A 47,705-nucleotide genomic window follows, 5' to 3' on the forward strand; every position below is an offset into this window, starting at 1 on the left:
GATCCATCCCGAACTCGGTTGTGAAACGCTGTTACGGCGACGATAGTTGGGGGGTAGCCCCCTGCGAAAATAGCTCGATGCCAGGTTAATAATTGAAGAGAGGGGAGGGGGGTTCTAGAGCATTATCTAGAACCCCTCTCCTTTTTTAGCGATGTTTAGAACCACCAAGGCTTGTGGGACTAGGCTGGTTGAATCAGTAGTGACTGGTTCCTTAGCTCATCCCCAGAGCTTTATAGCAATTATTTGGATTGAACTAGTTAAACTGTTGGGCCGCTAGACCTATAAAGCTGAGACCAGCGGGTGAAACAGAAAAGCGACAGGGTAATACGATCAGTCCTTGTTCGATCGCCTGGCGCAGTAGCTGTCCGTAAGTGGGGTCTCGATCGTCCCCGGGGGCGAAAAAATCGCAGTCCGATCGATTGATAAAGTACAGCATGACGGCTTGGGCTTGGGGCATCACGGCCATCATCTCGCGCAGGTGCTTTTGCCCACGATCGGTCACTGTGTCGGGAAACTTGGCTAAGGATCCATCGCTCCAGGTTGTATTCTTCACCTCAATGTAGATAGGTTTGCCGGATGAAGTGCCCTCTAGGAGGAAGTCAACACGGCTATTAGTACCGTATTTCACCTCCGATCGAACTGTTTCGTAAGGTTCTAAATCGGTCAGCAGTCGTTGGGTCAACAGCTCTTTAACTACTCGATTGGGCAGGTTGGTGTTGACCCCTACCCAAATTGGTTTTTGCTGATGCCCAAGAACTTCGATCGCTTCCCAGGTGTAAGCTAACTTGCGCTTAGGGCTGGGATTGTGGGAAAGAAGAACTCGCGATCCAACTTCACAGACACCACTCATGGGGCCCGTGTTGGGGCAGTGGGCGGTAATGATTTCGCCTGAATCTAGTTCAATATCAGCGAAAAATCGCTTGTAGCGCTTTACAAGTTTTCCCTGGGTGGAATTGGGGTAGCAATATAGTTGTATTTCTTGCGTAAAAGATGGTTGAGCGCTAAGCATTAATTCTTCCAACTAAACTTTGATTGGGTTTATCTTAAATGCTCTTAGTAATGAATTGATAGTGAAATTGTAGAGATGAATCATCAGGGATAAATTAGAGATCCATACTACGCAATTACTGAAAATTAACTTGAAATTAAGTTGAGGTATTTAAATGGAGGTGACAAGTGGTCACCCCCTAATTATTCAGAAAGTTCAGTTTGTGGGACGATGCTAGCTGTTGCTGCCTGAATCGCTCATGGCAACTTTGGGTGCTAGACCAAAGATCTGAGAATAGGCATAGGCGATCGCGCACATGGAAACGGGTGCAGTGACCAGGATGCCAACAAAGCAAAGAATCACGCCTGCCAGATTCAGCAGACCGAGGAGAAAGGAGAAGCCGAAAATTCCCCACCAATGTTTGTTAACGACCTTCCGGCTCATTTCCATGGCGGGCCAGAACTGCACTCGCCGATCGATAATGAGAGGCATTCCCATGGAGTAGCAGATGCCCAAGTAGATCGCGGGAATGATGCCGACGAGCAGGAGAATCCCCCCAACGATGAGCAGAGGAGAGGGGGATTCGCTACCTTCGCTCATGGCAGTACCGATGCCCAACAGAATTGCACCGGGCAGCATGGGCAGTGAGGAAATAAGACCGGAAACGAGGGCAAAAAGGAAGAGGTCTCCGAATTGGCTAAAGCCTTCAAAAAAGTCTCCGAAGCTACGAGTTTGCTCTCGTAAAATCTTGAAGCTGTAGATTAAAAAGCCTGCATTTAAGATTGGGCCAATGACGGAGCTGGCGATCGAGCCGATACCTGGAATAACACCTAAAACGATGTTAATTAGAAGGACGACTACAAAGAAGCCCACTAAGGGGCCAGCGTCTTTCTGAAACATAGACCAGCCTTTGCCGATCCAGTCTCCTGAGTTGACGCTGTAGTCGCGATCGCCCAGTGAAGACCACTCGGGATTTTGCATGGTGATAGACTCCACGACGTTGAAACCAAGCACCCTGAGTCGTCGTCAGATCTTGTAAATCTTGATGACACAAGGGTTTGGCCACAAGCTAGCACCGGACTCCTCAGGGGCCGTCCGATTGAATGAATTTTTAATGAATGCTGGGGAGCCTGAAGACTAGGGCTGGAGGCTAGATTGGCCGAGGGCCGTGGTTAACGACTGGAGAGCAGAATCAGGCTGGCGAGCGTGCCGCTGTTCCATAAACCATGCAGCAGGATTGAGGACAGAAGATTGCGCGATCGGGCATAGACCACGCCAAGAACAATGCCCAAGGTTGTAAGCGGCAGGACTTCCGAAAGACTGAGGTGGGCGAGGGCAAAGATCAAGCTGCTGAGGCCAATGGCTCCCCATGGGGGTAGGTAGCGAGTGAGGGAAGGAAGCAGAAAGCCGCGAAAGAGGGTTTCTTCAAACAGGGGAGCCGCGATCGAGGCGGTGAGAAAAAAGCAGGTGATGGCGACGGGGTCGCGGTTTTCGAGAACGATCGAGAGGATGGGATTGCTGCCCCCTTGCCCTTGCCAGATTTGTTGATTTGCCAGGGAAACAAGAATGACGATCGGGAGCGCAACACAGTAACCACCGATGCCCCAGGCCAGCCAGCGGCCATTTTGCCATTTGAACTGAAACCAGCCTTCCGGGAGAGGCAGATAGGATTTGACGGCGTAGCGCAGGGTTAGGACGCTCCCGGCGGCCATGAGTCCGTAACTGAAAAGGATGATGCCGGCTTGGGTTCCGCCCGTGAGGGTGCTGGGCTGAATGCCAAGCAGTTGCAGCCCGATCGAGCGGATGAGGGGAACAACAATCTGTCCGATCGCAAAAAAGCCAAGGATGAACACTTCCCAGATGGTTTCACCCGTCCAAGGAACCGTCCATTGCACGGAGGCGAGGGACAGCAGTGAGTTAGATCCCTTCAGGAAGCGTTGCACCAGCAAGACGATCAGACTAATGATGCCGCAGAGAAGGGCCAGGCCGGGGATGAGGTTAACGGCGGCCAGTTTCAACAGCAGGGACTCGGCTTGCAGGTTGGTTTCGGCGGCCAGGAGGCTGAGTTCAGCCGGTCGCTGTTGCAGACGGTACAGTCTGGCCAAGCTGGCATTGCGGAACCACCCCCCCAAAAATTGTCGGATGTTGTCTTCAATGCCTTGGGCGATGGCGGGCGGTAGCGCTGGGGTGATTTGGTTAGTGACTTGGTTGGTGATTTGGTTGCGATTTCCCCACAACAGAGCCAAATTTTCTCGAATTTCGTCAAAGTCGCTGAGGAAACTTTGGGGATCGATCGAGTCGGGCACGGAAGCTGAAAGGCGGGCAAGCTGCTGCCAAGTGGTCAATGCGGCGGTGGAATCTCCCAACCGGGCCTGAAGCAGGCCCAATCGTAGGTCTACGGCGGCCAGCTCGCGCAATTGTTGGGCTAGCCGATCGAAGTCAGAGTCTGGCCCCGCTGTAGCTAAGTCGCTAGCCTCAGAATTTGCCGATCGATTATTCGCCGGGGTGGTTAATTCGCGGATAAATTTTTCCGCACTCAAGGCAGCTTTCTCGCGAAAGGCCTGATATTGCTGACGAGCATCGGCAAAGGTGCGATCGCCCAACAGTTGCTGACGCAGGACGGCGATCGGGTCGTCGGTTTCGGCCGGGCGATCGGGCGGTAAGTCCAGTTCTCCCGTGGCCCGCAACATCAGATTGGTTTGATATAGCTCCAGACGACTTTGGATCTGGGTTTGGGTAAAGCTGCCCACCAAGGACAACCCAGAAACCGACAAGGCCAACACGGTCAGCACCACTAAAACCAATCGCTTGAAATTTCCGCTTCCAGTTATTCCCGTCACAATGTTGCTGTCCACCGTTCAAATGCTGTTTTAAAGGCTAGCCAACTCGATCAATTCGACAAATTCGATGGCTTTGATCGCTCGATCGCCCGATCAAGACGATCCATGCAGAACTGCATCGCAAAATGTCATGGAATTTGGGAAATCATCAAAATTGTCCAGCCAAAGGTCATGAAACCCTTAACAGCTTACCTGGCCCTTACAAACTTATAAACCACGTTGCGGAAGCTAGTAATCCGATAAATTCTGATAGATTCCGAAATCTTACTGAATTTATTTGTATCAGTTTTGTAATTTGTTAGGGTTTTTCGGAATTTCTTTAGCAATGCTCGATCGGGTGACTTGACAACTCTTTGGCCGGGGCGAGATTACCTGAATTTGCCTAACTCAGCCCTTTCATCCCTTCACCGCTCAGCTATTTCCTACAGCGGTCGTTAGGATCAAACCAGCTTAGGTCAAAGGCTGGCACGGCGCGACCAGGGTGAGCGATCGAAACCCAAAACCAGCACTCAAAAACAGCACTGGTTCCTAAACAAGGTTATTCGGTCACAATCTTCAACCACAGCTTCCCAGTTCTCCCGTGCCATAGCGCCTTTGCCTGCAACCTTCCTGGAGCAGCACCATGATTCGTTTGCTAGTTGGCATTCTTGTTTGGGTGATCAATGTTTTGTATAAAGATCGTCCCTATCCTCGGTTTTACGTGTTGGAAACCGTGGCCCGCGTTCCCTACTTTGCTTACATGTCCGTGTTGCACCTTTACGAAACCCTCGGTTGGTGGCGCAAGGCGGACTGGCTGAAGGTGCATTTTGCGGAATCTTGGAATGAATTGCACCACTTGCTGATCATGGAAGCCTTGGGAGGAAATCGGGTTTGGAGCGATCGCCTGATCGCCAAGTCTGCCGCCCTGGTTTACTACTGGATCATTGTGGGGGTGTATTTGGTGTCTCCCCAATCTGCCTACCATTTCATGGAACTGGTGGAAAAACACGCCTATGCGTCCTACAACAAGTTTTTGCATCAAGCGGAAGCCATGTTGAAAGCGGAACCTGCGCCGGAAATTGCTCAGCGCTACTACCGCGACGGAGATTTGTATCTGTTTGATGAGTTCCAAACGGCCCAAGTGCCCGAAAGCCGCCGCCCAATCATTGACAACCTCTACGATGTGTTTGTGGCCATCCGCGACGACGAAATGGAGCATGTGAAAACGATGGTAGCCTGTCAGCAGCCCCAGGATCAGGCTTGTCTGAGTCCCCATGAGGCGGGGAGTTTAGCTGGCAAGACCCCCGAGTCGCTGGAGGTGATCGCGCCGTCTTTGGAGATGACTCCCGATCGCCCGCAAATGGGTTAATCAACGGTTACTGCCCCTATTGCCCCGCGAATTTTTGTGGGACTGGTGGGCCCGGAAACCATGGCAATGACTGACCGTCACGGGTCGCCCTCGATCGCTCCTTAATGACTATCAACTTTTTCAGGCGGATCGGGTTTGCCCGGTTCGCCTGTATTCTGGACAGTCTCCCTGTTCTCTATCTGTGCTCCCGTTTTTGGGTGTTTGTCATGGCTATGCAAGGTGCAACGCTTCCTAAAAATCGCGCCCTGGTGGCTCGCCATGCGGCCTTCACGGCCTTGGGGATGATTGAAGCAGGGGCCTATGCGGATGCGGCACTCGATCGGGTCATGCGTCAGTATGGGGATTTGGACGGGCGCGATCGCCGGTTGGTGACGGAGTTGGTCTATGGCTGCACCCGACAGTTGCGGGCCTTGGACGGTTGGATCGATCGCCTGGCGACCCGTTCCGCCCAAGAACAGCCGCCGACCCTCCGCAATTTGTTGCGGTTGGGGTTATATCAGCTTATTTATCTTGATCGAATTCCAGATTCGGCCGCCGTGGACACCACCGTGGAATTGGCCAAATTCTGCGGTTTAAAGGGGCTAAGTGGGTTCGTCAATGGCTTGCTGCGGGGATATTTACGCCAAAAAGCCAAAAACCCAAACCCGCTGACCTCGGTGGCGGGTCTTGAGCCGGTGGAACGGTTGGCCCAAACCTACAGTTACCCAAACTGGATTGTGCAAACCTGGCTCGATCGCCTGGGGGAAGCGGAAACGGAACAGTTGTGCCAATGGTTTGACCAGCCCCCGACGATCGACTTGCGGGTGAATACCTTGGTGACCGATCGGGAAACGGTGATGGCGGCCCTAACGGCGGCCGGTGTGGCCGTCACCCCGATCGACCACCTGCCCAGTGCTCTGCGGTTAGCGGCCCAACGGGGCCATGGGGATGACCCTTTGGCAGAAACCATCGCCACCGAGCCAGATTCCCGATCGGCCGATGCGCCGGACAATGGCCGGGCCTGGATCGCCACCCTTCCGGGCTATGGAGCCGGTTGGTGGACAGTGCAGGATGCCAGCGCCCAGTTAGTGGCTCTGTTGTTGGATCCACAACCGGGCGAAACGGTGATTGATGCCTGTGCTGCGCCGGGTGGAAAAACAGCCCATATTGCGGCGCTAATGCAAGATCAGGGCCAGATTTGGGCGATCGATCGTGCTGGATCTCGCCTGCGGAAGGTGCAAGACACGGTGCGGCGGTTGGGACTGCGATCGATTCGGATGGTGGAAGCGGACAGCACCGGAGGCAAAGCACCCCTGGTCACCGCTGCCCGCAAGCGTGATCGGTCTCGATCGAAATCGGGCCCGATCAGCGGTTTAGAGGAAGTGCCCACCCAGTGCGATCGCCTCTTGCTTGATGTGCCCTGTTCTGGGTTGGGAACGTTGCATCGTCGGGCCGATGCCCGTTGGCGACAGACTCCAGAAACCGTGGCCCAGTTGGTGCAAATTCAGCGAGATTTACTCGATCGCGCCGATGCTTGGGTGCGGCCCGGCGGTGTAGCCGTTTATGCCACCTGCACCGTGCATGAGCCGGAAAATGGGGCAATCATTCGCGACTTTTTGCAACGCCATCCCCACTGGGCGATCGAACCGCCCACCCCTGACTCTCCCTTGGCTCCCTTTGTGACCGCCGCCGGTTGGCTGGAACTGTGGCCCCACCATTGGCAAATGGACGGCTTTTTCATGGTCAAACTTCGACGACAGCCATCAGATCCGTGAGCGTTGCGAGCGGCGACCACTATGTTTCAATGAATAGACGAGCAAAATTATGGTCGCCGAAATTACTCATTATTAATTTTTGATTATTAACGGCAATTGTTGCGTTTTAGGCGGGAATTTTAAGAATTGACTACTGACAAATTGACCGCAATTCCAGAGCCAGTCAGGGTCTGAGCCAAAATTGGGGTGTCAGGGAGATCAGGGCAGGATCGAGCCAAGTGTAACGCTGTGAATCGATTTGTTGCATGACCTCGCGCAACAGCTATCGTCTTGTATCATTCCCTGCTGTTGGTGGCTATGGCGGTTATCTTATCAACATAAAGAAAACCTTAAGGAGGGTCTCTCATGAAACCTCTACTGATGCGGCAACTGTGGTCGGTGGTTGAATCGATCCAAACCAGCACCCTCCTGGCCTTGGATGATGACGGTTTGGTGAACTTTTTGGCCGATCGCCTCATGACCGGTTGCCCCGGAATTGATCGCAGCGATCGGGCCGAGCTGGATGGCTACCTGCAAGCCAAAGTTTCCCTAATTCGCGATTTGGCCAACGGGCGCTCAGTGGCTTAGGTGGCTGGCTCGATCGTGGCCCCTGAATCCATCACCAGGCACAGGCTCAAATCTAGCCACATGCTCAGCAATCGAACAGCCGAACAGTCGGCACAGCGATCGCTCAATGATCGCTTAATCAATCATTTCTAACCTCCCAGAGGATTGCTCAGAGCAGCGCTCAGAGTAGTCTGTGAATCTGGCGAAAACTGAGTTTGGCAGCAACTGGCAAAAACTTAATCTGGCTCAGCATTCACTTGGCTTAGCCGAATGGGATATGACGCAATCAAAATTCCCGACCAGCCGCCCATCAGCGAAATGCCCCAAAGATGGACGGCTCAACCATGTGACTGCAAGCAAACACCGGCACAAAGTTTGAGCGTGAGACTCTGAAGCCAAAATCCAAAGCCAGAACCCAATTAGCAAAATCCAATTAGGGATATGACTGACTGGCGCTAGCCGTCTCGACGATCACGAGTTGGTGCTAGCAAGCTGGTGCTCGCGGGTGAATGAGGAAGAGTGGTCTGAGTGACCGTTTCAAAAAATGGGCGGTATAGGATTTGAACCTATGACAGCCTGCTTGTAAGGCAGGAGCTCTACCGCTGAGCTAACCGCCCCTAAGGGGTTTGAGTCGTTGTCAGGCGCTTTGACCGCTGACCGGATAACAATATACCAGAGATTTGGAATTTTGCTACGGTTTAGATCGCTGAGATTGCAAAATTGTCCTTTCTGATTGATTCTGCTTGGCTCCGATGGATGGTTTGCCATTGCCCGCTTTGCCCGCTGCGCCGTTGATTAACCCCGCGATCGAGATTGAATCGGAACCTGGGCCAACGGTGGATGATTCCGGGAACTCACCAACCCCGCCCCTGACTGCAAGGCCGGTGCTCTGTTTGGAGCACGATCGGTGGCAATTGTTGGCGGAGGCGATCGACCAAAATTTGGAACGTCAAACCACCTGGGTGCGACCGATCGTGCTGGCGGAATACGCCGATCAACTAGCCCGGGAAGCTAGCGATCGTCCCCAAACGATCTATTCGGAAGAATATGCTGTGGACTTGGTGTTGCCGAGTGCCCTGTTCCGGGCGGCATTCGATTTGGAACTGCTGAACTTGCTGGCCCTGAAGCCCCATTGCTTGCCCAACATTGAACCGGCGGCGGGCCGCATGGTTTTCCAAAAATTTGTGCGACTACTGTTTGCCCGCAAGCTCCCACCGATGCGGATCAGTGGGCCCCCGGAAGTCCGTTGATTAACCCTCGCTGAGGTGTTGGACAAGGGGCGATCGGGCTCAAGGGTGCTGAGTCGTGCCGCAGCGATTTTCGATCAAGATCTCTGATCAAGGACTTTTTGGCTCAAAGACTTTGACCGAAGCTTGCGATCGGGAGCTGTGGACTAAGACCCCTGACTCAACTGAATTGACTGAATTGAAAGTCTATTTAATCGGAATCCGTGGGGCTGGATTGACTGGATCTCGATCGATTGGATCAGGCCAATCCGGCTGATCGGTTTGATCAGGGATTCGATCAAAAAGTTTTGATCAGGTAGTTGCCATGAAGCTTAAGGGGAGCTTAAGATTTAGGCATCAAGCTTTTGACTAAACGCTCGGAACCAGTTGGATGCGACCTTCATCCATCTCGCTCATGAGAAGTTCCAGCGCTTCATAATCCGCATCTGAAACATAACCCTGGCGGGTTAACTCATAATTGATCTCGTTCTCGATATCGGGAGTCAGTTGGCGGAGATAGAGGGCCTTTTCCACCAACCGCCGGATTGCATGGGTTGCTTTCACGGTCAGCTCCTGTTAATTACGAACAGTTGGCTATTGGTATTGTCGGTTGTTGGTGCGGGAGCTGATGCGATCGCGCCGCTTTTGTCTGCGTGATCTTTATCACCATCGCACGGATGCCCACTGACGATTGAAATTAGCCTATTCAACAAGCGACTTCCTTGGAATTGATCGCTGTGCCACTGTTTTGTCCGGATTGAGTTTGGCTGGATTTTGCCGAATTCGGAAGTTTGCTCGGTACGATCGAACTGAGTCCACTGGAGAATGCCTGTGACCGTTGCTGTAGACCAACTGATCACGACTGAGATTAATCGTCCTGCCCGCTACCTGGGGAACGAACTGGGATCTGTCCACAAGCCCTGGGAGTCGGCCACGGTGCGTTGGGTGCTGACCTACCCGGAAATTTATGAGGTGGGCGCGTCGAACCTGGGCCATGTGATCCTCTACAACATCATCAACGCCCAGCCGCGCCAACTGTGCGATCGCGCCTATTTACCCGCCCAGGACTTGGCCGACAAGCTGCGAGCCAGCCAAACGCCCCTGTTTGCCGTTGAAAGTCGCCGCCCCCTGAGTGATTACGACATCTTGGGCTTCAGCCTCAGCTACGAGCTGGGGGCCACCAACATTTTGGAAATGTTGGCTTTGGCTGGGTTGCCCCTGACCTGGGCTGATCGCGCCGATCGCCCGATCGCCGACTGTCCCTTGATCTTCGCGGGCGGGCAAACGGCCACCTCCAACCCGGAACCCTACGCGGACTTTTTTGATTTTGTGGCCCTGGGTGATGGTGAAGAGCTGTTGCCGGAAATTGGCCTAGTGATTCAAGAGGGCAAAGACGCGGGCCTCAGTCGCCAGGAAGTTTTGCTGGACTTAGCCCAAGTGCCGGGGGTCTATGTGCCCCAGTTTTACGAGATGGCGGCCGATGGGTCGGTGCATCCTGTCCGGCCCGATGTGCCGGCCCGGGTGCTGCGGCGGGTGGCCACCCCCATGCCCCACTACTCGATCGGGCTGGTTCCCTATGTGGAAACGGTGCACGATCGCCTAACCGTAGAGATTCGCCGGGGCTGCACAAGGGGTTGTCGGTTTTGCCAACCGGGCATGTTGACCCGCCCGGCCCGCGACGTAGACCCCGAAGAAGTGATTGACGCGGTGGCCGACGGGATGCGAGCCACGGGCTTTAACGAGTTTTCGTTGCTGTCCCTCAGTTGCTCCGATTATTTGGCCCTGCCGGCCGTGGGACTGGAGATTAAAAACCGGCTCCAGGGCGAAAATATTACCCTGTCATTGCCCAGCCAACGGGTCGATCGCTTCGACCAAAACATCGCCAACATTCTTGGCGGCACGCGCCAAAGCAGCTTGACCTTTGCCCCGGAAGCGGGAACCCAGCGCCTGCGGGACATCATTAATAAGGGCTTGACCAATGAGGAACTGCTGCGGGGCGTGAAAACCGCCTGGGAACAGGGTTGGGACAAAATCAAGCTCTATTTCATGATTGGGCTGCCCGGGGAAACCGATGCGGATGTGTTGGGGATTGCGGAAACTGTCCGTTGGCTCCAGCGGGAATGTGGCGCACGCGGTCGCAAGCGGATTCAGTTCACCCTGACGATCTCCAACTTCACGCCCAAGCCCCACACGCCGTTCCAGTGGCATACGGTGTCTACGGCGGAGTTTTTGCGCAAACAGGATCTCTTACGCCAGGAATTTCGGACGATTCGCGGCCTAAAGGCGAATTTCACCGATGTGCGGATCTCGGCCATGGAGGATTTTGTGGGCCGGGGCGATCGCCGGTTGGGGCCGGTGGTGCGGCGGGCTTGGGAGTTGGGTGCGGGGATGGATTCCTGGTGGGAAAGCCTCGATCGGGCCTTTGGGGCTTGGCAACAGGCGATCGAAGAAGCCGACCTGCATTGGAAATATCGCCAAGTGGAAGCGGGTGAGTGGAACGCCTTTGAAGAAGGAGAATCGGCCGCACCGGAGGCGATCGACCCGACCGCCCTGCTCGATCGCCCCTTGCCCTGGGATCACTTGGACAGCGGCGTGGACAAAAAATGGCTGAAAGAGGATCTGCAACGGGCCTTGGAAGCGGCCACGGTTCCCGACTGCTCCTTTGAGGGCTGTTCCCATTGCGGGGTTTGTGGCTATGACTTTGGCAATAACGTGGTGGTGCCGCCGCCTGTGATTCCGCAGTTCCAGGGCCACTTCAAGCCCAATCAAACCCGGGCCCAGCGGGTGCGGCTGCGGTTTGCCAAGCGGGGCGAAATGGCCCTGCTCAGTCATTTAGATTTGATGCGCCTGCTCGATCGCGCCGTGCGCCGGGCAGCAATTCCGGTGTCCTACACGGGCGGTTTCCATCCCTCGCCCCGGATTGTGCCGGCCCATGCCCTCTCCTTGGGCGTGACCAGTGAGGGAGAAATTCTCGATCTAGAACTCACGGATCTCTGGCCCCTGGCGCAGATCCAGGCTGCTTTGGCGGCCCAATTGCCGGTGGATTTGCCCCTGCTGGAGATCGAGGAAGTGCCCCTGAAAGATCCGGCGGCGAACCAACTGCTCGATCGCGCGGAATACGAAATCACCGTCACTGCCACCGATGGCGGGGCGATCGATTGGGCCGCTGCCTTGGCTGTTGTGCTCGATCGCCCCGAATGGCTCTGGGAAAAAACCACCAAATCCGGCAAAACCACCCAAGTGAACCTGCGCGATTGGCTGGATCAGGTGCAACTGATTGACCCCACCGAGCCACCCACGGGCGAATCCGCCACCCTGCGATTCCGGGGCCTCTGCCGCAACGATGGGCAACAACTGCGGCCCGAGCATTTGGTGTGGTTGCTGGAGCAGGCCACGGGCCAAGACATCAGTTTGGTGCGATCGCACCGGTTGCAACTGCTGCTGGCGGCCGCAGTGCGATCGGTTGCATCTCCCGAGTTGGCAATTGATTTGGCAATTAGCAACTAATTGATCGGGCAATTACATTGATCGGGTAACTGAGGCGTGGTTAGGTAGGCGTGGTTAGGTAGCGGCGATCGTCCATTGGCGGCTGCATTCCTGGGTTGCTGCTGCACGCTGTTACCGTGAACCGTGAACAAGCCTCGCAAATCATTGCAATTCGTAACAATTTGCGAGAAGAGTCGCATGATTCTAGTGAACCCCCCAGTTCTGTGCTAGCCACCTGCTACACTGGAGATGACTGCTAGGCAATTGTCCCGGTGCGCGACACCACCAAAGACAAAGCCTCAGCAGCCGATCGCCTTCAAAATCAATCGAGCCAGGCATTTACCCAGAACGCGCTTAGTGCCCGTCCTCGATCGAGCGCCTGTGCAGCAGCGAAAATATCCCGAGCCACCGCCAATCCTCAGGAATTGCCTCGGCGATTGAATGCCGCCCACGAATCTAACTCTTTGCGGGCAACCACACCTCAGAGCCAAACTTGCTCTCGATGATGTAGGAAACCCGCAAGATGCAGGGTTAAGCTCGTAACATCTGCTTTGGCCAATCCCTGTTAACAAGTCACCGGTTCCAGACTGAGTGAGAGTTGCTCAAGCTGTGCTGGATAGGGGGTTTTTAACAGGCCAACAAATCCAACGTGCTTTGATCGAATTGTGTCTGGATCAAGTTGTCGATCGCCATTCAGTCGCAACCCTTTTGGGTCAAGTCTCGATCAAAGCCCCATACCGGGGTCTTCTTGATTGATCGCGAGTTTGTTCGTTGGTTTGGCCCTGCGCAGTTTGCCTCAGTCTTGACTTCTGCTTCTGGGCAATTCCCCGGTCGAGGTGAATGTCTCCGGTATTTCTAGCTGCTCGATTGAACCGAGAAATCAATCGATGCTGTGCTGCTCCTTGATGGATGCAGCCGCACACCCTGTTTGCTTTTCTCGATCGAACCTGCATGAAGCGGTTGGTCAGCGAGCCTTCGATTAATTACTGTCTTATCCCCGGCGACGGTCGCCCCCTGCATCCTCTCGGCGGTGCAGTAGACCGCATGTGGCGATCGCCCGTGAATTCCCAGAGGAATCTGCATGCCCAAACAAATTATCATCGCCGAACAGCACCGCATTGCTGCCGTTTTTAGCGAAGATCGCGTTCAAGAACTGATCGTGGCCACCGGCAGTCACCAGGTGGGCGACATTTACCTCGGGGTGGTGGAGAACGTGCTGCCCGGCATTGACGCGGCCTTCGTCAACATTGGGGATTCCGAACGCAACGGGTTCATTCACGTTTCCGACTTGGGCCCGCTGCGGTTGCGCAAAACCGCTGGTTCGATTACTGAACTCCTCGCGCCGCAGCAAAAAGTCTTGGTGCAGGTGATGAAAGAACCGACGGGCAACAAGGGCCCTCGGTTAACCGGCAAAGTCAGTTTGCCCGGTCGCTATTTGGTGCTGATGCCCTTTGGGTCGGGGGTGAACCTGTCCCGGCGGATTGAGCGCGAGAACGAGCGCCACCGACTGCGGGCCTTGGCCATTTTGATCAAGCCAGCGGGGATGGGGCTGTTGGTGCGCACGGAGGCCGAGGGCGTGGCCGAAGAGGCGATCATGGAAGATCTTGAAGCCCTGCAACGCCGTTGGGAGTCGATTCAACAGGAGGCGGCTTCGACCCGCGCGCCGGCCCTGCTGGAACGGGACGACGACTTTATTCAACGGGTGTTGCGCGAGGCCTATACCCAAGAAGTGAACCGAGTGGTGGTGGATTCCCACTCGGGCATGAAGCGAATTAAGCAGCAGGTGACCCTCTGGGCGGGCAGCAAAACCTTACCGGGCGTGTCGATCGACCATCACCGGGAGCGATCGTCAATTCTGGAATATTTCCGGGTGAATGCGGCGATTCGCGAGGCCCTGAAGCCGCGTGTGGATTTGCCTTCTGGTGGCTACATCATCATTGAACCGACCGAAGCCCTGACGGTGATTGATGTGAACTCCGGTTCCTTCACCCGATCGGCCACGGCCCGCGAAACGGTGCTTTGGACGAACTGCGAGGCGGCCACGGAAATCGCCCGTCAGTTACGCCTGCGAAATTTGGCGGGGGTAATTGTGGTGGACTTCATTGATATGGAATCCCACCGCGATCGCCTGCAAGTGTTGGAGCATTTCAGCAAGGCGCTGAAGTCCGACAAGGCCCGGCCCCAAATTGCCCAGCTTTCGGAGTTGGGCTTGGTGGAACTGACCCGGAAACGTCAGGGCCAAAACATCTATGAGTTGTTTGGCCGTGCTTGCCCCACCTGTGGCGGCCTGGGCATTTTGGCCCACCTGCCTGATGAGGCGGACGATGCGGAACCGGTGAGCCTGTTGCCCAATGTGGAAAGTGGCGATCGCCGCAGTATTCCGATGCTGCAAAAGAGTCGATCGAGTGTTGGCAGTCGTCGCTCGGTTTCCCGATCGCGCGAACTCCCCCCGGCCGCTGCGATCGCCAGCCTCCCCAGCTTGGAAGATCCCTTGCCTAACTTGCAGGATTTGGATCTGAGCAACCATCCCAACTATCAAGAGTCCCTGAATGGCAGCAACAGCCGCCGTCGCCGTCGCCGTCGCGGAGGGAACGATGAGCCGGTGAGTCGGCGCGGGGCGGCCAGTTTGCCGGTGGCGGCAGAACCCGAGGTGGATGAAGCACCGTTGGAGCCGCCCACGGTGGCCGCCGCCCAACCCAGCCCCGCCCCGGCCGCCCAGGGCCGCAATGGCCGACCGGAACGGAGCCGAGGGCGCGGTGCTCGGACTGCGGAACCCCGGGAAGTGGTGGCCGTGACCATGACTTCGGAAGAGCAGGAAGTTTATGCCTGGATGGGGGTATCGCCGCTGCTGTTGAGCGATCGACAGCCGGAAAACCCGGAAAGCGCGATCGTCTCGGTGCTGTTGCCGGGTCAAACGGCTCCGCCCGTTCCGGCTCCGCAACCGGTGGTGGACTCGATCGAGCCGGCCGAAGGGAATGACCCAGCCCCGATCGCGGCGGAACTGGTTCCCACGGAATCTCTGCCTTTGAATGTTTCCAATGGGAATGGGGCCGAGGAGCCGCCCAGTGGCTTGCCGGAAATCGTGTCCGTCACGCCCGGTGGGGATGCCAACGGCCGGCCGCGCCGCCGTCGTCGTCGATCGAGCACTCGCGCTTAGCCCCATGGGGAGTAAAGCGGTGCGGTCTAGGGATGGGGCGATCGTGACGGAATTGCTGCCCGATCGCTCCCTGGCCGACTCCATGGTTCCGGCTCCGGCTCAATCCCCTTGGACTGCGGGGGTGGATGAGGTGGGCCGCGGCGCACTTTTTGGGCCCGTGGTGGCAGCAGCGGTGATTTTAACGGCCGAGGCAGAGAGCGACTTGCGGGCTTTGGGCGTGCGGGATAGCAAGCAACTGTCGGCTCGCCAGCGTCAAGCTCTGGTGGAACCCATTCGCGATCGGGCGGTGGCCTGGGCGATCGCGGAAGCTTCTGTGGCCGAAATTGATCAACTCAATATTTTGCAAGCCACGTTCCTGGCCATGCGGCGGGCCCTGGAGCAATTGCACCCGCGACCCGATCGCTGCTTGGTGGACGGCAATCGACCCATTCCCAACTTGTTTTGCCCCCAAGAAACGCTCATTCAGGGCGATCGACAATCGATCTCGATCGCCGCTGCCAGCATTTTGGCGAAAGTTCACCGCGATCAACAGATCATTGACTGCGCGGCGCAATATCCGGGCTATGACCTAGCTGCCAACAAGGGCTATGGCACGGCGGCCCATCGAGCAGCCTTGCAAACCCTTGGCCCCACGCCGCTCCATCGACGTTCTTTCGCCCCCTGTCAATTGACCCTAAATCTCAACGGAGTCCCGGGTTAGGGTTCCTCTAGCATCGTCAATCCACGCAATCTAATGATTTTCCGTCCCTCACTCTGCACTGGGCGAAGGACGACGTTTTGCAGTCAATTTGTCCTGTCGCCGTTGCCAATCCAAAATCGCCAGATCAAGCAAATCTTCTAGTGAAGAAAATTGATCATCCCAGTGTGGCTTCCAGAACTTCTTTTCATAAAGAGATTGATAGAATTCCAAATATCCCGTGGGTGTCACCTCATATAGACCATAAGATTTTGATTGATCTGTCGTGCTTTTCATCATCATGTAAATATACTGTTTTCTACATTTATTAGGCATTCTTAGGGAATGAACTAAGGAACGGAGTGAATATTCTGAATTGTCTTTCTGCAAGAGGATTTCAACTTTAACTATGTTGACAGATAACTTGACAATGCTTGGCAGATAAAGAAAAAGCCTGGGAGCCTTATCTAGGGGAAGCTGCTCAAATCGGGCTAAAAGTCTTTCTTCTGACTCGCAGAGATTTGTTTTACTCCGCATTTGACCGTAGGTTGCTGTGCTAGGTGTAACAACTTCTCCTAGTTTTGGACTAAAGCTTAGGATGTAATCACGAATTGCCAAGAGGTTTTTTTGATCAATCTCCGAGCGCTTCGATAGAATCGATTTCCAATTTTTATCAAGCTGACTCAGTGGATCAGGTTCCGCTGCTGTCGGAAGTTGAATATGGGGTGTTAGATCAATGGTTTGAATCGTTGATTTTGCGTCAGGAGTCTCCCAAGACACCAACTCCAACAGAAATTGATCGTGCTGTTTCCGAATGTGGAATGTCCATAATTCGACAGTGAGGCGATGGTATAGCCGATCGATGAAATTGTGTCGATGGAGAGATGGGGTGATCGCAACCAATCGGGGTGACTTAGATGTATCAAGATCGGGTAAATCAGGACGCTCCTCTAGAAAGTTGTGATAGTAGCGCGTGAGTTGCTGGACAACATAGCGATCTTCTTCATTTTTAAGTTCTAAAATAACGGGCTTCCCCTTGGGACTCCTGGCAATGATGTCACAAGGCTCGCCGCACATTCTGAGTTGACGGGCGAGGGGCTGAAAGTTTAGCCATTCTTCGAGGTTTTGCCAAAGGAGTCTTTCAAAAGTGGCTTCACTTTCAAATTGCCATTGACCGTCTTTTTCAATCAACATTGCTCGTTGCGCCTAGGGATAGAGAGCCTTGCCGGTGCTGGGGTCGAATAGGTAGAGTTGCTCGCTGGGAATCGACAGCCACAATTCATCACCCAGAGCGATCGGGCGATCGGCCGGCAGGCGCACTTGCAACGGTTTCGCCGGAGCCTCTTCCAGGGTGCGGACTAGGGCGCGATCGATCGGTTCCACCAGGGCGTAGGTTTCCGACCCCAGCGCCTCCACCTGCAACACGCGCACCGGTAAATTTTTGGGCGCAGGCAAACCATCGCTCAAGTGTTCTGGACGTACTCCCAGCCATAGCGCTCGACCGTCGTAGGGTTCTAGAGTTTTGTCCCAAATTTCCGGCAGCGTCATCCGAAATTCGCCATTGGTCAGCAGGGCCGGCCGTTTTACCCACACGGGCAAAAAATTCATGGTGGGCGAGCCGATAAACTCCGCCACAAACCGGTTGGCCGGCTGGTGATAGAGTTCCAGGGGCGGCGCAATTTGCTGAATTTGCCCACCGTTGAGCACCGCAATTCGATCGCCCATGGTCATCGCTTCCACCTGGTCATGGGTAACATAAACCGTGGTGGTTTTCAGCTTGCGTTGGAGCTGCACAATTTGCGATCGGGTCTCCGTGCGCAACTTGGCATCCAAATTACTCAGCGGCTCATCCATCAAAAATACCTGCGGGTTTCGAGCGATCGCCCGGCCCAGGGCCACCCGCTGCTTTTGGCCGCCGGACAATTCCTTGGGCAGGCGATCGAGCAGATGGTCAATTTGCAACATGGTGGCTACCTCACGCACCCGCTGCCCAATTTCCCGCTCTTGGGCTGACTCGTACCGCAAGGGGGCCGGCAGTCGCCGCGTCAGCCCCACCGCCAAGGGTTCCCATTTGCGCCATCCCTCCGCTGGCGGGGGATTCAGCCGCCGCAGCCCGAAGGCAATGTTGTCATAGACATTCAGGTGTGGATAGAGCGCGTAGCTTTGGAACACCATGGCCACGTCCCGCGCCTTCGGGGGCAATGGATCGACGCGCCGATCGCCCACCCAAATTTCGCCGCCCGTCACGGCTTCCAGACCCGCGATCGATCGCAGCAGGGTGCTTTTGCCGCAACCGGACGGGCCCACCAGCACCAAAAATTCGCCATCCTCGATCGTCAGGCTAATCCGCCGCAGCACGGCCGTGGGACTGCCACCGGGCGCGCGATCGCGGGGCGGATAGCTTTTGTAGACGTTATCCAAAACGACACGAGCCACGGCAATTCAACTAGAGCGCAGGTCTCGACCATTATATGGATTGGTCTGTGGGGATTGGTTATTTGGGGTTATTTGGATTCGCGAAACACGACGCGGCGATAAATTTGGGCGATCGGCAGGGTGGCGGGCAAGGTTTTGAGGGCGATCGCTTGGGTTCGATCGCAATAGTCGCAAAATTGCCAGTTGGAGTGATCTAACTTCCAAAAATGAGTGATGAAGGGTTCATCTTGCCGAACCAACAGATATTCCGCAAACTCAGGAATCGATCGATAGAATCGAAACTTATCATCGCGATCGAACAGTTCCGTAGAAGGCGACAGAACTTCAACCAGGAAACAAGGATTCAGCACCTCATCATCTTGATCGTCATGCCGTTGTGGCGGCCCAGCAATCACCATCACATCGGGATAGGTTCCCCGTTGATAGGTAGGAATCCAGAGCCGTAGATCACTGTTAAAAACCTCAAATTGGGTTTGATCCAGTTGGCTAATTAACAGATTGCAAATCTCCGTCGCAATCCGGCTGTGATTAATCGATCCGCCCGGCATTTCCCAGACTAATCCATTGGCATATTCGTGGCGCTGTTCCGATCTTTCCTCAAGCGATCGATACTCAGCCAAGGAGTAGTGCTGTTCAACCGCTAGCATGATGGTATTTACTCCTCTGGATGGTCGATAGTTTTCAAAATCACTTGGAAGATTCCTAAGATTGTTTGGATTTCTTTAAAGTAATATTCATCTCGATCGATATAGACCGTGCGATCGCGCAATTTCAAAAACTTCCAAGTCGTGCCCGTTGTCACGGCTCCATAAATCCAAGGTAAAGGGCGATTCTCTCGCTCATTAAACAACCAAGCGGCATACATGGTGGCAATGCATTGACCCAAGCCCGCTACGATGTCTTCTTTTTTCGCTTCCACAACGGCGATCGCGGGTGCTGCAATATAAAGCTGCTCAGGACTTAGGCTTAATAGGTAGTCACACTGACCATATAACCCCCGCTTGCGATCGACTGTGAAACTCCGTCCCGAAAACAGGCTAATTTGGGCATGAACCTGCTTGCGAACTTCCGTCAAAATGGGTGCAATAATCCATTCTGATCGGGACTTCTCTGTATTAATTGCGAGGGCCATGGAAGTCCCTTCGGCCAGGGTTAATTCCAAATAAGGACTAATGGTGACGGATGGAATTTGGCTGAGATCAAAAAGGGATTGATCTTCAATCAATGTGAGGCCAAATGTTTCTTTAACGGTTTTAAGAGAAAACTTGCTGTAGGCCATTTTTGGGAGGCTGGCTGTCCGCAATTTTGCTGGAGAGTTGGCAAATTGGGGCGCACTGGAAAAATTCTGCCCCACCCAAGCCACGATACGGTGACTGAGGCTAGCCCTGGGTTGTCCCGATTATGGCATTCCCTGACGATCGGCCCGGAGATGAGTGATAATTTACAAAAGTTTACAAATTCTGCGACTCATCCTCGGCGCGCTGTCCTATGACTTCAACCACCGCAACCGACGTAAGCCGCCCGATCGTGGTGATTGGGGCGGGAATTGGCGGACTGACCACGGCGGCCCTGCTGGCGCGGCGGGGGCGATCGGTCAAGGTGTTTGACCTGGCGATCGTGCCGGGGGGCTGTGCGTCTACCTTTCGGCGGCGGGGTTTCACCTTTGAGGTGGGCGCGACCCAGGTGGCGGGGTTAGAGCCGGGCGGCATCCATCACCGGATTTTTGGCGAATTGGGCATCGAGTTGCCGGCCGCCACGCCCTGCGATCCGGCCTGTGCGGTGTTTTTGCCGGGGGAAACGGAGCCGATTTCCGTGTGGCGCGACCCCGATCGCTGGCGGGCGGAACGACAGCGGCAATTTCCCGGCAGCGAACCCTTTTGGCGGTTGCTGGCGGATTTGTTTCGCTATAGCTGGGAGTTTCAGGCGGGCGATCCGGTGTTGCCGCCGGGCAATGCTTGGGATGTGGTGCAACTGCTGAAGGCGGTGAAACCCAGCACTTTGCTGACGGCTCCCCATGCTTTTTCGACGGTGGGCGACCTGTTGCAGCGGTTGGGCTTGGCGGGCGATCGCCGCTTGAAAACCTTTTTGGATATGCAACTGAAGCTCTATTCCCAGGTGGGGGCGGATGAAACGGCGCTGCTTTATGCGGCGACGGCGTTGGGGCTGTCCCAGGAACCCTTTGGGCTGTACCACCTGGAGGGCAGTATGCAGGTGTTGAGCGATCGCCTGTTGGAATCGTTAACCCGGGATGGCGGCCAGCTCCAGATGCGCCATCGGGTTGAGCGGATCATCACCGAAAACGGCGAAACCACGGGCGTGATGGTGCGGAACCTGAAAACTGATGAGACTTGGGTGGAACCGGCGGCGGCGGTGGTGGCCAATGTGCCGATCCAGAACTTAATTGAGATGGTGGATTGGCCGAGCGATCGCCCCTGGTTCGATCGCCTGGCCACGGATTTCTATCGATCGCGCGCCGAAAAACTGCCGGAACCCTCGGGCGCGTTCGTGGTCTATCTGGGGGTCGATCGCGCGGCCCTGCCCGCCGACTGCCCGCCCCACCTGCAATTCCTCTACGACTGGGACGGCCCCGTGGGCGAAAACAATTCGCTGTTTGTGTCCGTCAGCCGCGAGGGCGATGGACGCGCCTCGGCTGGCATGGCGACGATCACCGCGTCCTCCTTTGTTGATCCGCAGCCCTGGTATCGTTGCCGCGATCGCTCCGAGTACGAAGCCCTGAAAACCCGCTATACGGAAGAGGCGATCGGCAAACTCGGGCGCTATTTCCAGCTCGATTCGGGGGCGATCGTCCACTGCGAAGCTGCTACCCCCCGCACCTTTGAAGACTTTACGGGTCGCAAATTCGGCTACGTGGGCGGTCTGGGAATGCGCGTTTCCACTTTTGGCCCCTTCGCGATCGGCAATCGCACGCCGGTTCCGGGTCTCTGGCTGGTGGGCGACTCCACTCACCCGGGCGAAGGCACAGCGGGCACGAGCTATTCCGCCCTCACCACCGTCCGCCAAATGACCGCCGCCGGGTTTTGAGAATCAACGCCCGAGGATTAGACTTTTTCATATCAATCAGAAGGGGTGTATTCTACGGAAACTTAGGAGAGCGTCAGGCAATTATGCGGGCTTTCGTAATGCAGTTTTCACGGTTTACACTAGGTGTTTCTGAAAATCAATCATCTTAATGCTGCATTCAACACAAATGCACGAACTCGCAAATTTTCTGAACTCAAGCCTTGGGATTGATCATAAAGTTTTGTTTTTACTGTATCTAAATCGAGATCCTTTGTTTTTGAGTGTCGATATCTTGAATCTTTAGAATCCCATTGCTGACATTTGAACCATCCTACTAAATACAATCCGCAGGCATGAGGATTATCGGCCAGATAACGCCCAACTAGTTGAGATTGCATGGCGCTAAAGATTTCTTTATGCCAACATCCTTTAACTTCAATAATTACAGTTAATAAATCTCCTTTAGTGCCATCTTTATTTTGCAAGACAGCATTAACATGAATATCTGTGCGCTCTCCTGAATTATCTCCGAGATTTCTGCGTATTTCAACTTCACGATTAACAACAATTTCTCGATTTTTTAAGTCATCTTCTAAAAATCGCTTGATATAATCAGATAATTCATTTTCATTTAGAGGTTTGTAAGTCTTCTCATCAAATTTATCCCACAGATCTCGCACGGCAGGAGTTTCTCCTTGCAGTTTAGATTCAAGGCGGCCTAGAGACTCAATCAATATATCCAGCAAGTGATTGCCATCTTGAATTAGTCTCTTTTCTGTGCTGGCAATGAGTTGCCTAATATGCTCTAATTCAAGAGGTCGCCATGTCTTGCGACGCATATTAGCTTGAGCATCAACTAAGACTCTCTTAAGCCAGCCTAGGTTCGGTAGTTCTTGAATAAGCCTCTGAATTGCGATGCAGGCTTCTTGAGTTCCTCGGTTGATAAGTTGATTTATTATTACTCTTCTTAATTCATTGATATAGTCTTTGGGTCTTGTAAACATAATAATTGTTTCTTTGTTGTCTTCATAAGGATATTGATTAATTAGCCAAATATAAAAGTCAGCTAATTGTGTATCAGTTAATTTCAACTGAATTCCGTCAAAATAGCTTGTGATTGCCGTTTCAATGACCTCGCGACCAAATAACTCATCTTTTTGAAATAGTGACCATATCAGCGACCAGCTAATTGGATCGCAGTCTCGTAGCAAAATGGTCGAAACTATTAGGGTTTTCTCTCGATTCTCTTGATCTAAATTAACTGATAAAGAGAGTATATCTCTAGCAATTTGCCTGGCTTCATTCGATCCCTTCTCAAGCAGTTTCTTGAGTAAGTTTCCATACAATTTCGGTGTTAGTTTGGGATCTTTTAGCTTTTCTAAAATCGTCAGCTCTAGATTAGAGTCCCAACATTGGTCAAAAAGTCTAATTACGAGTATGGAATCATATTTTTGAATCTCTCGCTCAAGAACAATCAAGAGCGTGTCAACACACTCTTGAGGCGCATGGTTATAGGCATGAGCAACTAAAACTTGATATGAACTGCTACGCACATCGTTACCAGGCATCGCAATCATGACAGATGCCCATCGCTTCCATGTATCTGATGGCAAAGATTGTATAAAATCCGGTTCTTGATTGAGTAGCAACAATAGGGCCCGGCAACCTGCTATTGATCGACGGTCATAGCTATCAGTGCCAATCCATCCACTGATTGAATCTTGTTGGTGCTGGATGTAGTATTTAGCGCCTTGAACAATACGGTTACGGATATTTTCGGTAGAATCTTGCCAGCCTGGAAGAACTCTTAAGTCCAATCCAAAATCACTGCCATAAAATTTGCTATCAGGTCGCAGTGTCATTTCTAAATTGAGCTGCCACCAAGCATCTATTTCTCCCGATTCTAGTTGCCCTAGGCATTGAAGAATTCTATCTTGGGGTGATGGATCTAAAAGCTGTGGCTTGAACTGATATTTCTGGCATTCCATACCTTCTTGGTATATGCGGCGTTGATTTTTTTCTTCATCTGAATTGAAATCAACTGATTTGAAGTAATCAGTAAAGATCTTGCTTAAGACATTGTTGGATTGACAGTTGACAAGAATTGCATCTATTTGTTTTCCGTCTTGACGATCAAAGCTTCGTTCAATCATCTTTGCCCAGAGATACTGATTTCTCTCGGAATTGGATTGTTTCATGTTATCTAACATCCAATAAATATCTTCAGATATCAAAATACTTTTACCTAGGAAATTTTGAAGAAAGTATAGATCAGCTTTTACTTCTGACATGATTGGGATTGCTTCTTGAATTAAAAAGCGCCTTTTTTTGACATTACTCAGAAGTTGTGAAACCATCTCATCTTCTATTTCACGATTCCTGACAACACCTTGATATTCTTGGTGCTGTAGCAGGGCGATCCTTATGAAGCTCTCTACTATTCCTGGATATTCCAAATTTTCCCATGCTTTCCTGAGGAAACTATCCCCCACTCGTTCCAAAGGATGCCCAAGGTATCTAATTCCTTGCTGATGTAGCCAATTAAGGGCAATGACTAAATCGCAAGGTTGAATCTCTTGAACTAGCTGAAAGTCCACAAATCGCCAGTATGATCCATGCCAATTTGGGCTTTTGGGTGGTGTAAGAAACTTAAATAACTCATCGCTTGATATTAATTTTGGCCAGAGTGTATGAAGTACATAGCCTTTGAGTTGATCTTGCTGATCTTCCGGTAGAAATTCCGTAGCTAAAGGCTTTAATTGTAGCTTAGTGCTGTCATCTGCAATTGTGGATAAGCAATCAACTGCTCCTTCCCTCAAATCAATTGGCTGTGAAGAATCTAAGGCAAGGTTCAGTAAGTCTTCTTGAAGCTCAGACAAATCACAAGCTTTAGCGATAAAAATTGCCAGCCCCCTTGCTTCAATTTGTTGACTAGCGTTTTGAATGTATGACCGAAGTTGAGAAGCAAGGCTCGGATGCTTCAGATCCTTATACTTATTGATTTTGATTGATGAATAAGAATATGATTCGCCTTTTTCGTATTCAAGCAATAGGTTGCCTACGATTTCCTTTCGTAAACATTCATCCAGTGAATATTCATTCATGGGAATATTGCTTTTTAAGATTATATCTGGATTACTTTTGATGACTTCTTGAAGAACGTCCAACCTCATGCTTGCTAGCCATGCTACGGTTCCATGAAGCTGGGGAATAACTCGATTTCCATAATCATTAGATATAAAAATAATTTCCTTGATTTGAGCCAGCGGTAAATTGTGCTGAACTAAGTACCAAGCTGCTAAAAATTCAGCATAAGATTTATGCGCCCAGCCTATTTGGTGCGACCCACGAGCTGAAAATAATCCTGTTTCTAAAACATCTCTAAGAGCTTTTTCGGTGACTTCAATATCTCTGCTACTAGCTGTTTCATAGCCATAAGATAGTTGGGCTAATTCAATATCCTCAGATGTTATATCCGCTTGATCTAAGCTCGTCCATATAGACGAGCGATTGGTAAAAATAGTGATAGCTGCAATCCTAGCTGCTATGATTAACCGCTGCTTACTCTCTAGTCCATAAGCAATTCGATTAATTTCTGTGCAAAGTTGCTCGCAACCATCACGATAAAGTTCATGCACTTTTTTGCGATGACATAATTTTTTGTTGTTTTTTGAATAAGTATTTAATAGAAAATTTAATGTAAGAGGGTTTAGCGCTAATGAAACCAGATCATTGTGGCTAACCTCTTCTAGAAAAAGATCAGCAGAGAGGTTCTTCTTATTGGCTGCTTCAGTAACATCTATCCGGCGAAGTGGAGCCAGCTCATAAATGCCTATAGGATTTTGAGACCAAATATTTTGTAAGTCTTTTTCTAAAGTTGCTGGCCAAGCTCCTGTTCGGCAAGCAATGCGCAAATATAAGCGGTGAAGCTGATTCTTATAAATGTTGAATTTATCAATCAAAATAACTGATAATTGACTAGTGCCGAGTGGGCATTCGTCAAAACTATCGAGAAAAATATGAAGCTTATGAGTTCCAGCTTGCCAAGAGCGGAATTTATCACTCTCAAATAGATTGCGGATCAGCCTATCTTCACTACCATATGATCGAAGATTGAGAAACTCTTCTTCATCTCCTTTACTTCTGATTTGATTCGAAATTCTTTCGTACTCTCCTGCTAAGACTACAGATTTACCAATTCCTGATTCGCCCAAAAGGATTAAGCATGGGAAATAGAGTATTTCGTCGAGAGCTACTAAATGAGGGTTATAGGCCTTACCATACTTTTCATCTGGATCGTATAGATATCCACCATCGGCCAGACTAATGCTCTCGGCGCGAGGACACCAAAATCGCTTCCAACGGTAAACTGGCTCTGACACTCTATATTGCAGGAGTTGTACTACCTACCCCTATTATAACTTGCCAAAATAGTATTTGAGTTCTAAAAACTCACTGAACACGATACTCCTAACGATTCAGGGCAATACTATCTGTACATACAGCTTTTACCTAGAAAAGTTGGTACGGCATGGTTATAGGTGTAGTTTGGTTATTGTCAGGAAAATTCATGGGTCGTTATTCTCTGGACTTGCGCTAAACAGTGTGGAAGCTTACGAGAAGGGAGACGCTTCAATTACAAGAGCGAAAAAGCAATCACAACGCAAGTGCAAGCTGAACGAGTGGACTACTGGCAGCGAATTTTGAAGGTGGAAGCTGGAAAGCTTGCGTTTATTGACGAAAGTGGTTTTTGGGTTGGGATGAATTGCTCTGTTGCTAGAGCTAGAAAAAGGAATGAAGGCTTATAAAATGCAGAAGCCCTATTACGGTAAAAAGATGACCGTTATTCGTGCGATCAGGCGATCAGGAGTTGTCACAATTAAAGGCTTGAAAGGCTCGATGAAAAAGGAAAATTTTCTAGAGTTTATCAAAGTAGACTTGGTATCGTAGCTACAAGCAAAACGAATTAGCAACTCTAAATCGGTGGCTTGTTCTGCGGCTAGCTGACTCATGAGGAGGATGCTTAGGATCGGAAAGAGTTAATGAACTGATCGCGAATGGCCACCCCTAAAACCAGCAGCCGACCAGCATTCCGGCCAGGAGCACAAAGCCGATCGTCACGTTTTCCGCAAACATTTTGCCGTAGGCCGCGCGGGACAGTTGCCGATCGCTCAGGCGCAGATATTGCTGAACCCAGAGACCGATCGCCCCGAATAGGGTGAGCCAAAAACCAATGTTTAGCTCCAGGGCCAAAGCCGTGTAGGCCAACAGCAGGGCCGTACCCGCATAGAACGCCCCGATCGCCTGGGGAGCCAAATCGCCAAAGAAGAGGGCGCTGGAGTGGATGCCCAACCGGCGATCGTCCTCCCGATCGGCCAGGGCATAAACCGTATCAAAGCCCAGCGTCCAGAGCACCACCGCGCCCCACAGTAACCAGGCCGGCAAGTCCAAACTGGGCGGGTCGATCGCCGCGCTCCAAGGAATCAGCACCGCAAACCCCCAGGCGATCGCCAGCACCAATTGCGGAACTGGAAACACCCGCTTGGCCGCAGGATAGAGCGCAATCACCGGCACAGCCGCCACAGAAAGCAGCATGCTCAAGCCATTCAAAAAGGGCAACAGCCCGGCCGCACAAAGGGCCGCCACCAGCATCACCCCCACGCCCACTTTCACCGAGAGCGATCGGGCGGCCAGGGGCCGTTGTTTGGTGCGTTCCACCTTGGGGTCAATGTTGCGATCCCACAGGTCATTCACCACGCAACCGGCGGCACTGGTGGTGATTGTGCCCACCACCACCAGCAGCACCAGCAGGGGATGGGGCCGGCCGTCACTGGCCAACACCAAGGCCCACAGGGCCGGAATCAGCAGAATCAGCCGCCCCGCCGGTTTGTCCCAGCGCAGCAACCGCACGATCGCCTGCCCTGTTTGCTGAAGGTTGCCCATGGGTGAATGTGGGGATGGGTGCGTTTAGGCAATTTCGATCGAGTAGTTTTCGATGGTGGGGTTGGCCAACAGGCGATCGCACATTTCATCCACTTGGCTGCGGGCCGCTTCTGGATCCGTCGCCGCCACGGTCAGCTCAATGTATTTGCCAATGCGGACAGAATCCACCCCTTCATAGCCCAACTGCTTCAGGCCGGACTGCACCGCCACACCGGCCGGATCGAGCACAGAGGGACGCAGGGTAACGTGGATTTTGGCGCGATATTGCTGGGTACTCACGGGGCTAGAAACCTCTGGGATGGCGACGATCGAGTTGGGGGAACCAAGGGTGATGCTAACTTTTGGGTTGGGATTGAGCAACCACGGCAATCCAACGATCAAGACACTATCTTAAAGCGAGGGGGGCCGGTTCCAGCAGCCAGGCTGCGGGAGTTCCCTCGGGAGCCAGATTCCGCCAGGAACCGGCTGAAAAACCTGATTGAATAGGAAAAGAACCACCCCGATCGAGCCAGCATTCTTCGGGGTCTGAGATCGCCATGAAACGACCCCTGACCCGAAACCAAGAGCGTGTTTTGCAGGTGCTGCAAACCATTGAAGGCGAAATTTCTGCCCAAGCGCTCTACATCAAACTGCGCGATGTGGGGCAAGGCATGGGGCTGGCCACGGTTTATCGGGCCCTGGAAACCCTGAAGCTGAACGGGGCGGTGCAGGTGCGAATGCTGGCCAGCGGTGAATCGCTCTACAGTTTTATCAAGAAAGATCGCCACCACTTGAACTGTATCCAATGTGGGCGATCGCAACCGATTCATGAATGTCCCGTGCAGGATTTGACCCAGCGCTTGAGCATGGAGCACCGGTTTCGGGTGTTTTATCACACGTTGGAGTTTTACGGCCTGTGCGATCGCTGTAGTGCGCGGGATGAGGGAACGGGCGATCGGGGTCATGGCGATCGCACCAATCACCAAAAGAATCACCCAGAAGGTCACCCAGAAAGTCACCCAGAACCAAACTTGCCCAAGGTGGATTGTGCTTGCCATCCCACTTCCTTGGCAGACTCATCTAGCTCGGTGCAACTCAGTTCTTTGGGCGATCGCTTCGATCTGGGGGCCGGCTCAGCGGGAGGTTGAGCGGATCCCGAAAAAGGGCTTTTACTTTTGGGCACAGTCGGAATTAGTTCGATGCGTTTTGGGCCAGAAAAGCCGTCAGCTCTCCAGCGTTGGGTAGGGCAGATTGGGCCCCCGATCGGGTGGTTGTGAGTGCGCCCGCCGCCGCTGCTCGTCGCACGGCCACCGAGAGGGGTTGTCCCGCCACCAACGCCGCTGCCAGTGCTCCATTAAACCCATCACCCGCCGCCACAGAGTCGATCGCCCTGACCGGGAAGGCCGGTTGCCAAAAACAATCCGTCGGCCCAGCCACCCAAGCCCCTTGCTCGCCCAGGGTCACAATGGCCCCCTTGGCTCCCAACTCCTGGAGCCTGGTGGCCGCGCGGGCCGCATCCTCGGGGGTTTGCACCGGGAAGCCCACCAGTTGGGCCGCTTCCGTGGCGTTGGGAGTGATCCAATCGATCGCGGCCCAAAGTTCCGGGGGGAGGTGCTCGGGAGCCGGGGCCGGATCCAAAAGAACGATCGCCCCGGCCGCTTGACCCGCTTGGGCCGCAGCCACCACGGCCGCCAAGGGTACTTCCAGTTGCAATAACAGGGCGATCGGGCGCGGCGCACTGCCCAAGGAGCGCTGGAGGCGATCAACCTCAGCACCGCCCACGGCCTGGTTAGCCCCGGGCAGCACGATGATTTGGTTTTGGCCCAGGCCATCCACCGCAATCCAGGCCTGGCCCGTGGGAGCCAAGGAGTCGATCGCCACCCGGCTGACATCAACGCCGCTGGTTTGCAGATCTTGCAACAGGATTTCCCCGATCGCGTCTTCACCCACGCGGCCAATCAGAGCCGTGGCCGCTCCCAACTTGGCCGCCGCAACGGCCTGATTCGCCCCTTTGCCGCCGCTGGCCTCCCCGATCGCCCCAGCCAAGACTGTTTCTCCCGGTTGTGGCAACTTGGCCACCGCCACCGTGCGATCGGCATTAATGCTGCCCAAAACCCAAACCTGTGCCATAGTCTGCCCCCCGATCAATAACAGGGAACTCCCGTGGGCGAATTCCCCAGATTTGGGGCCAGTTTACGGCTGGACTCGGGTTCCATACACATCCAACTCCACCGGCCCCGCCACGGCTCCAATGCCCGTTGCTGTCCAAGCCGCTTGCATGGCTTCACCCACGGCCGCCGCCTTGTCTCGGTGGGCCAAGGCCAGCAGGGTTGGCCCCGCTCCGCTAATCACCAACTCATAGGCTCCCGCCTCGATCGCCGCCTGCCGTACCGCCTCAAAGCCGGGAATTAGGGTCATGCGATAGGGTTGGTGAATCCGATCCTGCATGGCAGTGGTCAGCCAATCGCCCCGCCCTTCGTTGATGCCCCGCAACAAGAGACCTAAGTGAGCCGCATTGAAAATGGCATCGGCCCGGGAATAGCTGGGGGGCAACACGCTGCGAGCCGCTTCGGTGGATAGCTCAAAGTTGGGAACTGCGATCACCGGTTGAATCGAGGAATGCCAAGGCACTTCGCATTGGGTCCAAATCCCTTCGCGATCGGCCGCCAAACGACAGCCCCCCAACAGGGCCGGCACGATGTTATCGGGATGGCCTTCCGTTTCGATCGCCAGGGCCAACACCTGGGCTGGCGACAGCGCCCCCCCTAACAAATAGTTTGCTCCGGCAATGCCCGCCGCGATCGCCGTGGCCGAGCTGCCCAATCCCCGGGCCAAGGGCACACCCAAGCCAATCTCAATCCGCACCGGGTAAGGCGTTTCCTGCGCCAGTTCAAACACCTTGGCGTAGGAGCGATAAACCAGGTTGGTTTCATCCCGCGAGACGCGATCCGCCTCCGTGCCGGTGGGAATAATTTCTAAGCCCGACTCAATTCGGGTGAAGCGAAATTCGTTGTACAACGCCAACGAAGCCCCCAAACAGTCGAAGCCGGGGCCCAAGTTGGCGGTGGTGGCAGGAACAGTGACGGTAACGGCGTTCAAGGAGGTCATGGCTAAAGAATGGCAATCGGCGGGCGGCGATCGCGGCTGCGGTCGATCGCGCCCAGAGCCACTACACTTTACAGCCGGTTTAGCCACAGGGCCCGCAGCCCCGCCGCTGTGGCCCCTTGGTAGTCATCCTCCAAGCTGTCGCCAATGTGCCAAGCGGCCGCCGGTTCACAGCCATGCTGGGCCAGGGCCGCAACAAACACGGTGCGATCGGGCTTGGCGGCTCCCACCTCCGTCGAGAGGGTGAAACTCTTGAAATAGCGCGTCAAATCCAACGCATCCAACACGCGATAAAGCCGCGTATCAAAATTGGAGAGAATTCCCAGCTCAATGCCCAACCGCTGCCAATTAGCCAAGGTGTCATGCACTTCTGGATAAACATACCAAGGGGCCGCCGTGGCAAAGCGATCGTAAAGCGCTGCGAAATAGACCGCGAAATCCGGAATTTCGGAAAATAATCCCGCTTGCGTAAACGTTTGTTCTGCCAGACTTTCCCACCATTGATATTCCAGGTGGGGTAATTGATCGCGATCAACCCCTGGAAAAACACAAGGATCCGCCGCCTTAAAGCAATCATAAAAGGCTTGATTTAAGGCTTGATCATCGAGTTGCAACCCAAAGAGTTGATTTGCCATTTGGGAATATTGCTGACCCACACTTTCCGCCACGCCAAATAGCGTGCCCACGGCATCGAGAAAAATCACTTGAGGATAGTTTTTTTGATTCATGAGCTGCACGACATCTTGAATGAATTCTCAGTCTAAGTTGTTCGATTGAGTATTGTTTGATTGGGGATTATTTGATTGGGCGCTGCTCGATTGAATACTGCTCGATCGCGCCGCTGGCACAAAAACCTTCAGTTGGGCCGGCAGCACTCGAAATTCAGCGGGCGTGGTGGTCGATAGTTCTCCATCGGTGTTGATGGACTTGGGGCGACTGGTGATGATTTTTAAGGATGTGGCCTCGATCGTCCGCACATTCACGCAATCATTGAGGCGACCGGCGTGCATTGCAGGCAAAAGCGGCAACATTTGCCACCAATGGGCAATTTCCAGGCTGTATAAATCGAGCCGTTGATCATCAATGGAAGCATCCCAAGCCACGCTTAAACCGCCACCGTAATAGCGACCATTACCCACCGCAATTTGCACCGTTTTGACCGTCAGTAGTTCACCATTCACTTCAATTTTTGCGGTAAAAGGACGCGATTTCCAAAGGGCTTGGATGGCAGCAATCGCGTAGGCAAATACACCCCAACGCTTTTTGATTTCGCCGCTCAATTGGCGAGTGATGCTGACACTTAACCCCAGGCTGGCCACATTGAAAAAATAGCGATCGTTCACTTGCCCCACATCGATCGCCTTGGTTACCCCTTGGGCCACCACTGCGCAGGCCTGTTTCAAGTCCGCCGGAATTGCCAACGTGCGTGCCAGGTCGTTGGCGGTTCCCAGGGGCAAAATGCCGAGGGGCAACCGGGTTTCGATCAAGGCTGGCAGGGCCGCATTCAGGGTTCCGTCACCGCCGCCAATAATCACACAATCGATCCGGCTGGCATATTGCCGAATCAGATCGCGAAAATCGCTCGATCGCTTGGTGCTGCGAAAAATTAGCTCGAACCCCATTTCATCCAAAATGGCGATCGCCCGGCCGAGCAGTTGCCGCCCTCGGCGCGATTTGGAATTCACTAGCAGCAAGGCCCGCTGAGGAGCAACGGAGTCCATAATGCACCCGCGATCTAAAAAGGAAAACGGTTTCTAACGGTTTCTATTGTGCCATTGCCGCCCCCACTGTTTGGGCTGGGCGATCGCGATGGGGCATTTTTTGTGAAGCAAGGGCCGCTAAACTCCTAGGCTAAAACTGGAGAATCGATCGATTCACATCCCTTGCGCGATCACGCCCAGCAACTCCATGGAACCTAACCCGATTACGGCCAGCCATGTGCCCGCTCAGCGTGGCCAAACCATCTATCCATCACCCTATGACGCGGTGGTTAAGGGTCGATTAAAGCGAAAATTGGGCGATTACTTTCAATTGTCAAACTTTGGGGTGAATTTAACCGAACTTGCGCCTGGTTCCGCGTCGGCTCTTGCCCATTGTCACTCTAAACAAGATGAATTTATTTTTGTTTTGGCGGGAACGCTCACCCTCATTGTGGGCGATCGGGAATTTGAGTTGCATTCCGGCGATTGCTATGGCTTCAAGGCGGGAACTGGCATTGCTCATCAACTGATCAATCGATCGCCTGAAGATGCGGTTTATTTGGAAGTGGGCGATCGCACGGCGGGCGATGAAGTGACCTATCCGAACGATGATTTAAAGGTTTGTCAACAAGTAGATGGCTCTTGGGCTATCTATCATCGAGATGGTCAACCCTATTGAGATCCCCTAAAATTCCAGGCGATCGACTCAATGAGGAAAACCCCAATGCTGACTCAATCCCAGGCCCAGGAATTTGCGCAAGAGTGGGTGGCGGCTTGGAATAGCCACGACCTCGATCGCATTTTGAGCCACTACGAGGAAGATGTGGTGTTGATTTCCCCGATCGCGGCTCGGCTCTTGGGTGACCCGACGGGAAGGGTGCAAGGAAAAGCTGCCCTTCGTCGCTATTTCCAAAAGGGGTTGGAAGTCTATCCCAATCTCAAGTTTGAGCTGTTGGATGTGATGTGGGGTATTGAAAGTTTGGTGCTTTACTACATCAATCAACAGGGCACGCAGTCGGGTGAGTTGATGAAACTCAGCAGCACGGGCAAGGTCTCCCAGGTGATCGCTCATTACAACAATTGAATCACGCAAATCGCCAACCATCCTGGTAGGGGCGCACGGCGGTGCGCCCTCGATTCGCTTGATAGTTAAATGCATGATTCGTGATGAAAATGACTGGCTAAAATGTCATACGTGGTATGAGGTAAATGGTCATTTATCCTTGATTCGTTTGATGGTTGAATATGTCATTTATGGTGAAAATGACTGGTTAAATCGTCACATGTAGCATAGGGCGCACAGCGGTGCGCCCCTACTGGGGGTGAATGATAAAAATTTGATCATTGCAAGTTTTAATTGGTTGCAATTAAGCAGCTTAATGAATTGATTTTGATGAATTAACTCGTATCAATTGACTGGTTTAATTTGCTGGAATGTGGCGGCTTGACCGTAGGGTTGACCTGCTTCATCGACTAGGTTCCAAATCAGACCATCGAGGATCCGAAATCGACGACCCGTTTTGGAAATTCGCACCCCTTGATAGTTGCTGATATAGCCCTGATCGGCTGCTTCTGCTAACATTTTGGCTCGCTCTTCTTGGGCGATCGGCTCGGCGCTTAACCGAGAGGGCAACTGCACAAACTCATCCCAACTCAGCTCCCACAACTTGATCGCCCGTTGGTTGGCATAGTTAAAAATCGGGTCGGCTTCCGTGCCGTGGGACACCACCACAAAAGGTGCGTGAAAAATTCGGCTCGATCGCTCGATCGGGTCGAGATCCGCCGGTAAATCCCCCAGCGATCGCCCCACCACCTGCTGGAAACTGGCCCAGAGGCGATCGACATGGCGCACCACCGCCGGATCCTGCCAAATTTCGATCACCCGATCGCTCACGAGGCGGCTCCCAGGCTGGATTGGCAGTGGGGGCAGGTGTCGAGGTCGCGATCAACCGGCCGGCCACAGGCGCGGCACATCTGATATGTCCCCGGTTGCAAGCCATGTTGCAGCGCCACTCGCTCATCAAACACAAAGCATTCGCCCTGCCAGGCACTTTCCGCCGGGTCAACGGTGGCTAAGTAATTGAGAATGCCGCCTTCTAGTTGATAAACCTGCTCGAACCCTTGGGCCAACAGGTAGGCCGAAGCCTTCTCGCAGCGGATGCCGCCCGTGCAGAACATGGCCACCTTGCGATCTCGCTGGGGATCCAGCAGCCGTTCTACCGCATTGGGAAATTCCGTGAAGGTCTGGGTTTCCGGGTCGATCGCCCCCTGAAACGAACCGATCGCCACTTCAAACTGGTTGCGCGTGTCGATCAGCTTCACTTCCGGATCGGCAATCAGCGCGTTCCAATCGGTCGGAGCCACGCGGGTTCCCGTCCGCTCCGTGGGGGCCACCGGTTGGTTGAAGGTGACAATTTCCCGCTTCAGTTTGATTTTTAGCCGCTGGAAGGGCATGGCTGGGGCGATCGACTCGCGCGCGCTCAAATCCGTGAGGGCCGGGTGTGATCGCAGGGCCACCAACATCTGATCGATCGCCTCCCGAGTGCCTGCGATCGTGCCGTTAATTCCCTCTTGGGCCAGCAGCAACGTGCCACGAATCCCCAAGGCTCCGGCGCGATCGAGCCACCGCGATCGCCAATCGGCCCAATCATCCACCGCCACAAACTGATAGAGCGCGGCCACCACCACCGTCATCTTCTCTCTCCGTCAGGAATCCAGACTCTAGGAATCCAAAATTAAGGTCACTGGGCCATCGTTGTCGATTTGGACTTGCATCATTGCGCCAAACCGGCCGATTTCCACGCGCAGTCCACTGGCCCGTAGCAATTCCACAAAGCGATCGTACAGGGCCTCGGCCCGATCGGGCGCGGCGGAGCGATCGAAACTGGGTCGCCGCCCCTTGCGCCCATCGCCATAGAGCGTGAATTGACTGATCACCAGCAGTTCGCCGCCAATCTCAGTGACCGACAAATCAAACCGAGGATGAGCCGCCGCCGGATCGGGAAACAGCCGCAAATCCAGACATTTACGCGCCATCCACTGCAACTCCGCTTCCGTATCGGTCGCGGCGATCGCCACCAACAGGTTCAACCCTCGGCCAATTTGCCCGACAGTTTCCCCCCCGATCGCCACACGAGAAGCCGTCACCCGCTGAATTACGACCCGCATGAATCAACTATCCCATTGATATCGCTGAATTTCAGCCCTTTGACTGCAGCCCTTGATTCATATTCCTCATCCATTCCTGATCGATAAGAAGCAGATCAATTGGATATGAGTGAACGTGAAAATAAACATGAATTAGATTTTGAACTATTCCGATCTAACTCAAATCCAGCAAGTCGAAGAAGGACTCGTCTAGGTCGTAGCCCAGCATTTGCGCCATGCCCTGAAGCCGCGATCGCGTGCCAATTCCTTGGGTTTTCAGCCAGTTGGCTAATACAAAAATCTTGCCCATCACGAATAGTTCCAAGGCTTCGGGATTGAACTGAATCCCGTCGGTGGGATGGAATTGGTGAGGAACCAGCATGGCCGCATAGCGACCGAGTTCGCCTGCTTTCCAGTCCAAAACAAAGGGCAACCAAGGATAAACCGCGTCTGCCCGCAGAAACCAAAGCCGCACTTCGGGAATTTCCGACAGCTCGCGGGGGTCGGTGGGGTCGCGGGGCAGGTCAATGGTGAGTTGCACTTGTTGTTCGGCGGCGGCAATGCCACTGGCCAAGAGCGGCTCGATCGCCCGTTGGATGGGGCTGAGGTCTAGGGTTTGGAGATGATCCGCTGCGATCGAAATGGTGATTGTCATGCCATTTTGCTCCCGGTGCAAATTCTGAGGGCTAAATCACAGCAGGTGGCGCGGGGTTGGGGCCCGATCATGGTGCAATTTGCCTTTCGTTAGTGTCGCGCGGGGGTGGGCCCTTTTGGCAAACCGGAGCCACAGGACTGCTAATCGTTGGCCCAATGGCAGCTAATAGCCCATGGGATTGGGGGGCGAACTCGCGTCAGTGCAGGATCGAGAACCCGTGAGCACCCCCTGAATTTGAGCGCTCCTTAAGTTTGAGCCTTAAATTTGAGCCTTGAATTTGAGTATTTCTTTGGGCCTCTTTCGGAGCCTCTCTTTGAGCGCCGCTTGGCGCGACAATTGGCGAGCGATTTGGGTTGGGGCGATCGCGCTCCCCACAAGCGGTCAAAGTTTTGATACGCTTTGTTTAGAAAATTGGTAAATCTTGGCCATTTTTGTGCTGTCTTAGTGATCATCAACGATACCTATGGGGATGGGGCCCAAAACCCAGTCACCATCAGTGATCGACAGCGTTTCACCGGCAAATTCCCTCGGCAAAACTCTTCGGTGAGTCTTCTGAAAATGAAAGCTTTCGATGAGTTGCCCCGGTGAGCTTTTCGCGGTGAAAATTCCTGATGTCCAAGGTTTATCGCCGCTTCATTGCTCCATTTGTTTGGCTCCAATTGGGAGACACCATCCATGCCCTTTAAGTCTTTTGCCCCGGCTTCGAGTCAGCCGCGTGCCCTGTCGCAGCGTTGGGTGCGTCGCGGTTTGGCAGCCTTGGCCGCGCTGAGTTGCAGTCTGGCAGTTGTGCCGGCAGTGGTGGCGCAGGAGTTGCCTGGATTCACGCTCTTTGGTGGCCCCCGTCGCGAAAGTCAACTGAGCTTCCGGCTCGATCGGGGTCGTGAAAGCTCCTGGGATCGCTACCGGTTGCGGATTCCGGCTCAGAACCTGGCGATCGCCCAAATCGCGATCGACTATCCCGACTATTACAAGGGACGTTTCGACACCGATCGCATTGATGTGCGGTACAAGAACGGTGGCGAGAAGGTTGAGCTAGATCGGGTGGTTTGGAATCCGGAAAACTACACGATCGAGATTTATCCTAAGGAACCGATTCCCTCGGGTAAGCAGCTTGAGGTGGTGCTCAGCAATGTGCGCAACCCGGATATGGGCGGGATGTATTACTTCAACTGCCGGATTTTGACCCCCGGTGACACGCCCTTGCTGCGCTATATCGGTACCTGGCTGATTCAAATTACCTAACGTTCAGCTCCGGTATGGTTCTGGGGAGTCGATCGCCCCGCCCTTGCCAGCCATTTTGAATCCGAAGCGGGCGCGAGTCTGTTTCGGATTTCGCTTTCTGGCTCCCCTGATGTCTTGATGTTTTGATGTCTTGATGTCGATATGGGCTGGCATTCAGTTCGCAAGGGGCTTGTGCTCAGAACCCCTAGAAACCCGGAAGCCAAGAAACCTAGAACACCTGAAGCCTCTGGATCACCTGGATCGCCTGGCAGCTCTGGAAAATCTGGAACATTTGGAACCAAACAACCGCAATGGAATTTAGCGTTATGGGACTTGGGGCCAATCATCAACAGAACCCACTGAAACGCCTGAAACAGCGCCTGACAAAACGCCTGACAAAACGCCTGAAACAGCCCCTGGGTTTAATATTTTTTGGCGGGCAAACGCAACCATCGCCACGGCCTCAACTGCAATCGTCACCATGGCAACCGCCGTCATGGCAACGGGCGATCGGGGCGATCGGGCTGGCGGTGCTGCTCTGGGCGATCGCCCTGGTGGGCCCAATTGCCCCCGCTGTTGCCCTGGTGGATGACAGCGCCACGGCCCAGCGCCCGGCGGAGGTGGCGGCTCCCCGCAGCAACAGTTTTGTGACGGCGGCTGTGAACCGGGTGGGTGCGGCCGTGGTACGCATTGACACGGAACGCACCGTGACCCGACGAGTTGACCCGTTTTTTAACGATCCGTTGTTTGAGCGCTTCTTTGGGGATGAGTTTTTTCGGCAAATGCCCCGAGAACAGCGCCAACGGATTGCGGGGCAAGGCTCCGGCTTCATTATTGAAAGTGATGGTCTGCTGTTGACCAATGCCCATGTGGTGAATCGGGCTGATCGCGTGACCGTGACCCTCAAGGATGGGCGGGAGTTTGATGGGCGCGTGCTGGGGGCCGATGAGGTCACCGATTTGGCGGTGGTGGAAATCAGCCCCGGCAATGAACGGTTGCCGGTGGCTCCCCTGGGCGATTCGGATTTGGTGCAAGTGGGCGATTGGGCGATCGCGGTGGGGAACCCGTTGGGGCTGGACAACACGGTCACCCTGGGCATTGTCAGCACCCTGAAGCGATCGAGCGTGCAGGTGGGCATTCCCGACAAGCGCCTAGACTTCATCCAAACCGACGCGGCCATCAACCCCGGAAACTCCGGCGGCCCGCTGCTGAACGATCGGGGCGAGGTGATTGGCATCAACACCGCCATCCGTGCCGACGCGATGGGGATTGGGTTCGCGATTCCCATCAACAAGGTGAAGAGCATTTTGCCCTTGCTGTCGAAGGGTCAGGCCGTGCCCCATCCGTTCCTGGGCATTCAGATGCGCACCTTGACTCCCGACTTGGCCCGCAAAAACAACAGCGACCCCAACGCCGCCATCATGCTGCCGGAAGTGTCGGGGGTGTTGGTGGTGAATGTGATTCCCGATTCGCCTGCGGCCCGGGGTGGCCTGCGGCGGGGTGATGTGATTGTGCAAATTGATGGCACGGGGGTCACCAGTGCGGAACAGTTGCAAGGACTGGTGGAACGCAGCCGCGTGGGTCAAGCCCTGGCCATGACTGTGCGACGGGGCGATCGGGGTGGCAATCAACAGCTCTCGGTGCGCACTGGACAAATGCAGGATTTTGCGGACGATCGCTAGGATTCAACCCCGATCGTCGCCATCCACCTTCTGCGCCAATGGTGCGCCAATAGTGCGTCAATGGTGTGCCCATGGTGCGCTAATTGATTGCTCGTTCCAATTCAAGAAAACCAGCGCCAGGGGTCGATCGATCCCTGGCTTTTTGTCAACGCCGATTTTTGATGAGCTGGCAGGCAATTGAACATCGCGTCAGTCTTCAGCAATTAGCACTAAAAAGCTGAGAGTGCTAACAGATTGCAGCCCATAAAACGACATTTTTGTATCAATTGAGTCTTTTATAACTTGAGATTTTTACAAGGTTGTTGCATTTGCCAATAAATTTCTAAAATCATTGCCAAGCTCGAAAAATTTGCGCTAATACATAAAGTCAAGAATCAATTCATAGCCCCCATTCACAGCTCAGAACGAATCAGAACGAATCCCTTTTCATTCAATTTCATGACCTTCACCGCCTGCAATCACCTTCTCAGCCCTTGAGACATGCGCTCGGAGAAGATTGCGCCTCTATTTTTCAGAAATGCCCTTTGAAATTTGTGGGAGTTTGCCATGGATTACACATTTGAAATTGTGGGTGTGTCTCCAGTGCTGCACTTTTTTCATGAGCAACAACAGTTAATTGAGCGATCGCCCGCTCCCCCTGTGGAATATATCGGTAGTTTTCAATGCACGCTGGATGCCACCTTGGAATCGATCGAACCGGTGCTTTGGCGGCATGATTGGTCTTGGAACGATATTTCCGCCACGGTGGTGGATTTTTGGATGCAAAATGCTGAAGCGATCGCCTTTTGGAAACATCGCCTTGCGGACGCGGGCCAGGGCAGTTTAATGGTGTCGCGGTTGGGCAATGCGGATGGGTTGCGCCAGGAATTTGAGGCGCTGCTGAGTTAAGCCAACTGGAGCCGAATTAAATTGAATTAGCTCAAAGCCGAATTAGAGTCTGTCGCCATTTTCTAGGATCAGGCGGAACCGATTGATTTTCCATGTCCCAGTCGTCGTAACAAGGGGCTTAAGCCCCTTGTCCCCCACGATTTGCCAACGGTGGAATCAGAGTTTCAGGTGATTTGACGACATGCCCTAAGCCAAAGCCGGTCAGCTTGCGCCCAGGTTCCAATGCCGCCTCGGGGCCTTGGCTAGCCCCAGGCCTAAAGCCGAAAACCTGGTGGCAGTTGGGCCCCGCTCAACTTAGCCCCGTTCAGTTCCGCTAGGGTCAAATCTGCGCCGGTTAAGTCCGCATTGGTCAGGTCAGCGTTCCTGAGATTGGCATAAAACAACACGGCGCGATCGAGCTTGGCCCCACTCAAAAATGCTTGGAATAGATTGGCATTGGTCAAATCAGCCCCGGAAAGGGTTGCACCAATTAGATTTGTCGCCTGAAACTTGGCCTCAAACAACCGGGCCCCCGACAGGTCAACCCCCTCCAAATTCGCCCCCGTGAAGTCAGCCCCCGACCAATCCGTATTTGCCAACTTCGCCTTTGATAAATTCACCCCCACCAACCGCGCTCCAATGAAGCTGTTGCCCGACAGGTCGGCTTCGCTGAGGTCGCAACCGCTGCACTCGTTGGTGCGTCGTAATCGCAGCAGATCATTTTCCGAGAAGGCTCGCACCGGCAGGGCCGGGCTACTCAACCAAGCGCCCACAAGAGCAATGCCGATCGCGCGGTGAACCTTCAACATGGGGGTGCAAAAAATGGGGCAGGGAAAAAATGGAACCAGAATTGCAGACAGGAGACAAGGCCAAACAGCCCCAACAAACCGGGATGCCATCCCTACGATTATTGTAGGAGTTCAGTCCCGGAATCAATCAGGGGGCCCAGGTGCGCATCATTGGACTCACAGGCGGCATTGCCACGGGCAAAACCACAGTGTCAGACTATTTGGCAGAACGCTATGGATTGCCGGTGTTGGATGCGGATCAGTTGGCGCGATCGGCCGTGGAACCGGGGTCACCCCTTTTGCCAGCGATCGCCCAGCGGTTTGGTGCTGATGTGATTGGTGCTGATGGCTCGCTCGATCGACCCCGTTTAGGCGAAATTGTGTTTCAGCAGCCGGCCGAGCGCCAATGGTTAGAAGCCCAAATTCACCCGATCGTGCGGGCCCATTTGTTGGCTGGAATTGCGGCTCATCAAGGGCGATCGAACAGCATTGTCTTAGCCATTCCCCTCCTATTTGAAGCCCAAATGACCGATTTAGTCACGGAAATTTGGGTGGTTAGTTGTGAGCCAGCCCAGCAATTGCACCGGTTAATGGCCCGAAATCATTTGACGGTTGATCAGGCCCAAGCTCGCATCAACAGCCAATGGCCACTGGCACAAAAAATGGCGCGGGCCGACGTGGTTTTGCACAACCAGGGAACTTTACCGGAGCTATTTCAGCAAGTGGATCACGCCTGGGAAAGTTGTTAAAAAGTTTCAGGTTTCAAGATTCAAAGTTCAAGATTCAAGCTTCAAGTTCTAAGCTTCAAGTTGGATCGTTAGGAAGTTCTAGAGATTTCATGTATAGTCCTGTGATTGCCACCGTTGATTCTCCGCGTCCTTTTGCCGAAGCCCTTGGCACTTGTCTAACGAAGCGCACCATTCGTGTGTTGCAAATCAACCTTGGCAAACGCTGTAACCTGGCTTGCACCCATTGCCATGTGGAAGCGGGGCCAAAACGCACTGAAGCCATTAGCCCGGAAGTCTGTGAGCAGTTAGTTGCCATCATTCAGCAATTTCCACAGATTCAAACGGTGGATTTAACGGGCGGCGCACCAGAAATGCACGACGGCTTTCGGGCTTTGGTGCAAGCGGCGGCCGCTGCCAAAAAGGAAGTGATTGTTCGGTCAAATTTAACCATTTTCTTTGAGGATGGGTTTGAAGATTTGCCGGACTTTTTCCAAAACTATCATGTGCGAGTCGTGGCTTCGTTGCCTTGTTATTTGTCAGAAAATGTCGATCGACAACGGGGACGCGGTGTTTTCGATCGCTCCATTGCCGCCCTCAAACTCCTAAATCAGCGGGGCTATGGGCGAGATCCAAAACTGCAAATCGACTTGGTTTATAACCCACCAGTTCCCACGGGGGCTAATTTTTCACTGCCACCGGCCCAAGCGGGTTTGGAAGTGGCCTATCGTCAGCGTTTAAAAGCTGATCACAACATTGATTTCAATCATTTACTGACCATCACCAATCTCCCGATCGGGCGGACTAAATTAGCCCTGCAAGCTCGCCAACTGGAAGCCGATTATTGTCAGTTTTTGGCTCAAAATTTCAATGCCGACACCGTGGCAGGGTTGATGTGTCGTGATCAGCTATCGGTGGACTATCGAGGCTATCTTTACGATTGCGACTTTAACCAAATGGAGGAGATCCCAGCCCGATCGCCCGATGGTAAAATGCTGACCCTGGCGGATCTGTTGGCAGCCGGTTCCCTGGATTTAATCCAAACGGTTCAGACCGATCGCCACTGCTACGGATGCACGGCCGGTGCTGGTTCCAGTTGTGGCGGCGCGTTGCTTTAAGCAGCTCCCGTTGATTTCGATCGGTTGAGTTCATCCATTCAATTCAGTTCAATCCAGTCAACTGACAACCCTGACCTCGCTAACTAAGCACAGCCGATCGTAGGGTGGGCAATGCCCACCAAATCGTTGCCTCATGGCATCTGCAATATGGTGTGCCAATTATTTTCAGTAAAGGCTGTAGTGCATTAGCGGCTGGTTAATGCTTGTGATTGCGTTGGTCTATTGAATTGAATTCATTTGACTGATCGAGTCAATTCAGTGATTGGCAATTCATCCCTTTCCTCTCCCTTTTCCATGGACATTCAATTTCGCGAGTTTGACCCCTTTAATGTTTGGATTTGGCTGGAGCTGGACACCGTTCCAGGGCGCATGGAGCAGCAATACATTGAAGAGGTTTTTGATTCCTGGTTTTTCTTAGGGAAATTGGGTGGATTCAATGCCGAAAATGCGCAGGTTCAAGAGGTGGGATTGGACTTGAGCTATATGGAATATGACAGTGAAGTACTGGATCAATCGATGATGGCCCTGATGCACAACATGGGCGAAGTGGAGTTTGAAGGAACCCGCGCCCGTTGTTGGTTTGACTTGGGAACCAGTGATGCGATCGCTCTGGATGTGTTGATTAATGCTTTTGCTCAACTGAGTCGAGAATTTTTGGAAATTCGCCGTATTAGCATCGGTGGTGAAGATGAAGATTGGCCGATTGATGAAAGCAAACGCCAATCCAGTTCGGATTTCAATTAATGCAGCTAATTCAGCTAATCCAGCAGCAAGCACTTAATCATTGCCAGTCAATGGGCCACGAACCACTAAAATTGTGCCTTGAAATTGCTGGGCGATCGTGGCCGGCAAGTTGCCATGAATGACCTGTTTGAGTAGGCTTTCTCGGCTGGCTCCTAATACAATCACTTGGCTATCTAGGCTTTCGGCCAAGTGCAAAATGGTTTCAGCCACCTGATCCGCACAGAGAGCCAGCGCCGTGACTGAAGTGGGGCTGGTTTTGGTGAGGCGAGCGGTGGCCTGATCCAAAAGATCGGTCGTCCAGGGTTGCGCCGCCGATTCGCTGAAGTCTGGTTCCTCGCTGGTGGCCACCTTGGGCACGACTTGGCAGAGGGTGACGGCGGCCGATCGGGTCAGGCCCAACAGCGGCGGCAACAGGTTCAGGGCCCGCTCCACATTGGGCCCACCACTAATTGGCACTAACCAGCGATCGAGACTGAGCATGGCTTGCACCGCCTCTTGCTGACGAATTCGCGGCCGTTTGAACAGGTCTTCTCCCCATTTCACCAACATGATTTCGCAGGGGGCATCGTTTAACAGTCGGGCGATCGAGTCGCCAAAAACCGGCAACCCTGGCCGGGCGATCGCCCCTTGCCAACCCATAATCACCAAGTCGATTCGCCGCCGTTGAATCACTTCCAAAATGGCCTCGGCCGGATCCCGGGCCAAGCAAATTTGGCTATGGATGGAGATGCGCCATTGACGACCGGCACGGGTTGCCCGTTCAAACAGTTTGCGCATGGGGGCCACTAGCGCCGGATCGATCGAGGTTTCCGCCGGGGACTGACCCACAGGAACCAACATCACATGCAAGCATTCCACCTCCGCCTGTCGATCGCGCGCAATGGCCAGCGCCAACCGCAACAGCCCCAAGGCCGCCGCTGGATTGGCGATCGGCACCAAAATTCGCGATCTCCCCGTGTTCGGCCCCCGGGTTTTATAGATGGCATAGGCGGGCCGGCGCGGCTGCTGGGGATTAATTTCTCCCCCCAATCGTTTGGACTCAACGCGCAACAGATCGCTGCGCGTGACAATGCCCACCAGCCTTTGCCCTTCCAAAACGGGCAGTCGTCCCAGTTTGTAGCGACTGAGCAAAAAGCGAATATCCGACAGCCGATCGTCAATTTGCACCGCGATCGGCTGGGGAGTCATGGCCGCCGTCACCCGATCGGTGGCGGCCAAATCCTCGGCATCCAAATCCGTGATGTCCGATTGGGTCAAAATGCCCACCAAATTTCCCCGATCGTCTACCACCGGAAAACCGCGATGGTGCGAATCGGCAAACCGCTGGCGAGCCGTTTCCAGGGTTTGGCTGGCCCGCAGGGTTTCCACCGGATGATTCATCACATCCTTGGCCGTTAAATCCGCCAGCAAATCCACATCGGGAATCGGTTCCGACTCCAACCCCTTGAGGGCCAGCAGTCGATCGTATAAAGAGCCAGAATCCAGGCGATCGGCCACCAAATAGGCCACGGTGGAACCAATGGTAAGCGGCAACACCAGGTTAAAATCCGCCGCCATTTCAAACACAATCGCGATCGCCGTGATTGGCACTCGCGACACCGCCGCAAAAAATGCCCCCATCCCGGCCAGAGCGTAGGTGGCGATCGAGTGGGCCCCCACCAAGGCCCCCACCACACTGCCCAAGGCGGCCCCCAAAATCAGCGAAGGGCCAAACAAGCCCCCCGGCGCACCGGAACCAAAGGCCACCAAAGTCAACAGGAAATGGGCCCCAAAGGCGATCGCCGCGCCCTGCCAAGCCGTCCCCCCCAGCACCAAATCTTCCCGCAGCCAGCTATAGTTCCAAAACGCCGCTGGCAACATCGCCATACCCAGGCCCGTAATTCCACCAGCTAGGGCCATCCGCTCCGGCAATCCCCATTGCAACCGGCGATAGAGACCCAAACTGGCAATCACCCCCCGATTGAAATTGGCTCCCAACCAACCGGCCAACAAACCCAACAACAGGTAGGCCGGAATATCCCGCGCCGTAAATTCCGTGGCCACCCGCGATAGGTTCAAGCTCACGGGCAAAATATCACCGCCCAAGGACTGCGCCACCACCGCTCCCACAAAGGCCGCCAACAGAGCCGGCCCCAGGGTCAAACCTGACACATCATGCAGCAGCTCTTCCACCGCAAACAGCACACCCGCGATCGGGGCATTAAACCCAGCCGCCAAACCAGCCGCGGCCCCGGCAGCAATTGTTTGGCGACGATAGGCCGGCGAAGTGGGAATCCAACGACTGAGTTGGGCCGCGATAGAAGCGCCCACATGCACCGTGGGCCCCTGGCGACCCAGGGTTAATCCAGACCCCAAGGTGAGCGTGGTGGCCAATAATTTGACCCAAACAGCCCGCCAATCCAACAGGATCGGCCCAAAGGCCAGCTTGGCCTTGACCTGTGGAATGCCGCTGCCCCCAGCGTCCGGCGAAAAGCGCTGCACCAACCAACCAGCCAGCCAACAACCCACCACCCCCACCGCCGCCAACGCCAGGGCCGGCACGGGGCTACGGGTGGCGATCGCGATCCGCTGGGTTCCCACCCAAGCCGCCCCCCACTTCATCAACACGGCCGCCAACCCGGCAATTAGCCCGATCGTGCAAGACTCCAGCAGGGCCAAGGTCTTGGGACGCATGAATGGGCGTACCCACCGCAGGGGATGCCATTGCTCGCTAAAGGGGTTGTAGCGGTGATACCAGTCGTTTGCCACAAACGCGCTTCCTGAAAACGATCACGCAGCATGATCGCGCCGAACGATCCGATCAGTCAGGAGGCGAGTGCCAATGGCCTCACTGCCAACCGACAATCGTTATAAGGGTTATTTAAGTCCTACTCGATTGCTATTTCGCCCGATTGAATTTCAATGGGGATGTTTTTGAATCTTACCGATCAATCGGACAGATTTAGAGAATTGTGGACAAAATCTTGCTACCAAGTCCCTTTTTTTACGGGGTTTCTTCTCCCGAGCAGGCTTGGGCGGCCGGCAGGATACGCGGCAAAGATGGCTGAGCAAATGATTCCAAATTTCCAGACTCCAGAGGAAGCAACCCAGTTCGTAATCCCAAGGCGATCGCAGCAGTTTCTACCCGATCGGGCCCCATCACTTGGATAAAGTGCAAAACATCCGCCACCTGGGCAATGAGCTGGTTTACATCAATTCCACTGTAGTGATCGTCATATTTATTTAAGCGGCTCAGCCCTTCACCCAACAAAATTGCAGCCCCACGCCAATTCAAATTACTGAGGTGATGGAGCGCCACTGCTACTTGCAAAACCCCTTGATAAAACGTGCGCTCCGGCTCATTCGCCACCACCCATAATGCCTCGATCGTGTCGTGGCAAGCATAAAACTCCCCACGATTAAATTCCTCAATTCCTTGCCAAAACGGAGTGTTGGGTTGTGATTCCTCAATCATGGCGCTGGGTAATGGGTCAGGGATGAAAAGGCGCGATCGATCCACAGGGCGATCGTCATCGTCTCAGGATCGTTTTAGAGCTAATTCGTAAAAAAAGCCCAAAACACCGATGGAGGGCTGAATGCAATTTTAGCTAATCGGCGGGAAGCCCCGCGCTCTCCCGAAGGGGAATGTCGGGATGAGAGCTGCGCTTGCTGAGTGGGGGGCGATGACCTCGAAGCCAGCAATAGTCTACGCCTGTCTGTTATGACGGAAACGTACAAGTTGTCTGTCGGTGATCAGGTCGCACGGGAGCATGAAAACCTTGTCTCTGGCTTTTTAGAGCGGGGAGTGTCAATGCCAAGCTCACTCGTGAGGCCTAATCCCAGGGAAATGCAGTTGCCAGGCGGTTGAGGTGGCGTTCCCGCCGAAGCGATCTAGATTGGAGGCGCTGGTTTGGGAAAAACACCATGGGCGATCGAGGGCGGCTGGGACTGCTGGTGGTGCTGGTGGGCTGGGGGCTGGGGATGGCGATCGAACCGGCGATCGCCCAAGATTACCGATCATCCCAAGGGTTGTTGAATTTTGCCGATTGGTGTCGGCAGCGCGATCGACTGGATCCGGCGGCGCGGCACACGGTGGGAGCCTTGTTGCGGGTAGCCAAGACCGAGAATTGTGAACAGGCTTGGCGCAATTTGGCGGCCCTGCCCGTGTTGGATTTGTCCAACCAAAACATTCAGGATTTGCAACCGATCGCCGCCTTCAATCATTGGCGGGCCCTGTCGCTGCCGGGGAACCAAATTCGGGATTTGCGACCCTTGGCGGGGATGTCGTCCTTGCGCCAATTGATTTTGGGGTTCAATCAGGTGCAGGATCTCTCGCCCCTGCAAGACCTGGATCAGCTGGAAATGCTGGATTTGACCCGTAATCAGATCACGGCACTGCCCCAGCAGCCGGGATTGGCCCGGTTGCGATCGCTGATTTTGTTGGGTAACCCCCTGCGGCAACATACCTGCCCGTTTCGGCCGATTACGGTTTGTCTGTTTGATGATCCGGGGGCTCCATTGACGGCGCGGGCCCAGGCGGCGATCGACCAGGGCAATTGGCCCGAGGCGATCGC

The 47,705-nt window shown here is 53.9% G+C and carries 40 protein-coding genes, 1 tRNA gene and 1 pseudogene; 18 read left to right on the forward strand and 24 right to left on the reverse strand.

Features of this window, described 5'->3' with window-relative positions:
• Positions 1-253: 253 nt before the first annotated feature.
• The 3 genes from sfsA to AMR42_RS17120 form a co-directional block, all read right to left on the reverse strand.
• Positions 254-1,009, reverse strand: coding sequence for a DNA/RNA nuclease SfsA (gene sfsA / locus AMR42_RS17110; protein ID WP_099534864.1), 756 nt, complete (start codon positions 1,007-1,009; stop codon positions 254-256).
• Between the two features lie 213 nt (positions 1,010-1,222).
• Entirely contained in the window at positions 1,223-1,969 is a 747-nt protein-coding gene (locus AMR42_RS17115; RefSeq protein ID WP_143473163.1) for a DUF975 family protein, read from the reverse strand.
• Between the two features lie 191 nt (positions 1,970-2,160).
• Positions 2,161-3,843, reverse strand: coding sequence for a CPBP family glutamic-type intramembrane protease (locus AMR42_RS17120; protein WP_199858228.1), 1,683 nt, complete (start codon positions 3,841-3,843; stop codon positions 2,161-2,163).
• A gap of 607 nt (positions 3,844-4,450) precedes the next feature.
• On the opposite strand from AMR42_RS17120, the gene AMR42_RS17125 reads away from it, so the two are divergent.
• The 3 genes from AMR42_RS17125 to AMR42_RS17135 all read left to right on the forward strand — a co-directional run bounded on the left by AMR42_RS17125 (position 4,451) and on the right by AMR42_RS17135 (position 7,497).
• Positions 4,451-5,176 carry an alternative oxidase gene (locus AMR42_RS17125; protein ID WP_099534866.1) on the forward strand — a complete coding sequence of 242 codons (726 nt, stop codon included), beginning with the start codon at positions 4,451-4,453 and terminating at the stop codon, positions 5,174-5,176.
• Between the two features lie 206 nt (positions 5,177-5,382).
• Positions 5,383-6,930 (forward strand): 16S rRNA (cytosine(967)-C(5))-methyltransferase RsmB, encoded by a 1,548-nt coding sequence (gene rsmB / locus AMR42_RS17130; RefSeq protein ID WP_234407070.1) that lies wholly within the window; start codon positions 5,383-5,385, stop codon positions 6,928-6,930.
• A gap of 345 nt (positions 6,931-7,275) precedes the next feature.
• A complete protein-coding gene (locus AMR42_RS17135; RefSeq protein ID WP_099534867.1) occupies positions 7,276-7,497 on the forward strand; it encodes a hypothetical protein in 222 nt (73 codons plus the stop codon).
• On the opposite strand, the gene AMR42_RS21425 is transcribed toward AMR42_RS17135, so the two are convergent.
• Positions 7,494-7,619, reverse strand: coding sequence for a hypothetical protein (locus tag AMR42_RS21425; RefSeq protein WP_255407563.1), 126 nt, complete (start codon positions 7,617-7,619; stop codon positions 7,494-7,496). The two genes, AMR42_RS17135 and AMR42_RS21425, sit on opposite strands and share 4 nt — an antisense overlap.
• A gap of 402 nt (positions 7,620-8,021) precedes the next feature.
• A tRNA-Val gene (locus AMR42_RS17140) sits at positions 8,022-8,093 on the reverse strand.
• Between the two features lie 135 nt (positions 8,094-8,228).
• Between AMR42_RS17140 and AMR42_RS17145 the strand changes: the two genes are divergently transcribed.
• Positions 8,229-8,726, forward strand: coding sequence for a hypothetical protein (locus AMR42_RS17145; protein ID WP_099534868.1), 498 nt, complete (start codon positions 8,229-8,231; stop codon positions 8,724-8,726).
• A 345-nt stretch (positions 8,727-9,071) separates the two neighbouring features.
• Here AMR42_RS17145 and AMR42_RS17150 read toward each other — a convergent pair whose 3' ends face one another.
• Positions 9,072-9,266 (reverse strand): hypothetical protein, encoded by a 195-nt coding sequence (locus tag AMR42_RS17150; RefSeq protein ID WP_099534869.1) that lies wholly within the window; start codon positions 9,264-9,266, stop codon positions 9,072-9,074.
• A gap of 267 nt (positions 9,267-9,533) precedes the next feature.
• Here AMR42_RS17150 and AMR42_RS17155 point away from each other — a divergent pair, with 267 nt between their 5' ends.
• From AMR42_RS17155 to AMR42_RS17165, 3 genes are all read left to right on the forward strand, one after another.
• Entirely contained in the window at positions 9,534-12,209 is a 2,676-nt protein-coding gene (locus AMR42_RS17155; RefSeq protein ID WP_099534897.1) for a TIGR03960 family B12-binding radical SAM protein, read from the forward strand.
• Positions 12,210-13,269: 1,060 nt separating this feature from the next.
• Positions 13,270-15,345: an Rne/Rng family ribonuclease gene (locus AMR42_RS17160; RefSeq protein WP_099534870.1), complete on the forward strand. Its 2,076-nt coding sequence runs from the start codon at positions 13,270-13,272 to the stop codon at positions 15,343-15,345.
• A 4-nt stretch (positions 15,346-15,349) separates the two neighbouring features.
• Positions 15,350-16,045, forward strand: coding sequence for a ribonuclease HII (locus AMR42_RS17165; protein ID WP_304441474.1), 696 nt, complete (start codon positions 15,350-15,352; stop codon positions 16,043-16,045).
• A gap of 48 nt (positions 16,046-16,093) precedes the next feature.
• On the opposite strand, the gene AMR42_RS17170 is transcribed toward AMR42_RS17165, so the two are convergent.
• The 4 genes from AMR42_RS17170 to AMR42_RS17185 form a co-directional block, all read right to left on the reverse strand.
• A complete protein-coding gene (locus AMR42_RS17170; protein ID WP_099534871.1) occupies positions 16,094-17,215 on the reverse strand; it encodes an endonuclease NucS in 1,122 nt (373 codons plus the stop codon).
• Between the two features lie 12 nt (positions 17,216-17,227).
• The gene (locus AMR42_RS17175; protein WP_099534872.1) at positions 17,228-18,457 is read right to left on the reverse strand and encodes an ABC transporter ATP-binding protein; all 1,230 of its coding nucleotides are present in this window, start codon (positions 18,455-18,457) and stop codon (positions 17,228-17,230) included.
• A gap of 68 nt (positions 18,458-18,525) precedes the next feature.
• Entirely contained in the window at positions 18,526-19,104 is a 579-nt protein-coding gene (locus tag AMR42_RS17180; RefSeq protein WP_199858230.1) for a Uma2 family endonuclease, read from the reverse strand.
• Positions 19,105-19,112: 8 nt separating this feature from the next.
• Positions 19,113-19,736, reverse strand: coding sequence for a hypothetical protein (locus AMR42_RS17185; RefSeq protein WP_099534899.1), 624 nt, complete (start codon positions 19,734-19,736; stop codon positions 19,113-19,115).
• A 209-nt stretch (positions 19,737-19,945) separates the two neighbouring features.
• Between AMR42_RS17185 and crtD the strand changes: the two genes are divergently transcribed.
• Positions 19,946-21,499, forward strand: a complete 1,554-nt coding sequence (gene crtD, locus AMR42_RS17190; protein WP_099534874.1) for a C-3',4' desaturase CrtD — start codon at positions 19,946-19,948, stop codon at positions 21,497-21,499.
• A gap of 140 nt (positions 21,500-21,639) precedes the next feature.
• On the opposite strand, the gene AMR42_RS17195 is transcribed toward crtD, so the two are convergent.
• From AMR42_RS17195 to purS, 3 genes are all read right to left on the reverse strand, one after another.
• On the reverse strand, positions 21,640-25,860 hold the full coding sequence (locus tag AMR42_RS17195; RefSeq protein WP_143473164.1) for an NACHT domain-containing NTPase: 4,221 nt from the start codon (positions 25,858-25,860) through the stop codon (positions 21,640-21,642).
• Positions 25,861-26,545: 685 nt separating this feature from the next.
• A complete protein-coding gene (locus AMR42_RS17200; RefSeq protein WP_099534876.1) occupies positions 26,546-27,421 on the reverse strand; it encodes a 4-hydroxybenzoate solanesyltransferase in 876 nt (291 codons plus the stop codon).
• A gap of 24 nt (positions 27,422-27,445) precedes the next feature.
• Positions 27,446-27,700: a phosphoribosylformylglycinamidine synthase subunit PurS gene (gene purS / locus AMR42_RS17205; RefSeq protein ID WP_099534877.1), complete on the reverse strand. Its 255-nt coding sequence runs from the start codon at positions 27,698-27,700 to the stop codon at positions 27,446-27,448.
• Positions 27,701-27,957: 257 nt separating this feature from the next.
• On the opposite strand from purS, the pseudogene AMR42_RS21285 reads away from it, so the two are divergent.
• Positions 27,958-28,329 (forward strand): annotated as a pseudogene (locus AMR42_RS21285) (Fur family transcriptional regulator); the annotation flags it as partial.
• A gap of 262 nt (positions 28,330-28,591) precedes the next feature.
• On the opposite strand, the gene AMR42_RS17215 reads toward AMR42_RS21285, so the two are convergent.
• The 4 genes from AMR42_RS17215 to AMR42_RS17230 all read right to left on the reverse strand — a co-directional run bounded on the left by AMR42_RS17215 (position 28,592) and on the right by AMR42_RS17230 (position 32,226).
• Positions 28,592-29,530: a ribokinase gene (locus tag AMR42_RS17215; protein WP_099534879.1), complete on the reverse strand. Its 939-nt coding sequence runs from the start codon at positions 29,528-29,530 to the stop codon at positions 28,592-28,594.
• Positions 29,531-29,593: 63 nt separating this feature from the next.
• The gene (gene thrB / locus AMR42_RS17220) at positions 29,594-30,508 is read right to left on the reverse strand and encodes a homoserine kinase (RefSeq protein WP_099534880.1); all 915 of its coding nucleotides are present in this window, start codon (positions 30,506-30,508) and stop codon (positions 29,594-29,596) included.
• Between the two features lie 68 nt (positions 30,509-30,576).
• Entirely contained in the window at positions 30,577-31,233 is a 657-nt protein-coding gene (locus AMR42_RS17225; RefSeq protein ID WP_099534900.1) for an HAD-IA family hydrolase, read from the reverse strand.
• Positions 31,234-31,260: 27 nt separating this feature from the next.
• Positions 31,261-32,226 (reverse strand): lipid kinase, encoded by a 966-nt coding sequence (locus AMR42_RS17230; RefSeq protein ID WP_099534881.1) that lies wholly within the window; start codon positions 32,224-32,226, stop codon positions 31,261-31,263.
• Between the two features lie 187 nt (positions 32,227-32,413).
• Between AMR42_RS17230 and AMR42_RS17235 the strand changes: the two genes are divergently transcribed.
• Complete coding sequence (locus tag AMR42_RS17235; RefSeq protein ID WP_099534882.1) at positions 32,414-32,884, forward strand: cupin domain-containing protein; 471 nt, start codon at positions 32,414-32,416, stop codon at positions 32,882-32,884.
• Positions 32,885-32,929: 45 nt separating this feature from the next.
• Positions 32,930-33,289 (forward strand): nuclear transport factor 2 family protein, encoded by a 360-nt coding sequence (locus tag AMR42_RS17240; protein ID WP_099534883.1) that lies wholly within the window; start codon positions 32,930-32,932, stop codon positions 33,287-33,289.
• A 324-nt stretch (positions 33,290-33,613) separates the two neighbouring features.
• On the opposite strand, the gene AMR42_RS17245 is transcribed toward AMR42_RS17240, so the two are convergent.
• From AMR42_RS17245 to AMR42_RS17260, 4 genes are all read right to left on the reverse strand, one after another.
• Positions 33,614-34,099 (reverse strand): MEKHLA domain-containing protein, encoded by a 486-nt coding sequence (locus AMR42_RS17245; RefSeq protein ID WP_234407072.1) that lies wholly within the window; start codon positions 34,097-34,099, stop codon positions 33,614-33,616.
• Positions 34,096-34,899, reverse strand: coding sequence for a rhodanese-related sulfurtransferase (locus AMR42_RS17250; RefSeq protein ID WP_099534884.1), 804 nt, complete (start codon positions 34,897-34,899; stop codon positions 34,096-34,098). The genes AMR42_RS17245 and AMR42_RS17250 overlap by 4 nt, the downstream gene beginning before the upstream one ends.
• A gap of 27 nt (positions 34,900-34,926) precedes the next feature.
• Entirely contained in the window at positions 34,927-35,373 is a 447-nt protein-coding gene (gene dtd / locus AMR42_RS17255) for a D-aminoacyl-tRNA deacylase (RefSeq protein ID WP_099534885.1), read from the reverse strand.
• Positions 35,374-35,527: 154 nt separating this feature from the next.
• Positions 35,528-36,007 (reverse strand): CRR6 family NdhI maturation factor, encoded by a 480-nt coding sequence (locus AMR42_RS17260; protein WP_099534886.1) that lies wholly within the window; start codon positions 36,005-36,007, stop codon positions 35,528-35,530.
• A gap of 675 nt (positions 36,008-36,682) precedes the next feature.
• On the opposite strand from AMR42_RS17260, the gene AMR42_RS17265 reads away from it, so the two are divergent.
• The 3 genes from AMR42_RS17265 to AMR42_RS17275 all read left to right on the forward strand — a co-directional run bounded on the left by AMR42_RS17265 (position 36,683) and on the right by AMR42_RS17275 (position 39,798).
• Positions 36,683-37,249: a DUF2808 domain-containing protein gene (locus AMR42_RS17265; protein WP_099534887.1), complete on the forward strand. Its 567-nt coding sequence runs from the start codon at positions 36,683-36,685 to the stop codon at positions 37,247-37,249.
• Between the two features lie 290 nt (positions 37,250-37,539).
• Complete coding sequence (locus AMR42_RS17270) at positions 37,540-38,910, forward strand: HhoA/HhoB/HtrA family serine endopeptidase (protein WP_234407073.1); 1,371 nt, start codon at positions 37,540-37,542, stop codon at positions 38,908-38,910.
• Between the two features lie 546 nt (positions 38,911-39,456).
• The gene (locus tag AMR42_RS17275; protein WP_099534888.1) at positions 39,457-39,798 is read left to right on the forward strand and encodes a hypothetical protein; all 342 of its coding nucleotides are present in this window, start codon (positions 39,457-39,459) and stop codon (positions 39,796-39,798) included.
• A 254-nt stretch (positions 39,799-40,052) separates the two neighbouring features.
• On the opposite strand, the gene AMR42_RS17280 is transcribed toward AMR42_RS17275, so the two are convergent.
• Complete coding sequence (locus tag AMR42_RS17280) at positions 40,053-40,586, reverse strand: pentapeptide repeat-containing protein (protein WP_158234528.1); 534 nt, start codon at positions 40,584-40,586, stop codon at positions 40,053-40,055.
• A gap of 140 nt (positions 40,587-40,726) precedes the next feature.
• Here AMR42_RS17280 and coaE point away from each other — a divergent pair, with 140 nt between their 5' ends.
• The 3 genes from coaE to AMR42_RS17295 all read left to right on the forward strand — a co-directional run bounded on the left by coaE (position 40,727) and on the right by AMR42_RS17295 (position 43,152).
• Complete coding sequence (gene coaE, locus AMR42_RS17285) at positions 40,727-41,314, forward strand: dephospho-CoA kinase (RefSeq protein WP_099534890.1); 588 nt, start codon at positions 40,727-40,729, stop codon at positions 41,312-41,314.
• Between the two features lie 89 nt (positions 41,315-41,403).
• On the forward strand, positions 41,404-42,408 hold the full coding sequence (gene arsS, locus AMR42_RS17290; RefSeq protein ID WP_099534891.1) for an arsenosugar biosynthesis radical SAM (seleno)protein ArsS: 1,005 nt from the start codon (positions 41,404-41,406) through the stop codon (positions 42,406-42,408).
• A 294-nt stretch (positions 42,409-42,702) separates the two neighbouring features.
• The gene (locus tag AMR42_RS17295; RefSeq protein WP_099534892.1) at positions 42,703-43,152 is read left to right on the forward strand and encodes a DUF3531 family protein; all 450 of its coding nucleotides are present in this window, start codon (positions 42,703-42,705) and stop codon (positions 43,150-43,152) included.
• 33 nt (positions 43,153-43,185) lie between these two features.
• On the opposite strand, the gene AMR42_RS17300 is transcribed toward AMR42_RS17295, so the two are convergent.
• Positions 43,186-45,900: a chloride channel protein gene (locus AMR42_RS17300; RefSeq protein ID WP_234407074.1), complete on the reverse strand. Its 2,715-nt coding sequence runs from the start codon at positions 45,898-45,900 to the stop codon at positions 43,186-43,188.
• Between the two features lie 235 nt (positions 45,901-46,135).
• A complete protein-coding gene (locus AMR42_RS17305) occupies positions 46,136-46,606 on the reverse strand; it encodes a DUF309 domain-containing protein (RefSeq protein ID WP_099534894.1) in 471 nt (156 codons plus the stop codon).
• Positions 46,607-47,055: 449 nt separating this feature from the next.
• Here AMR42_RS17305 and AMR42_RS20700 point away from each other — a divergent pair.
• Positions 47,056-47,705: leucine-rich repeat domain-containing protein (locus AMR42_RS20700; RefSeq protein WP_304441475.1), on the forward strand; the 650-nt coding region annotated here is incomplete at its 3' end.

Origin of the sequence: Limnothrix sp. PR1529, from assembly GCF_002742025.1 — a bacterium.
In the GTDB taxonomy this organism is placed as follows: domain Bacteria; phylum Cyanobacteriota; class Cyanobacteriia; order CACIAM-69d; family CACIAM-69d; genus CACIAM-69d.

Coding starts and splice junctions, on each gene's coding strand:
- AMR42_RS17160 (WP_099534870.1), top strand. CDS start 13,270: ATGCCCAAACAAATTATCATCGCCGAACAGCACCGCATTGCTGCCGTT.
- AMR42_RS17145 (WP_099534868.1), top strand. CDS start 8,229: ATGGATGGTTTGCCATTGCCCGCTTTGCCCGCTGCGCCGTTGATTAAC.
- AMR42_RS17165 (WP_304441474.1), top strand. CDS start 15,350: ATGGGGAGTAAAGCGGTGCGGTCTAGGGATGGGGCGATCGTGACGGAA.
- AMR42_RS17200 (WP_099534876.1), bottom strand. CDS start 27,421: ATGGGCAACCTTCAGCAAACAGGGCAGGCGATCGTGCGGTTGCTGCGC.
- AMR42_RS17295 (WP_099534892.1), top strand. CDS start 42,703: ATGGACATTCAATTTCGCGAGTTTGACCCCTTTAATGTTTGGATTTGG.
- sfsA (WP_099534864.1), bottom strand. CDS start 1,009: ATGCTTAGCGCTCAACCATCTTTTACGCAAGAAATACAACTATATTGC.
- AMR42_RS17185 (WP_099534899.1), bottom strand. CDS start 19,736: ATGGCCTACAGCAAGTTTTCTCTTAAAACCGTTAAAGAAACATTTGGC.
- dtd (WP_099534885.1), bottom strand. CDS start 35,373: ATGCGGGTCGTAATTCAGCGGGTGACGGCTTCTCGTGTGGCGATCGGG.
- AMR42_RS17250 (WP_099534884.1), bottom strand. CDS start 34,899: ATGACGGTGGTGGTGGCCGCGCTCTATCAGTTTGTGGCGGTGGATGAT.
- AMR42_RS17125 (WP_099534866.1), top strand. CDS start 4,451: ATGATTCGTTTGCTAGTTGGCATTCTTGTTTGGGTGATCAATGTTTTG.
- AMR42_RS17280 (WP_158234528.1), bottom strand. CDS start 40,586: ATGTTGAAGGTTCACCGCGCGATCGGCATTGCTCTTGTGGGCGCTTGG.
- AMR42_RS17115 (WP_143473163.1), bottom strand. CDS start 1,969: ATGCAAAATCCCGAGTGGTCTTCACTGGGCGATCGCGACTACAGCGTC.
- thrB (WP_099534880.1), bottom strand. CDS start 30,508: ATGACCTCCTTGAACGCCGTTACCGTCACTGTTCCTGCCACCACCGCC.
- crtD (WP_099534874.1), top strand. CDS start 19,946: ATGACTTCAACCACCGCAACCGACGTAAGCCGCCCGATCGTGGTGATT.
- rsmB (WP_234407070.1), top strand. CDS start 5,383: ATGGCTATGCAAGGTGCAACGCTTCCTAAAAATCGCGCCCTGGTGGCT.
- AMR42_RS17235 (WP_099534882.1), top strand. CDS start 32,414: ATGGAACCTAACCCGATTACGGCCAGCCATGTGCCCGCTCAGCGTGGC.
- AMR42_RS17260 (WP_099534886.1), bottom strand. CDS start 36,007: ATGACAATCACCATTTCGATCGCAGCGGATCATCTCCAAACCCTAGAC.
- AMR42_RS17275 (WP_099534888.1), top strand. CDS start 39,457: ATGGATTACACATTTGAAATTGTGGGTGTGTCTCCAGTGCTGCACTTT.
- AMR42_RS17265 (WP_099534887.1), top strand. CDS start 36,683: ATGCCCTTTAAGTCTTTTGCCCCGGCTTCGAGTCAGCCGCGTGCCCTG.
- AMR42_RS17240 (WP_099534883.1), top strand. CDS start 32,930: ATGCTGACTCAATCCCAGGCCCAGGAATTTGCGCAAGAGTGGGTGGCG.
- arsS (WP_099534891.1), top strand. CDS start 41,404: ATGTATAGTCCTGTGATTGCCACCGTTGATTCTCCGCGTCCTTTTGCC.
- AMR42_RS17215 (WP_099534879.1), bottom strand. CDS start 29,530: ATGGCACAGGTTTGGGTTTTGGGCAGCATTAATGCCGATCGCACGGTG.
- AMR42_RS17170 (WP_099534871.1), bottom strand. CDS start 17,215: ATGTTGATTGAAAAAGACGGTCAATGGCAATTTGAAAGTGAAGCCACT.
- AMR42_RS17180 (WP_199858230.1), bottom strand. CDS start 19,104: ATGCTAGCGGTTGAACAGCACTACTCCTTGGCTGAGTATCGATCGCTT.
- AMR42_RS17270 (WP_234407073.1), top strand. CDS start 37,540: ATGGAATTTAGCGTTATGGGACTTGGGGCCAATCATCAACAGAACCCA.
- AMR42_RS17230 (WP_099534881.1), bottom strand. CDS start 32,226: ATGGACTCCGTTGCTCCTCAGCGGGCCTTGCTGCTAGTGAATTCCAAA.
- AMR42_RS17135 (WP_099534867.1), top strand. CDS start 7,276: ATGAAACCTCTACTGATGCGGCAACTGTGGTCGGTGGTTGAATCGATC.
- AMR42_RS17225 (WP_099534900.1), bottom strand. CDS start 31,233: ATGAATCAAAAAAACTATCCTCAAGTGATTTTTCTCGATGCCGTGGGC.
- AMR42_RS17305 (WP_099534894.1), bottom strand. CDS start 46,606: ATGATTGAGGAATCACAACCCAACACTCCGTTTTGGCAAGGAATTGAG.